At 49.6% G+C, this 43,224-nt stretch carries 37 protein-coding genes and 2 pseudogenes (1 of these 39 cut by a window edge); 13 read left to right on the plus strand and 26 right to left on the minus strand.

Annotated elements, in window-relative coordinates; all coding sequences use genetic code 11:
* The 3 genes from gpmI to lptF form a co-directional block, all read right to left on the minus strand.
* Nucleotides 1-643, minus strand: partial view of a 2,3-bisphosphoglycerate-independent phosphoglycerate mutase gene (gene gpmI / locus ACE3T3_RS04545; protein WP_374664492.1) — the 5' end (the start) only. It extends 902 nt beyond the left edge of the window; 643 of the gene's 1,545 nt are visible here — the first part of the coding sequence; the start codon lies at nucleotides 641-643; the stop codon falls past the left edge of the window.
* Between the two features lie 141 nt (nucleotides 644-784).
* Nucleotides 785-1,855, minus strand: coding sequence for an LPS export ABC transporter permease LptG (gene lptG / locus ACE3T3_RS04550; RefSeq protein ID WP_374664494.1), 1,071 nt, complete (start codon nucleotides 1,853-1,855; stop codon nucleotides 785-787).
* Between the two features lie 2 nt (nucleotides 1,856-1,857).
* On the minus strand, nucleotides 1,858-2,958 hold the full coding sequence (lptF, locus tag ACE3T3_RS04555) for an LPS export ABC transporter permease LptF (protein ID WP_374664496.1): 1,101 nt from the start codon (nucleotides 2,956-2,958) through the stop codon (nucleotides 1,858-1,860).
* Between the two features lie 160 nt (nucleotides 2,959-3,118).
* Here lptF and ACE3T3_RS04560 point away from each other — a divergent pair, with 160 nt between their 5' ends.
* From ACE3T3_RS04560 to ACE3T3_RS04570, 3 genes are read left to right on the plus strand one after another with little or no spacing between them, the layout of a single operon-like run.
* Nucleotides 3,119-4,567 (plus strand): leucyl aminopeptidase, encoded by a 1,449-nt coding sequence (locus tag ACE3T3_RS04560; protein ID WP_374664498.1) that lies wholly within the window; start codon nucleotides 3,119-3,121, stop codon nucleotides 4,565-4,567.
* On the plus strand, nucleotides 4,560-4,967 hold the full coding sequence (locus ACE3T3_RS04565) for a DNA polymerase III subunit chi (protein WP_374664500.1): 408 nt from the start codon (nucleotides 4,560-4,562) through the stop codon (nucleotides 4,965-4,967). The genes ACE3T3_RS04560 and ACE3T3_RS04565 overlap by 8 nt, the downstream gene beginning before the upstream one ends.
* 35 nt (nucleotides 4,968-5,002) lie before the next feature.
* Nucleotides 5,003-5,632 carry a hypothetical protein gene (locus ACE3T3_RS04570; protein ID WP_374664501.1) on the plus strand — a complete coding sequence of 210 codons (630 nt, stop codon included), beginning with the start codon at nucleotides 5,003-5,005 and terminating at the stop codon, nucleotides 5,630-5,632.
* 130 nt (nucleotides 5,633-5,762) lie between these two features.
* On the opposite strand, the gene ACE3T3_RS04575 is transcribed toward ACE3T3_RS04570, so the two are convergent.
* The 7 genes from ACE3T3_RS04575 to glnK form a co-directional block, all read right to left on the minus strand.
* Nucleotides 5,763-6,308: a VTT domain-containing protein gene (locus ACE3T3_RS04575; RefSeq protein ID WP_374664503.1), complete on the minus strand. Its 546-nt coding sequence runs from the start codon at nucleotides 6,306-6,308 to the stop codon at nucleotides 5,763-5,765.
* 135 nt (nucleotides 6,309-6,443) lie between these two features.
* Nucleotides 6,444-7,103: a riboflavin synthase gene (locus ACE3T3_RS04580; protein ID WP_374664505.1), complete on the minus strand. Its 660-nt coding sequence runs from the start codon at nucleotides 7,101-7,103 to the stop codon at nucleotides 6,444-6,446.
* Between the two features lie 25 nt (nucleotides 7,104-7,128).
* Nucleotides 7,129-8,421 carry a DNA adenine methylase gene (locus ACE3T3_RS04585; RefSeq protein ID WP_374664507.1) on the minus strand — a complete coding sequence of 431 codons (1,293 nt, stop codon included), beginning with the start codon at nucleotides 8,419-8,421 and terminating at the stop codon, nucleotides 7,129-7,131.
* A complete protein-coding gene (ribD, locus tag ACE3T3_RS04590) occupies nucleotides 8,418-9,506 on the minus strand; it encodes a bifunctional diaminohydroxyphosphoribosylaminopyrimidine deaminase/5-amino-6-(5-phosphoribosylamino)uracil reductase RibD (protein ID WP_374664509.1) in 1,089 nt (362 codons plus the stop codon). Before ribD ends, ACE3T3_RS04585 begins: the two co-directional genes overlap by 4 nt.
* A gap of 23 nt (nucleotides 9,507-9,529) precedes the next feature.
* Nucleotides 9,530-9,988, minus strand: a complete 459-nt coding sequence (gene nrdR / locus ACE3T3_RS04595) for a transcriptional regulator NrdR (RefSeq protein WP_374664511.1) — start codon at nucleotides 9,986-9,988, stop codon at nucleotides 9,530-9,532.
* A 151-nt stretch (nucleotides 9,989-10,139) separates the two neighbouring features.
* A complete protein-coding gene (locus tag ACE3T3_RS04600) occupies nucleotides 10,140-11,537 on the minus strand; it encodes an ammonium transporter (protein WP_374664513.1) in 1,398 nt (465 codons plus the stop codon).
* A gap of 60 nt (nucleotides 11,538-11,597) precedes the next feature.
* The gene (gene glnK / locus ACE3T3_RS04605) at nucleotides 11,598-11,936 is read right to left on the minus strand and encodes a P-II family nitrogen regulator (RefSeq protein ID WP_374664515.1); all 339 of its coding nucleotides are present in this window, start codon (nucleotides 11,934-11,936) and stop codon (nucleotides 11,598-11,600) included.
* Between the two features lie 273 nt (nucleotides 11,937-12,209).
* On the opposite strand from glnK, the gene ACE3T3_RS04610 reads away from it, so the two are divergent.
* Entirely contained in the window at nucleotides 12,210-12,437 is a 228-nt protein-coding gene (locus ACE3T3_RS04610) for an accessory factor UbiK family protein (protein ID WP_374664517.1), read from the plus strand.
* A gap of 66 nt (nucleotides 12,438-12,503) precedes the next feature.
* Entirely contained in the window at nucleotides 12,504-13,991 is a 1,488-nt protein-coding gene (locus tag ACE3T3_RS04615; RefSeq protein WP_374664519.1) for a YifB family Mg chelatase-like AAA ATPase, read from the plus strand.
* Nucleotides 13,992-14,101: 110 nt separating this feature from the next.
* Here the strand turns inward: ACE3T3_RS04615 and ACE3T3_RS04620 are convergent, their stop codons facing one another.
* A complete protein-coding gene (locus ACE3T3_RS04620; protein WP_374664521.1) occupies nucleotides 14,102-14,866 on the minus strand; it encodes a TorF family putative porin in 765 nt (254 codons plus the stop codon).
* A gap of 877 nt (nucleotides 14,867-15,743) precedes the next feature.
* On the opposite strand from ACE3T3_RS04620, the gene ACE3T3_RS04625 reads away from it, so the two are divergent.
* The gene (locus tag ACE3T3_RS04625) at nucleotides 15,744-17,045 is read left to right on the plus strand and encodes an OprD family outer membrane porin (protein ID WP_374664523.1); all 1,302 of its coding nucleotides are present in this window, start codon (nucleotides 15,744-15,746) and stop codon (nucleotides 17,043-17,045) included.
* A 101-nt stretch (nucleotides 17,046-17,146) separates the two neighbouring features.
* Here ACE3T3_RS04625 and ppa read toward each other — a convergent pair whose 3' ends face one another.
* Nucleotides 17,147-17,683: an inorganic diphosphatase gene (gene ppa / locus ACE3T3_RS04630; protein WP_374664525.1), complete on the minus strand. Its 537-nt coding sequence runs from the start codon at nucleotides 17,681-17,683 to the stop codon at nucleotides 17,147-17,149.
* A 115-nt stretch (nucleotides 17,684-17,798) separates the two neighbouring features.
* Nucleotides 17,799-18,197, minus strand: coding sequence for an MAPEG family protein (locus tag ACE3T3_RS04635; RefSeq protein WP_374664527.1), 399 nt, complete (start codon nucleotides 18,195-18,197; stop codon nucleotides 17,799-17,801).
* Between the two features lie 106 nt (nucleotides 18,198-18,303).
* Between ACE3T3_RS04635 and ACE3T3_RS04640 the strand changes: the two genes are divergently transcribed.
* Nucleotides 18,304-18,684, plus strand: coding sequence for a hypothetical protein (locus tag ACE3T3_RS04640; protein ID WP_374664529.1), 381 nt, complete (start codon nucleotides 18,304-18,306; stop codon nucleotides 18,682-18,684).
* A gap of 74 nt (nucleotides 18,685-18,758) precedes the next feature.
* Here ACE3T3_RS04640 and ACE3T3_RS04645 read toward each other — a convergent pair whose 3' ends face one another.
* The 6 genes from ACE3T3_RS04645 to ACE3T3_RS04670 all read right to left on the minus strand — a co-directional run bounded on the left by ACE3T3_RS04645 (nucleotide 18,759) and on the right by ACE3T3_RS04670 (nucleotide 27,440).
* Nucleotides 18,759-20,435 (minus strand): AMP-binding protein, encoded by a 1,677-nt coding sequence (locus ACE3T3_RS04645; protein WP_374664532.1) that lies wholly within the window; start codon nucleotides 20,433-20,435, stop codon nucleotides 18,759-18,761.
* Nucleotides 20,436-20,587: 152 nt separating this feature from the next.
* Entirely contained in the window at nucleotides 20,588-22,807 is a 2,220-nt protein-coding gene (gene parC, locus ACE3T3_RS04650) for a DNA topoisomerase IV subunit A (RefSeq protein WP_374664534.1), read from the minus strand.
* A gap of 314 nt (nucleotides 22,808-23,121) precedes the next feature.
* Nucleotides 23,122-24,441 (minus strand): MFS transporter, encoded by a 1,320-nt coding sequence (locus ACE3T3_RS04655; RefSeq protein WP_374664536.1) that lies wholly within the window; start codon nucleotides 24,439-24,441, stop codon nucleotides 23,122-23,124.
* 154 nt (nucleotides 24,442-24,595) lie between these two features.
* Nucleotides 24,596-25,240 carry a trimeric intracellular cation channel family protein gene (locus tag ACE3T3_RS04660; protein WP_374664538.1) on the minus strand — a complete coding sequence of 215 codons (645 nt, stop codon included), beginning with the start codon at nucleotides 25,238-25,240 and terminating at the stop codon, nucleotides 24,596-24,598.
* A gap of 60 nt (nucleotides 25,241-25,300) precedes the next feature.
* Nucleotides 25,301-25,780: a YchJ family protein gene (locus ACE3T3_RS04665; protein WP_374664540.1), complete on the minus strand. Its 480-nt coding sequence runs from the start codon at nucleotides 25,778-25,780 to the stop codon at nucleotides 25,301-25,303.
* A 70-nt stretch (nucleotides 25,781-25,850) separates the two neighbouring features.
* Nucleotides 25,851-27,440 carry a transporter associated domain-containing protein gene (locus ACE3T3_RS04670; protein ID WP_374664542.1) on the minus strand — a complete coding sequence of 530 codons (1,590 nt, stop codon included), beginning with the start codon at nucleotides 27,438-27,440 and terminating at the stop codon, nucleotides 25,851-25,853.
* A 353-nt stretch (nucleotides 27,441-27,793) separates the two neighbouring features.
* Between ACE3T3_RS04670 and ACE3T3_RS04675 the strand changes: the two genes are divergently transcribed.
* Entirely contained in the window at nucleotides 27,794-28,414 is a 621-nt protein-coding gene (locus tag ACE3T3_RS04675) for a TIGR00730 family Rossman fold protein (protein WP_374664544.1), read from the plus strand.
* 121 nt (nucleotides 28,415-28,535) lie between these two features.
* Here the strand turns inward: ACE3T3_RS04675 and ACE3T3_RS04680 are convergent, their stop codons facing one another.
* Together ACE3T3_RS04680 and ACE3T3_RS04685 are read right to left on the minus strand one after the other, a co-directional pair.
* Nucleotides 28,536-29,504: a hypothetical protein gene (locus ACE3T3_RS04680; protein WP_374664546.1), complete on the minus strand. Its 969-nt coding sequence runs from the start codon at nucleotides 29,502-29,504 to the stop codon at nucleotides 28,536-28,538.
* A gap of 166 nt (nucleotides 29,505-29,670) precedes the next feature.
* Nucleotides 29,671-31,542 (minus strand): choice-of-anchor I family protein, encoded by a 1,872-nt coding sequence (locus ACE3T3_RS04685; protein ID WP_374664575.1) that lies wholly within the window; start codon nucleotides 31,540-31,542, stop codon nucleotides 29,671-29,673.
* Between the two features lie 167 nt (nucleotides 31,543-31,709).
* Between ACE3T3_RS04685 and mdtD the strand changes: the two genes are divergently transcribed.
* The 5 genes and pseudogenes from mdtD to ACE3T3_RS04710 all read left to right on the plus strand — a co-directional run bounded on the left by mdtD (nucleotide 31,710) and on the right by ACE3T3_RS04710 (nucleotide 37,099).
* Entirely contained in the window at nucleotides 31,710-33,101 is a 1,392-nt protein-coding gene (gene mdtD, locus ACE3T3_RS04690) for a multidrug transporter subunit MdtD (RefSeq protein ID WP_374664548.1), read from the plus strand.
* Between the two features lie 81 nt (nucleotides 33,102-33,182).
* Nucleotides 33,183-33,971, plus strand: coding sequence for a GH25 family lysozyme (locus ACE3T3_RS04695; RefSeq protein WP_374664549.1), 789 nt, complete (start codon nucleotides 33,183-33,185; stop codon nucleotides 33,969-33,971).
* 164 nt (nucleotides 33,972-34,135) lie between these two features.
* A pseudogene (dinB, locus tag ACE3T3_RS04700) lies at nucleotides 34,136-35,191 on the plus strand (DNA polymerase IV).
* A 227-nt stretch (nucleotides 35,192-35,418) separates the two neighbouring features.
* Complete coding sequence (shiA, locus tag ACE3T3_RS04705; RefSeq protein WP_374664551.1) at nucleotides 35,419-36,738, plus strand: shikimate transporter; 1,320 nt, start codon at nucleotides 35,419-35,421, stop codon at nucleotides 36,736-36,738.
* 4 nt (nucleotides 36,739-36,742) lie between these two features.
* The gene (locus ACE3T3_RS04710) at nucleotides 36,743-37,099 is read left to right on the plus strand and encodes a RidA family protein (protein WP_374664553.1); all 357 of its coding nucleotides are present in this window, start codon (nucleotides 36,743-36,745) and stop codon (nucleotides 37,097-37,099) included.
* 63 nt (nucleotides 37,100-37,162) lie between these two features.
* On the opposite strand, the gene ACE3T3_RS04715 is transcribed toward ACE3T3_RS04710, so the two are convergent.
* From ACE3T3_RS04715 to ACE3T3_RS04735, 5 genes and pseudogenes are all read right to left on the minus strand, one after another.
* On the minus strand, nucleotides 37,163-37,702 hold the full coding sequence (locus ACE3T3_RS04715) for a DUF2726 domain-containing protein (RefSeq protein WP_374664555.1): 540 nt from the start codon (nucleotides 37,700-37,702) through the stop codon (nucleotides 37,163-37,165).
* A gap of 378 nt (nucleotides 37,703-38,080) precedes the next feature.
* A complete protein-coding gene (locus ACE3T3_RS04720) occupies nucleotides 38,081-40,483 on the minus strand; it encodes a YgiQ family radical SAM protein (protein ID WP_374664557.1) in 2,403 nt (800 codons plus the stop codon).
* Between the two features lie 251 nt (nucleotides 40,484-40,734).
* Entirely contained in the window at nucleotides 40,735-41,055 is a 321-nt protein-coding gene (locus ACE3T3_RS04725; protein WP_374664559.1) for a hypothetical protein, read from the minus strand.
* A gap of 51 nt (nucleotides 41,056-41,106) precedes the next feature.
* The gene (locus ACE3T3_RS04730; protein ID WP_374664561.1) at nucleotides 41,107-41,304 is read right to left on the minus strand and encodes a hypothetical protein; all 198 of its coding nucleotides are present in this window, start codon (nucleotides 41,302-41,304) and stop codon (nucleotides 41,107-41,109) included.
* A 549-nt stretch (nucleotides 41,305-41,853) separates the two neighbouring features.
* Nucleotides 41,854-42,962 (minus strand): annotated as a pseudogene (locus ACE3T3_RS04735) (MFS transporter).
* Nucleotides 42,963-43,224: the final 262 nt, after the last annotated feature.

Genomic DNA, 43,224 nt, shown 5'->3' on the forward strand with positions numbered 1-43,224 from the left:
CCGCTTCACCTTCGGTCAATAAGCGGTAAGCCTGCTCTACACGGTCCCAGCGGTTGTCGCGGTCCATGGCAAAATAACGGCCAATCATGGTCGCAATGCGGCCTTGACCCGGATATTGCGCGAACAGCGCGTCTAATTTCTGCAAAGAAGGCTGCGCGCTTTTTGGCGGTGTATCGCGGCCATCCAAGAAAGCATGCAGATACACTTTCGCACCGCGTTTCAGCGCCAGCTCCGCCATCGCCACAATGTGGTCTTCATGCGAATGCACGCCGCCTTCAGACAGCAGGCCCATAATATGCACAGCGCCATGCGCCGCTTTGGCTTTTTCTACAGCATCAACCAGCACTTCATGTTCGAAGAATGCGCCAGTACGGATATCTTTGGTGATGCGGGTAAAGTCCTGATACAGCACACGGCCCGCGCCAAGGTTCATGTGGCCGACTTCAGAGTTGCCCATCTGGCCGTCCGGCAAGCCGACATCTTCGCCTGAACCCGAAATCAAGCCATGTGGATGCTTTGCTTCCATCGCTGTTAAATTAGGGCGTTTCGCCGCTAAAAAGGCATTGTCTTTTTCCTCTACGCGATGTCCCACACCGTCCATAATTACTAAAACGTGAGGGATTTTTCCAGCAGCATCCGACATAATTGCACACTCTTTCAGTCAAAAATTAATCACACTATCTTACCGAATTTTCGGTGAAGACTCTATGTTCCGCACAGGGTTAAAACTGTTTAAGAACATAGTTTTCTTCGATACCTTGCCTTGTTTTCCCATCTCTGGAGCTTAACGCGCGCGCTGCAGCAAGTAGCCGCCAGCAGCAAAAATCAGCACAATCGGCACGAAGACAAACCATGCAGGCGATGGCGAATACACCAAGCTGGCATAGCCCAAGAAGTCCTGCAAATAGAAGAAGCCCAAACCGATAAACAAGGCGATCACCAAACGGAAGCCCATGGACTGCTGACGCAGCGGCCCGAAAATGAATGAGCAGGCGATCACCACCAAGGCGATCAGCGCCAGCGGCGAAGCCAATTTTTGCCAGAACGCCAATTGATAGGTCTTCGGCACTTGGCTGTATTCATCCAGATAGCTCATGAAGCTGACCAATTGGCTCGGCGACAAATCTTCCGGATCCAGTGTCACCATATGCACATATTTCGGCTGCAGCGCCAATGACAGCGGCAGCGCCGCGCTTTGCGTCAAGGTAGCATCGCCAGTTTTCAAAATATCCATTTGCTTGGCATTTTTCAAAGTCCAGCTGCCGTCTTTGACAAACTCGCCCTGCTCGGCTTCCAGCGTGCCGCGCAAGTGGTAGCTGTCATCAAAATCGACGACCTGAACATTTTTCAGCTGGCCTTGCGAGTTGGCATAATCAATGTAAATAAAGCGCTGGCCTTCACGTGACCAGTAGCCTTTGACTTCACCCAGCTCCGCTGCGGTACGGTGGCTTTTGATGCTTTCCGCTTTTTCATTGGTATAGGGAATCACCCACTCGCTCAAGGCGAAGGATAAAATCACCAAGATCAAGGCTGAACGGATCACCCAGCCGACAATCCGCCACAGGCTGACGCCGACAGAGCGCATCACAATCAATTCGCTGTTGGAGGCCAGTGTGCCAAGGCCCAAAACCGCGCCAATCAAGGCGGAGATCGGCAAAATCTCATACAGGGCATGCGGTGCGCCCCATAGCACATACAGAAACGCATTCCATGCGCCATAGCCCTCTTTCAGCGAACCCAATTCGCCTAAGTAGGTAAACAGCACCTGCAGGCTGGAGAGGACCGCGGTTGCACCCAGCATCGCGAGTGCAGTGGTTTTGGTCACATGTTTGGCAATAATACGGCGCGCTAACATTGTTAAGACCTCACTCGCTGAATTTGTTTCTTAATTTTCGGCGCCAGTTTCTGCTTGCGCGAGAACACTGCGGCCGCAATGGCATAGGCCAATAAAATCACAGGATAAATCCAGATATCCATTTCGCCTTTGGAAATTCGGGTTTTGACCGCCATCAGCGCCACAATCAGGCTGGCGAAAATCAGCAATGCCGGAAACAATTTTAAATAACGGCCTTGGCGCGGGTTGACTTCGGACAGCGCTACGGACAGCATCAGCGCAACCACAATAGAGAGCGGCACGAAAATGCGCCAGCCCAATTCACTGGCCACCACAGGGTCTTGGCGGTTAGTCCATAATTGCGACGTCGGCAACGCTTCGACTTCTGTGCTTTCAAATTTCGCTTCTGAATTATTTTCTAAACGCAGGCGGTAGCTTTGGAATTCCGCCTGTGAATAGCGCGGCTGGCCCGGATAAATTTCATAACGGCGCCCTTCGGTTAAATCCACCACACTGGCGGCGTCATTATTCATTTCAACGCGGGTCGCTTCTTTGGCCAGAATAATCACATCCGGCTTGCCTTCTTTTTCCGCACGCTGATAGAAGAAAATATCCTTCAGATTTTTACGGTCTTCCGACAAATCTCCGGCGTAAATGGTATACGGGCCAGATGAGATGAATTCTTTCGGCCTGACCAAGTCAAAGCCTGTACGCACCGCCTGAGTGGTGGTCAGCTGGTAAAATTGACGCAGGCCCCAAGGCGATGCCCAGAGCATTAAAAAGCTCTGAATGGCCAGAAAAACCACAGTCATCGGAATCAGCAGGCGCGCCAATTGATGACGGCTGATGCCGCTGCCGTTCATGACTGCCATTTCATGGTCAACATACATGCGGCCGAACACCAGCATCAAGCCGATAAAAAAACCCAGCGGTAAAATTAACGTCAGAAATTCCGGCAGGCGGTAACCGATAATGCTGAACAGAATGCTCGCATCCAAACGGCCTTGCGCAGCCACGCCGAAGTACTTGATCAATCGGCCACCCATCATGATCAAGGTCAATAAGGCAATTACTACCGCTGAAGTCGAAACAACTTGCTTGACCAGATAACGCCGAATAATCAAATTAATTCTTCCAAAAAAGATAAGCGGATAAAACTAGCCATAGTTTACCCGAATGCGGAAAATAAAAAACCATTCCCCTTGTTGCGCATTGAAACTCTATTCAGGAAAATGTTTCAATGGTTTAATGGTTTGCAAATTTTAAAAGGCACGAATACCGTCTATGAAACTAACGATAAATACGACATTCCAAGCGGATGCGTCTAACCAGTCTTTGTTGATATTAGTAGATTCTGAACATGTTCAAAATGCTGCCGACTTATATCAAATCAATGATTTAAATAAAATGCTTGAAGCTGTCCAATTTAAGGCGGCCTTCAATGAAACGGCAGCCTTAATCGGCTCGGTCAGCGCGTGCGCGAACACGGCATTGGTCGGAATCGGCAAAGCCGAAGAGCTGCAGCCAGCCAAATTAGCAAAAATTGCACAAACGATTATCAAATCTTCACAAAAAAAATGCCAGCAGATCAGCATTGATATTTCTGCACTTCCGCAAGACATGCATTACTTATTTGCATTAAGCCTGACCCAAGCGGCTTATGGATTTGATGAGTATAAATCCAAGAAAAATGAATTCGCCTTAAATCAAATTGATTTCATCGCTGCGCACAGCCCGCTGACCGAACAGCAGCTGAGCCTCATCAGCGCCATTCAAAAAGGCCAGAACTTTACCCGTGATTTGGGCAACCGTCCGGGTAACATCTGTTTCCCTGAATATTTGGCAGAACAGGCGCAAGCGCTGGCTGCAGAATTCCCTGAGCTGCTGAAAGTCACGGTGCTGGACGAACAGCAAATGGCGGATTTAGGCATGGGCGCCTTTCTGGCCGTCAGCAAAGGCTCTGACCGTCCAGGGCGCATCATCACCCTTGAATATTTATCCAACCGTGAAGAAGCGCCTGTGGTGCTGGTCGGCAAAGGCGTCACTTTTGATACCGGCGGCATTTCATTGAAACCGGGCGCCGGCATGGACGAAATGAAATTCGATATGTGCGGTTCAGCATCCGTGCTCGGCACATTGCGCGCATTATGCGAATCCAAACTGCCGATTCATGTGGTGGGCGCGATTGCCGCAGCGGAAAACATGCCGTCTGGCCATGCCACCCGTCCGGGCGATATTGTGACCAGCATGAGCGGTCAAACGGTTGAAATTTTAAATACCGATGCGGAAGGCCGTTTGGTGCTGTGCGACACATTGACTTATGTGAAACGCTTCAACCCGGCGCTGGTGATTGATATTGCCACCTTGACCGGCGCTTGCGTCGTGGCTTTAGGCTCTGTGCTGACCGGCATGTTTACTCCGGATGATGACTTGGCGGCGGAAATTGCAGCGGCAGGCCAGACCTCCTTTGACCGTGTATGGCGCATGCCGGTGATTGACGATTATCAGGAACAGCTGGACTCGCCATTTGCGGATATCGCCAACATTGGCGGTCCAAAAGCCGGTTCCGTCACTGCGGCGTGCTTCCTGCAGCGCTTTACCCGCGAATACCGCTGGGCGCATCTAGACATTGCCGGCACCGCATGGAATTCAGGTCCCAATAAAGGCGCAACAGGCCGTCCAGTGCCGCTGCTCATGCAATTCCTGATCAACCGCACGCAAGCCAATGGCTAAAATCAGCTTTTATCTGTTTGAAAAAAGCCCTGAACGGCAAGTCGAAAGCGCTTGCCGTTTATGCCGCAAAATTCTGCGTCAATCCGCGCGCATTTGGCTGTGGAGCAATGATGCAGAACTTCGGCAGCAGCTGGATGAGCGGCTATGGAGCTTTGATGCATCCAGCTTCATCCCGCATGGCATCCATCAGCCGGATGCTCCGGTATGCATTTCAGAGCATTTGCCTGAACAATCGGATTGGATTGTGTTTAATTTTAACGATCAAGCACTTGAACAATATTCAAATTTTAGTCACATTATTGAAATTATTGAAAACAATGAGCCGGCTAAAATCATCGGCCGTGAAAAATTCAAACAATACCGCCAATTAGGCATTGAACCGCAAACGTTCAAGCTCTGATCGGCGCTTAATTTCATACTCAAGGAGATGCTGCCGTGGCATTAAATGTCGGTCCAGATTTTAAACAGCGCTGGTTAAACGTGCCTGAAGCTGTGCGTCAGACCTTTATTGATGACCTCGGACGCATCTGCGATGTCCTGAAGCCGGAAAGCAGCACCCAGCAATGGCTGGAGCAGGATCAAAAACAGCAGGCGCTGTCTTTTCAACGCATTGAAACCGCCTATGCGGAACGCAAAGCGCAGCTGATCGAAGAAGCGCGCATCCGCAAGCAGCAGGCGCTGGAACGCGCACTGGAAAAAAAACGTGCAGAACAGCACGCCTATGCTGAACAGCTGAAGCAGGATGAACTGCGTCAATATGCAGAACAAACGCAAACGCTGGCGCTGATCCGCCAGACCATTGACCGTGATACCCTCACCTATACTTCACGCTATCATAAAAACCCGGAAAGCTCGCCTTTCAACTTTGCCAAAGGCTTGTCTGTTCCCGACAATCAAATGCTTTCTGAGCTGGAAAGTGTCCGCGTCCGTCTAGAGCTGGAAGTGGAAACTCAAATAGAACAGGCCGTGTCCGCATTCCGCGCCAAGCTGCAGGCCGCAGCGCAGGAAGAAATTGACTATATTTTGAAAAATTCGAATTTTTCGGATGAACATCCGCGAAGCTGAATTCAGCTTCCATTTTTTAGCGCTATCACGCCGTCCAGCTGAGGCATGCCCGCTGGATATGCTGTTTTACAGCAGCATCCATCATGCATAATAGGTGCCGCGGCGGATTGCTCATCACACCCATTGCCCGTCACACCAAATCGGCAACGGCAGAAACCGTATGTCCTAGGCCATAACCAATGCCCAGCAGCAAGCTCAGCCAAAAAATGCTGCCCACTACATTATAAAGTGTAAAAATCGCCAGATTCATACGCGCAGAACCCGCGGCAAACGGCGCAAAGGAGCGGACAAAAGGCACAAAGCGCGCCATCAGAATGGTTTTACCGCCATGCTTCATGAAATAGGCATTGGTTTTCACCATATATTCAGGCTTAAAGTAGCGCGAATGCTGATTAAAAAATTTCAGCCCCAGCACACTGCCGGTATAATAATTGACGGTATAGCCCAGCACCGAGGCAATAAACAGCAGGCTGAACATATAATGCAGATGCACTGCCTCTGTGGTGGAGCACAAGGCGCCTATCGCCAGCAGCAGGCTGTCGCCCGGCAAGAAGAACATGAAGACTGAACCCGTTTCCGCAAAAATCACCAGAAACAGAATGGCATAAATCCACGCGCCGTATTGCTCCAGCAGCATGGGCAGCCATTGTTCAATATTCATTAAAAAATCAATCATCTGCACCTGTCCAAGCCATATGTTCAAGTTATGCTTCAAGCCATTTCGAGCAGCATTATGACGCAAAAACACAGCTGAAAACAAAAAAAACAGTCTAATTTTTCAACCAGACTGCTTTTATATTGGGTATTCAGCTTATTTCATAAAGCCATTTTCCGCAAGAAATTCCATGCTGATTTTCGACTGCTGCGGCGCTTGCGCAGCTTTATCGCCCAGCAATAAGCGCTCAATATAGCGCGCCAGAACATCGACTTCCAAATTCACTTTTGCGCCGGTTTTCCAGGTGCCGATATTGGTGCGTTCAGCCGTATGCGGAATGAGATTCAGGCTGAGAATATTGCCGCGCAAATGGTTGATGGTCAGGCTGATGCCGTCCACCGTTACCGAACCTTTTTCCGCCAGATACTTGGCGATTTCAGCCGGCGCCGTCACTTCAAAATACAGTGAACGCGCATCTTCACGCGACACAGTAATTTCACCGACCGCATCGACATGGCCGCTGACAATATGGCCGCCAAAACGGGTGGTCGGCAGCATGGCTTTTTCCACATTAACCGGCTGCCCTGCTTTCCAGCTGCCCAGCGTCGTGCGGTTCAGGCTTTCACGCGACACATCGGCGGCATACCAGTTTTCGCCCCAGTCAATCACCGTCAGGCAGATGCCATTGGTGGCGATCGAGTCGCCCAAATGCACGTCAGACATATCCAAATCGGTCTCAATGCGCAGGCGCACATCGCCGCCCACGTTTTGCACGCTTCCAACTTTGCCTAAACTTTCAATAATGCCTGTAAACATAGCGTACTCAATTTTTTAAAATGGGTTACCACAAGTCCAGCTGCGTGCTGACACCGGACGTATCTACACCGCCCAATTCTGCAAAATGATGCAGCTGGCCGAGCAGCTGGCGGATCGGCGGGCCGGATTTGGCATGAGTATCGGTAATCACAATAAATTCCAATACGCGCGCGCGCTCAGACTGGCGCTGCTTGCTGACCCGGTAACGCGGCACATCCTGCGTCAGCAAAGTGACACGCCCGCGCTTTAAATTCGCCTGCAGCAGATCTGCCGCTTCAATATTGCCGTCTGTAGAATAGCTGGTCAGAATAAAGCGCGCATTAATTGTTTCCAATAATTTTTCATAGGCTTCTTTGGCATGCTTCGACGAGTTGTACGGACTCGGACGCTCTTTGCGCCATGCGCGGTCAATGCCGCTCTTAAAGCCTTTGGTATCCGGCGTCGGCAAATCGACCTGATCCCACAGCGTCAGCGCATTCAGCACGTGATAGTTGCTGCTGTAAGCATGCTGGTTATACGGCGGATCAAGATAAGCCACATCGACTTCAAAACTGCTCATTTGGTTGGCCAGATGCTGCGCATCGACACACCACATTTCAGCCGCAGGGCGTTTCGGATCGCCGATTTCACAAAAACGGCTCGGCGTCAGCCACAGCAAGGATTCAATGCGTTCCAGCGCCGTCTGGGTTTTGCCGCCCCAGCCATGATGGAAACTTTTAAATACCCCGCTGGTATTGCTGACAAAGCTGGCAGAATACAGCAGCGGCGCCAGCAATGCGCTCATTTCCACATCATCAATCGCGCCCTGCGCCTGCCATGTGGCAATTTGCTGGCGGATCGCATCAATGCGCATGCCGTTGCGGCGCTTGAAGAATAAACGGTCACGTGCAGGATCATAGATTTCATCATTGCGCGGGCACAGATTATGCGTCACCCAGCCCTTCACTTCAGGCAGGCGGTTGAGATAATCAATGGCTTTTTGATAGCCGCCCAGTTCTTTAAACGCCGGCGCATCCACACAAGACAAAATCGCGCTGTTTAAAGCATGGCTGTACGGTTCCCAGTCATTGGCAATCACGCGGTAGCCGTTTTGGCGCGCCAAGCGTGAGACAACCCCAGAGCCGGCAAAAAAGTCAGCAAATATCGGCGCGCGGCCATCTTCACGGTTCAGCGTTCCTGTCGTTTCCAGCGCCTCCAAAATCAAATGCAGCAAACGGCGCTTGTTGCCTAAATAAGGCACCAGCTGATGGAAAAGGTATTCATCGGTAGTACGTGCCGCGTGACGGCGTTTGTGATAAACCGTAGACTCTGAATTCATAGTGTCTCTTGTGAAGGAATGAGCTTTAAGCGCACATCGCCGCCCACCAGGACAGCATCAATCAGCTTAAAGCGGAGCTGCTCTGCCATGCGGTCAAATTCCGCATTGAACATCGCGCGTGCTGAACGGCCTAAAAATGTTGGCGCCACATAGCTGATCAATTCATCAACCAGATTTTCCTGCAAAAATGCAGTCGAAAGTGCCGCGCCAGCTTCCACCAGCACATCATATATTTGGTATTGCTGAGATAAGGCCTGCAGCAAGGTTTTTAAAGGCTGAATTTCCAATTGAATCACGCCTAAATCGGCAAGCTCCTGGCGGAATGGCCCCATGACCATCACGCTATCGGCTTGCGCCAAGATTTTCGCGGTTAAAGGCAAACGGCCCTGACGGTCTAACACCAATCGTTTCGGCTGCACTACCGCGCTTAAATCATCGACATCTTTCAGCTGGCGGACATTCAGCTGGCAATCATCCGCCAAAACCGTGCCAATGCCGGTAATGACCACGCCTGAAATAGCGCGCCAATGCTGCACATCCAAACGCGCTTCAGCGCCGGTAATCCATTTCGATTCACCGGACGCCATGGCGGTGCGGCCATCCAGGCTCGACGCGATTTTCAGGCGCACATAAGGCTGGCCTGTCGCAATGGCTTTTAAAAAGCCTTTATTCTGCTGGGCTGCTTCGGCTGCGCAAACTCCCTGCACCACGTCAATGCCGGCATCTTTTAAAATCTGCACGCCTTTGCCCGCCACCAGCGGATTCGGATCAGAACAAGCGATCACCACCCGGGAGATGCCTGCATCAGCCAGCCCTTTCGCGCACGGCGGGGTGCGGCCATAATGCGCGCAAGGCTCTAAAGTGACATACGCGGTTGCGCCGCGCGCCTGTTCGCCCGCTTCTTTCAGCGCGAACACTTCGGCATGCGAACCGCCGACAGGCGCGGTTGCGCCGCGTCCGATAATTTGATTGTCTTTAACAATGATGCATCCCACCGCCGGATTTGGCCGTGTCCGGTAAATCGCCGTGGCGGCCAAAGCCAGCGCAAACTGCATCCAGTCTTGATCAGACGTGGTTTCAGACATGTTGATATCCCATTTGAAAATGCTTATTGGCCGCGGTGCTGCATTTGTTCAATCTGCCGGCGGAAAGCCTCGACATCCTGAAAATCCTGATACACCGAAGCAAAGCGCACATAGGCGACGTGATCCAGCGCAAACAGCGCCTGCATGACAATTTCACCAATCGTCAACGAACGCACATCGCGCTCGCCTAAACGGCGGATCTGCAATTGGATATCGCTCAGCACGGTTTCAATCTGCTCCTGCGTGACCGGACGCTTCTGCAGGGCGTGCATCAATGAACGGCGCAGTTTGGCTTCATCGAACGGCTCGCTTTTGCCATCGGATTTCAGCACCCGCGGCATCACGACTTCATAACTTTCAAAGGTGGTAAAGCGTTCACCGCAGCATACGCATTCACGGCGCCGGCGAATTTGACAGCCTTCCGCAGCCAAACGTGAATCAATCACTTTACTGTCTGCAGCGTTGCAAAATGGACAATGCATAGCGGTTTAATTGAACAAATCCAGATGGATTTAAAGTGTAGCAAAAATTATGGAGTTTGTAGAGCTTTACGCAACATATGGAAAAAAAACAGCCCTTTTGGGCTGTTTTACACAATATATTGATATTTTATTAAAATAGTTGCTTGGTTTTTTATTCGATGCGTTCGCCGTGCTGGCTCAAATCCAGGCCCATGCGTTCATCATCAGATTCAACACGGATGCCGATCGCCAGATCAATCACTTTTAGGATAATGAACGTCAATGCTGCCGAGTACGCCATGGTCGCCAAAACACCTTCTACTTGAACCCATAATTGATGCATCACATCCGTTGGCGCTTTATCGCCCATGATGAACGGGCTGGCAAAGAATGCAGTGAGTATCGCGCCGACAATGCCGCCTACGCCGTGCAGGCCGAAAGCATCTAAAGAGTCGTCCGCTTTCAGCGCGCGTTTCAGAGCAGTAATCCCCCAGAAACAGACCACACCGCCAATGAGGCCCATCGCCAATGCGCCGCCTACAGTGACAAAGCCCGCTGCAGGAGTAATCACCACCAGGCCCGCGACTGCGCCCGATGCACCGCCCAATACGGAGGATTTGCCACGGACGACTTTTTCAGTCACCAGCCAAGCCAGAGCTGCTGCTGCGGCGGCCACTTGCGTTACCACCAGCGCATAGCCTGCCGAACCGTTTGCGCCCAGTGCAGAGCCGCCGTTGAAGCCGAACCAGCCGACCCAAACCAAGCTGGCGCCGATCACAGTCAGTGTCAGGTTGTGCGGCGCCATCGATTCACGGCCCAAGCCCATGCGTTTGCCCAGCATATATGCAGCGACCAAACCGGCAACACCTGAGTTGATATGGACCACTGTACCGCCGGCAAAATCCAGCGCGCCGTCATGGCCTAGCCAGCCGCCGCCCCAGACCCAGTGCGTGATTGGCGCATAAACAACAACAGACCAAATAGTGATGAATGCCGCAAATGCGCCGAATTTCATACGTTCCGCAATAGAACCGCTGATGATGGCGACTGTAATGATGGCAAAGGTCATTTGAAAAATGACAAAGAGAATTTCGGGAATGGTGCCTGTCAGCGCATCGGTAGTGATGCCTGAAAGCATGAATTTATCGAGATTGCCAATAAAGGCATTGCCTTCACCGAAGGCTAACGTATAGCCGACCGCGACCCAGGTGATGCTGACGATGCTTGCAGCGACTAAGCTGTGCGCCATGGTGCTGAGCACGTTTTTTTTACGGACCATGCCGCCGTAGAACAGCGCTAAGCCGGGAATCGTCATCAACAGAACCAAGGCTGTTGATACTAAAATCCAAGCGGTATCGCCTGTATCCAGTTTTGGCTCCGCTTCAGCAGGCGCTGGCGCAGCCTCAACCGCCGGAGCGTCCGTTGCTGCAGATACAGCTGCTGTATCCGCGGCAGGTGCAGCTTCAGACGTTGCAGAAGCAGCAGGTGCTGTTACGGCCTCTTCAGCCCACGCAACAGAACCGCCTAAGAGTGCGCCAGATAAACTGAGCGCGAGTAGCATTTTTTTCATTCGTATCCCCCGACCTATTTTCTGAGTTATTAGCTACTCAGCAAACTTCATGCCAATGTCTTAAACAGCATCGGCACCTGTTTCACCAGTACGGATACGGATGACTTGTTCTAAATTCGTCACAAAAATTTTGCCGTCACCGATTTTGCCTGTGCTTGCAACACGGGTGATTGACTCAATCACTGAATCGACCATTTCATCGCTGATTGCAATTTCAATTTTGACTTTCGGTAAGAAATCAACAACATATTCCGCGCCGCGGTATAGTTCGGTATGGCCTTTTTGACGGCCAAATCCTTTGACTTCAGTTACAGTGATCCCTTGAACACCAATTTCTGACAGCGATTCACGCACATCATCCAATTTAAAGGGTTTTACAATTGCAGTTACGAGCTTCATGTGTTTTGTCCTTCGGCTTTTTTCACCAGTAAGGTTTTATGTTCAATTTCCATGCCAAAAGTTCTAAGGTCGGGGAATAGAAGCTCCCAGCATGAGATTTATTTATAACCTATTTTACTCATTTAATGCGGTTTTGGACGCGAAAATTAGACATATTTATTATAAAAATTACGATATTACCCATTGGAAAATCCTATATTTCTGTGCGGGCACTATAGTCTGCGCCAAGGCAATGCTAAACTGCCCTCTCATCTGCATCAGACGGAGATAAAAATGATTGAAACTTTACTGCAAGCCATTTTGGAACAGGTCGACCAGCCTAAAAAAGATTTAGAACATAATGTGCGCGCATTGCTGAATGAAGCCGTCAGCAAAATGGACTTGGTGTCTAAAGAAGAAATGGAACGGCAGCGCACCGCACTGAACAACGCCAACCTGCGCTTGAATGAATTGCTGCAGCAAGTAGAAATGCTCGAACAGAAAATACAGAACAAAAAATAAGCACTCTATTGGTGCAGCATAAGACGCATAACGATTAAAAAAAATGCACTATAACGGAACAATAATATGTCTTTTGCCAAGATTTATACCCGCGGGCTATTGGGCCTGCACGCCCCATTAATTGAAGTCGAAGTTCATCTCAGCCAAGGCTTGCCGTCTTTAACCATTGTTGGGCTGGCGGAAGCCGCTGTGCGGGAAAGCAAAGACCGCGTCAGATCGGCCATTATCAACAGCGGCTTTCAATTTCCGACCAAACGGCTGACCATTAACCTCGCTCCTGCCGATCTGCCTAAAGACGGTTCGAGGCTGGATTTGGCCATCGCGCTCGGCATTTTAATTGCCTCGGGGCAATTGCCGGAGCACGCCGCTGAGCAGCTGGAATTCATCGGTGAACTGGCGCTGGATGGCCACTTGCGGCCCACAACCGGCACCTTAAGCATTGCCATTGCCTGCCAGCAGGCGCAGCATCAGCTGATCCTGCCGGAAAAAAATGCCCAGGAAGCGTCACAGCTGCCGGATTTCAAAGTTTTCGCCGCCCAGCATTTAAAAGAGGTCTGTGATCATCTGAATCAAATCGCGCCCTTGCCGCAATTCAATCCCATCAATGCAGCCTCCAGCGCCAGTTATAAATTTGATTTGGCCGATGTCAAAGGCCAGCTGCGTCCGCGCCGCGCGCTGGAAATTGCTGCAGCAGGCGGACATTCACTGCTGTTCCGCGGCCCGCCCGGCACAGGCAAGACCTTATTGGCTTCAAGGCTGTCCAGCATTTTGCCGCCCTTGAATATGCAGGAAAATTTGGAAGTCGCCAGTATTTATTCCATTGCCAGCGCGCAGCATGAATTTGGCCAGCGCCCATTCCGCGCACCGCACCATACGGCATCTGCAATTGCTTTGGTCGGCGGAGGCTCCAATCCCAAGCCAGGAGAAATCACCCTTGCGCATCTAGGCGTGCTGTTTTTAGATGAGTTGCCGGAATTTGACCGCAAAGTGCTGGAAGTCCTGCGCCAGCCGCTGGAATCTCGAGAAATCATTATTTCCCGCGCCTCCCGGCAGATTACTTTTCCTGCCAATTTCCAGCTGATTGCCGCCATGAACCCCTGCCCATGCGGATATGCATTCAATCAGGATGCGCGCTGCCAATGCTCGCCGGATGCGATCAAGCGCTACCAAAACCGGATTTCCGGCCCTTTATTAGACCGGATCGACCTGCATATTGATGTGCCGCCGCTGCAGGCGCATGAATTGCAGGATACGCAGTCCGCCGAGGCCTCATCAACGGTGCGTGAGCGGGTGCTGCATGCCTATGATCTTCAGATCCAGCGCCAGCACATGCCCAATATGGCACTGAGCCCCAAACAGCTGGAGCGCTATGCTGTTTTAGATGCAGCGGCGCAAAATATGATGAATCTAGCTCAGCAGCGTCTGAATTTATCGGCCCGCGCCTATCACCGCGTGCTGCGGGTGGCGCGCACCATTGCGGACTTGGCGCAGGCAGAACAAATTCAAGCCCAGCATCTGTCTGAAGCGCTCTCTTACCGCGGGCAAGTGCCTTAAAACACTTGCCTTTGCAGCCTGTGTTGCACTTTAAAAATATTCAAAATAAAACCCTTGGCGCAACACGCCAAGGGTTTTGATTTTCATCCGCCTGAACTTAAAAATAAAACTTAAAAGGTTTTAGTTAAGGTAAATACCGCACCGGTTTCGACACCGCGGCTTTGCGCATTCGACATGCCGTCTGTATCAATATTGGTGCCGACAGCAGCCAATTCTGCAGATGCGCCTGCAATTGATTTAAAGCCATAAGTGACACCGGCTTTCCAATCCATATAGCTGTCATCACCATTGAATGAATATTTCTCTTCATCGCTGACTGCGGTATAGCCTAAAGCTGCCACGCCGCCGAAACCCGTTGCGCCAAATGGAATGGAATAGGCGGCATTGACATTCCAGCTGCTGGTGTCTGCCGCAGCATAATCATTGGTATAGTTGAGATTGGTCAGCAAGCTGTCGCCTGAGGTAAAGACATCAGCAAAGGTTAATTTACCGTACAATTCAGCCCAGTTCAGATCGCTTGCGCTTGAGTAGTTGTAATACACCGCCCCAACATCCAAAACAGGTTTTCTGGCAAAGCTGTCCAGTGTCGTGGCATAACCGATTGAGGGGTCCAACTCCAAGCTTGGCGTGCCGGAACCGAAGTTCACATTGGAACCCCACAGGCCAAAATATAGGCCTGAGTTATGCGACAAGGTAAAACCGGCTTGCACTGCTGGATCAGTTTCAGTTTGCGTCAACCCGCGGAAGCGGTAGTCCGTGGTGAGCGCCGCGCTGCCGCCAAAAGACAGGCCGAACGGCATTGCCGGCGCATCTTCAGCAAAGGCCGCACCGGAAGCTGCAGTTAAAGCAGTCACAGCAAATATTTTTTTCAGCATTTTGGAATCCCCAGCAGATTTTTTTAAACTCACTGAGAGTTAGCAAACGCTATGCCAACTTTTAAAAATGGCTATATAAAAACCGGAGCAGCCCCTCTAAAAAAGCAGACAAATAAATTTAAACCATTATTTTTCATCATTTTTATTTTAATTACCTTAACCATACATCCTGCCGGCGTTCAGCAATGAAAGCCTGCTGTTGACTTGAATGTCATCCAGATGCTGCAAATCGGCCGCATCTGGCGGCTGAGATAAAATGCCTCTTTTTGAGTATGCTGTTTCAACAGCTTTTCAGCAGCCGCATTAAAAAAGTGCATCTTTGCCGATGAATGGCAAAACAGAAGATCTGCAATGATTGCAGTCTGATGCATCTCTATGTCGAATATAGCGCCGATCATCAAAACGTTGCTTCAATGCCTGCCCACCCTGATGCAGGCCCACTGGAATCATGCATACTTTTTATACGAATCAATTCATATTATTTAAAAACTTTTCACATGAATATTTAATAATTTAAGCTCACCCATCTGCAGCCGAAAGCCATTCAATTTAACCTCATCCCATTTTTCTGACGCTTTTTTCAGCATTGCGCCGGCCTTCATATAAGACTGCGCATGCCTCATCAGACCCGCAACAAAGAAGAATCAGCCCAAATCTGATTCATTACATGCAATTCAACTTATACTTTTGTTTTTACTGTAAATTAAAAAATAATTCTGTAAACACCCAATTTTTATAGCAGATTTTGTTATACGCTTTATCGAAAATATGCGTAACTTTAGTGTAATAAGCACAATAAAAATGATTTTTTTTGAAAGAAAACTTATACAATCTACACACTCTTTAACTATATATTTTTGCATGAGGCTCTATCCCAATGCTGAACTCGAAAAAGCTTACACTGGCGCTGCTTGTTAATGCAGCATTCATCACCACGGCATTTGCCAGTGAACAAAGCGAATCAAAAGGATTTGTCGAAGATGCAGAGGGTTCTGTCCTGTTCCGCACGGGTTTCATTGACCGCGATAAAAAAAATGGCAAACCCGATAACCGTTCTACAGCGCAATCGGCTATTTTTGATTTAGAATCAGGCTATACCAAAGGTGTAGTCGGTTTTGGTGTGGGCGTAGTCGGTGACGCATCGTTCAAGATCGGTGATAATAAGCATACCGGCAATAATATGATTCCACAGCACAATGATGGTTCAGCATATGACCACTGGGCCCGCGGCGGCGCCAATGTAAAAGCGCGCATCTCAAACACAGAAGTGCGTTACGGTACACAAGTATTGGACTTGCCTGTTTTGGCCAGCAATACCGGCCGCATGGTTCCTGAATATTTTGAAGGCGTATTGGCAACCAGCCGTGAAATCAACGGACTGGAATTGACAGCGGGTAAATTCACCAAAAACCAAATGTCAGAGCAGATCAATACAGATGGCAACCATTTGGACAGCGCAGTGGTTTGGGGCGCTAAATACAAGTTTAATGATGCTTTAAATGCCTCTTACTATGGCATCGACAGCAAAAATAAATTAGACCGCCACTATGTGAATGCCAACTACAAACAAGCATTGGCCAATGATGCGTCACTGACTTATGACTTCAGTGGTTATCACACTAAATTTGATAAAAATGCGGTAACTTATTCTGCTACTGGTGAGCTTCTACCTAACTACGGAACTACTGGTATTGCTGGGTCAGAAAAAACAAATAATATTTGGGCGATTTCTGGCGCTTATAACCAGGGTGCACACAATCTCATGCTGGCTTATCAGCAAAATACCGGCAATGTCGGTTACGATTATGGCCAGAATGCAGACGGTTTCCAAAGCATTTACCTGCCGAACTCATACCTGTCTGACTTTATCGGCAATCACGAAAAATCAGTTCAAGTACAGTACAACTTAGACTTCGGCAAATTAGGCGTTCCGGGCTTGAACTGGACTGCCGCGTATGTATATGGCTGGGATATCAAAGTCAACGGCACAGCTGAAGAAGGTAAAGAAAATGAATTCTTCAACCAAGTAAAATATACCGTTCAAAGCGGTTTTGCCAAAGATGCCAGCCTGCGTCTGCGCAACTCGATCTACCGTGCAAACAGTGCCTATGAAGGTGTTTATATCGGCGATACCAACGAATGGCGTATCTTCCTCGATATCCCAGTGAAATTATTTTAATTCGCAGCCTATCGAAGATAAATAAAAAACCTGCATCAACTGATGCAGGTTTTTTTATGGCTCAATCCAGCAAGCCAGACCGAGCTAAATTCCGAAAGGAATTATTTGTTCGCTTCTTGGTATGCAGCGATTGAGCTAAGCACTTCTTGCTTAGCAACTTCAGAACCTTCCCAGCCGCTGAGTTTTACCCATTTGCCAGGCTCAAGATCTTTGTAGTGCTGGAAAAAGTGTTCAATTTGGCTGATCAGCAAAGGAGGAAGATCTGTATATTCCTGAATGTCTTTGTAGATCGGCGTTAATTTGTCATGTGGAACTGCAACTAATTTTGCATCTACACCGCCATCATCTTCCATGTTCAATTTGCCTACTGGACGGCAGCGGATCACTGAACCTGGTTCTACTGGGTGCGGAGTCACAACAAGCACGTCCAGCGGGTCACCATCCAATGACAGTGTGTTTGGCACATAGCCGTAGTTTGCTGGGTAGAACATTGCAGTACCCATGAAACGGTCTACAAAAAGCGCATCCGAATCTTTGTCGATTTCGTATTTGATAGGCGCTGCATTCGCAGGAATTTCAATAATTACATAGATGTCATTTGGCGCATCTTTACCCGCAGGGATATTGCTGTAGCTCATAGCATTGCTCTTTAACAAGTTAAATCTTTTAGACCGCAACGATTATAACGGTTTTTCGAATTTTTTTGTGATTTTGCATTTCTGCATCCAATTTTCCGTCGAAAAATCCCCGGCCCTAAGAAATTTTAATAATAATCAGCATCAGGCAAACTGGGCACAGCATCGATAAAATCCAGACAATGGAACGCAACGCCGCCCAATTGGCCAAATAGCACATGCCGTAAACAATCCGCAGCGCCAGATAAGTGATGCCTAAGGTCATGACAAAAGTTTGCGGCACCACCATGTATTCCGCCATCAGCACTGCGCCAATAAACAGCGGCAGGCTTTCAAAACTGTTTTGCTGCACGGCATTGGCGCGGGCAGCCAGCCCGGTCGTATTGGCTAAAAATGCCCGGGGATTGTGATTGTCTTTTGCACTGAAGCCCGATGCTTTTTTGGCAATAAAAGTAAAAACATAAGGAAGCAGGCATGCCCCCAAAATGAGATAAATGATCCCACTGATGCTGTGCATGGGTTTTTCTCTGCATGAATTTATTAATGCTGTCCATCATAGCATGGCATTTCATGAATAAATTTTGTTAAATAGAGTGTTTTCTTTAATTGTGTATAGGTTGCATATGGCCAGTCCAGATCAAAAAGAGCTGTTCAATGTCCTGGAAAAACAGCGTCAAAATCAGCTGCGGGTTGACCGTGTTTTAAAAATCGTGATTCCGGTTACCGCATTTCTGCTGACGGTCATTTGCGCCAATATGAATGTTTGGTCGACGATTCTGACGTTCATTGCCCTATGGATCGCATTTTATGCTGTAGCCATCAAGCAGTGGCCTTTATGGCATTGGGCGATTGCCATTTTAGTGTATTGCATTATTGATAATGTGCTGAGCCACGGCGTTTTCAAGCAAAGCCAATTCAGCCTGCAGTTCGGCGCCATGTTTATTTTCCTAGGTATATTCGGTGTAGGCCGCCGCTACTTCGACCGCTGGCTGATGAAAAAATAACGTGCTGCCAATGCCCTTTTGGCATAAACGTCCAGCATAAAAAAAGCGCCTTCCGGCGCTTTTTCTGTTTCAGCTTATGCAGTTTTACGCAAATCTTTACGCAGGATTTTACCCACGTTGGATTTTGGCAGCTCATCCATAAACTCAACATAGCGTGGACGCTTGTAACCGGTTAAGTTTTCTTTGGCAAAGGCTAAAACTTCTTCAGTCGTTAAAGATGGATCTTTTTTCACGACAAATAATTTCGGCACTTCACCTGATTTTTCATCCGGCACGCCAATCGCCGCCACTTCCAGCACTTTCGGATGCTTAGAAACCACTTCTTCAATTTCAGAAGGATATACATTAAACCCTGAAACCAGAATCATATCTTTTTTACGGTCTACAATTTTGACATAGCCGCGCGGATCCATCACACCGATATCGCCGGTACGGAAGAAGCCATTGGTCATCACTTTATCGGTTTCATCCGGACGGTTCCAATAGCCTTTCATGACCTGCGGGCCGCGGATCGAGATTTCGCCTTGCTCGCCTAAAGCCACTTCATTGCCGTCATCGTCCAGAATCGCAACTTCAGTCAATGGCAATGGAATGCCGATCGTGCCGCTGAACTCCATAGAAGAAGGCGGATTCGCTGTAGCAACCGGAGAAGTTTCAGATAAGCCATACCCTTCAATGATGTTGGTGCCTGTCACTCTTTTCCAAGCTTCAGCTGTCGATGGAAGCACAGCCATGCCGCCGCCCATCGCCATCTTCATTTTGCTGTGATCCAGCTGCTTGAATTCTTCATTGTTCACTAAGGCATTGAACAGCGTGTTCACTGCCGGGAAGAATGTCGGCTGGTATTTGCGCAGCTCTTTAATGACCGCAGGCAGATCACGCGGATTCGGAATCAGCACATTGGCCTGGCCTTTATACATGCCGTACAGCGCGCACACCATGAATGCAAAAATATGATACAGCGGCAATGCGCAGAAAATGCGGTCATCCGGCTGGCCATCCTGCTTGCCGAATTTGCTTTGGAAAATGCCGTCACACTGCAACATGTTCGCCACAAGGTTGCGGTGGGTCAGTTCCGCGCCTTTTGATACGCCTGTCGTACCGCCAGTGTACTGAAGCACAGCAGTATCACTCAGGGTCATATTTGGACGCTTGTAATTGCTTGCGCTGACTTTAGACATAGCCGCATTGAAACGGATGTGGCCCGGAATATTCCACGCTGGAATTTGCTTGCGTACAGAGCGCAATACAAAATTCACTAAAGTGCCTTTCAAGGCGCCCAGCATATCGCCGACTGATGCGACAACCACATGCTTGACCGGTGTTTTGCCTAAAATCGCTTGATACACTGACGCAAAGTTTTCAACAATCACCAGCACTTCTGCGCCAGAATCGTTCAATTGATGTTCTAATTCACGCGAGGTATACAGCGGATTCACGTTCACCAGTACTAAACCTGCGCGAAAAACCCCCAAAGCCACAACAGGATACTGCAGTACGTTCGGCATCATCACCGCAACACGCGAGCCTTTTGCCAGGCCTAAACTTTGCAGATAGGTTGCAAATTTGCGGCTGGCTTCATCCAATTCACTGAATGTCAGGACTTTATCCATAAAAATAAAGGCATCACGCGAGCCGAATTTTTGAAAATTGCGTTCAAAAATATCATTCAGCGACGTATTTTCCTGCGGCAGCTCTACAGTTTCTGGAATACCTGTTTTTTGGTATTCTGCAAACCAAATTTTTTCCATAGCGCCCGATTCTCCTGTCAGTAATCCTTAATAATTCAACTGTTTTTTCTCAATATTAAGCCGCTCATTATTTAACTTGTTTGAGCTTAATATTGCATCCATTTCACGAATACTGTGCATATATAACGTATTTCGATCAATGGATGCTAGTATTATCTTTGAATGAACAGTTTATTTGCTTTTTGATATCCGCGCGGCAAAGCGGTTCCTTTCGAAGCGCGCTTGCCCATATATTTCTGCAGATCATCGCCTTTTAATTTCAGCTGCTGCTGACCCGCAACCACTTGAATTATTTCATCTAAAGCAAAAGCTACCATAGATATCAGCTGATCTTCAGCCTCCAGTTGTATCAATTTATTGCCTTTGCCTTTATTCAAAACCGGCAATTCCGCCAGATCCACCACAAGCAGGCGGCCAGCCGAACTGAGCAGCGCCAGATGCGTTGCCTGTTCAATCAGCTGCAGGGTCATCGGCTGGGCATTGTCAGACAGGCTCAAGAAGGCTTTACCCGCTTTGGCATTGGTATCCAGCTGTTTCGCCTGCGTTTTAAAGCCATAGCCTTGACTGCTGATAGCCAGCAATTCGGCATCATCTTCTGCAATCAGCACCTGTTTAAAACCGACACCGCTGGCCGGCGATAATTTTGAACTCAGCGGTTCACCGAATCCGCGCGCTGACGGCAAGGCATTGATCGGCAGCGCATAGCTGCGCCCCGAATCATCCAGCACATATACCCGCTGATTGGATTTGCCCTGCGCATGGCTCAGGTATTGGTCGCCGGCGCGGAAATTCAGATTTTCCACATCCACTTCGTGGCCTTTGGCGGAACGGATCCACCCCGCTTCTGACAGCACCACCGTCACAGGGTCGGCCGGCAGCATGTCCTGCTCATTAATCGCATGCGCTTCTTCACGGCGCACAATAGGCGAACGGCGGTCATCGCCGAATTTTTTCGCATCTTCTTTCAGTTCATTGATAATCAGCGCTTTCAGCGATTCAGGATTCGCCAGCTGTTCACGGATCACTGCGGCTTTGGCTTCCAGTTCTTCCTGCTCGCGGCGCATCTCCATTTCTTCAAGCTTGGCCAAATGGCGCAACTTGAGTTCCAAAATGGCTTCAGCCTGAATCTCATCAATGCCGAAATGTTCCATCAGCACCGGTTTCGGCTGATCTTCTTCACGGATGATGCGGATCACTTCATCAATATTCAGATAGGCAATAATCAAACCGCCTAAAATATGCAGGCGTTTCTCAATTTTATTTAAATGATACTGCAGGCGGCGCGTGACGGTATTTTTACGGATTTCAATCCATTCCAGCAAAATGCGGCGGATCGATTTCACCTGCGGACGGCCATCTGCGCCAATCATGTTCATATTGACGCGGTAGCTGGATTCCAAATCGGTGGTGGCAAACAGATGGCTCATCACCGCTTCGGCATCAATCCGGTTGGAACGCAGCACAATCACCAAACGGGTTGGGTTTTTATGATCCGATTCATCACGCAAGTCACTGACCAGCGGCAGTTTTTTGGCCTGCATCTGATCAGCAATTTGGGTAATCACTTTGGATCCCGACACCTGATACGGCAATTCGGTGATCACGATTTCATTTTTTTCAATCGTATACACTGCGCGGGTGCGGTAGCTGCCGCGGCCGGTGGTTTGAATTTTCAGCAGCTCATCCGGTGCGGTGATAATTTCCGCTTTGGTCGGCAAATCCGGCCCCGGAATATAGGCCGCGACCTGCTCATCGGTCATGGTTGGCTTGCGGATCAGGGCAATCGTGCCTTTCACTACTTCACGCAGGTTATGCGGCGGAATATCCGTCGCCATCCCCACGGCAATCCCAGTGGTGCCATTCAGCAGGATATTCGGCACGCGCGCCGGCAAATTCACCGGCTCTTTCATTGAACCGTCAAAGTTATCCTGCCAGTCACAGGTGCCCTGCCCAAGTTCCGACAGCAGCAGGTCACTGTACGGCGACAGCTTGGCTTCGGTATAGCGCATCGCCGCGAAGGATTTCGGATCATCCGGAGAACCCCAGTTGCCCTGACCTTCAATAAACGGATAGCGGTAGCTGAACGGCTGCGCCATCAACACCATGGCTTCATAGCAAGCAGAGTCGCCATGCGGATGGTATTTACCCAGCACATCACCCACCGTACGCGCCGATTTCTTCGGCTTGCCGGAAGGCTTCAGGCCCAATTCGCTCATGGCATACACAATGCGGCGCTGCACCGGCTTGAGGCCGTCGCTGATATGCGGCAATGCGCGGTCCATGATCACGTACATAGCGTAGTTGAGATAGGCTTGTTCGGTAAATTCCGCTACGGAACGGTTTTCTGTCGCATGATGCGCAAGGCTTGTCATAACAACCTGTAATCCTAATAAATTCGTTTTTGTATCTGGGTTCTTATGCTATGTCTCTGCCGGTTCATACACAAGGGCATGACCTGATGCGCAGCGACAAATCCTGTCTTATGACAGATCTAATGCCGTAAAATTATCCACTTTTTTAAAAATGAGCAACTGATTATTTTCAAATGGCCTGCAGACTACCGCCCGCCGGCCAAGCGCTGATGAAAAAATGCCAGCCGCAAAAAAGCGCAGCAGGATCATGCCTTGCTGCGCTTTGGATGAACCGATGCAAGCGAAGCTGAAAAAACAGCGATGTTGAATCCGCGCTATAAGCCCATAGACTCCAAAGTCTTGCCTTTGGTTTCTTCGCCCAGCACCACAATCACGAAAGCCACCGCCAGCAGCACTGCGGTAAACATGCTGAAGACATAGCTGAAGCCATTGTTCAGCACCATCATATGGGTCACCGCCAACGGCGCCACAATGCCGCCGATCCGGCCTATGGCCGCCGCCCAGCCCGAACCGAACGCGCGGATATTGGCCGGATACTGTTCCGGCGTGTAGGTATACAGCACGCCCCAAGCGCCTAAATTGAAGAAAGACATCAGGCAGCCGAAGATCACAATCATGCTCACAGTTTGCGCCTGGCCAAAGCAGTAAGCCGACACGGCGCAGCAGCCGATAAAGCCGGCCAGAGTAGCTTTGCGGCCCAGTTTTTCGACCAGCCAGGCCGCTGCGATATAGCCCGGCAATTGCGCCAGAATCATCACCAGCACATATTCAAAAGACTGCACAATGGTATAGCCCTGCTTCACCAGCAGGCTCGGCAGCCAAGTGAAAATGCCGTAGTAGGAATACACAATGCCAAACCAAATCAGCCACAGCATGAGGGTGCGGCGCGCAAATACGCCGGACCAGAGCTGGCCAAATGAGGTGCTTTGCTTTTCTGCCACCGGTTTCACTTCAAAAATTTCAATGACTTCCACACCGCATTTGGCTTCAATTTTTTTCACCAAAGCATGCGCTTCCTGCACCCGGCCGCGGTTAATCAAATACGGAATCGACTCCGGCACCATCTTCCAGATCACGATGGCATACAGCGCAGGCAGGCCGCCCACCAAAAAAGCCGCATGCCAGTTGTAATGCGGAATCACGAAATATGCGATCAGCGCGGCGCAGAGCCAGCCCAAACCCCAAAAGCTTTCCAGCAGCACAATAAAGCGCCCGCGCACATGCGCAGGAATATATTCACTGACCAAGGTCACCGCAACGGGCAGCTGTCCGCCCAAACCCAGGCCGACCACAAAACGGCAGGCCAGCAGCCAAGTCAGATTCGGCGCAAATGCGCAGGCTGCAGTCGCCAAGCTGTAAATCACCAACGTCGAGGCAAACACCGTTTTGCGCCCGATCCGGTCGGCCAAAGCGCCGGAGAATACCGCGCCAATGGCCATGCCGACAAAACCGATGGAGACGACCCAGCCTTTTTCCGCCGGGCTCATGGCCCAGTCCTCGGCCATTTTGGCCAGGATAAAGGAAATCAGTCCGGTATCCATGGCATCAAACATCCAGCCCAGTCCAATGACCCAAAGCAAGGTGTAGTGAAACTTGCCGATCGGCAAGCGCTGTATGCGTGAGACTAAGTCCATAATCTGATCCCTGATGAGGTGAAAGCCTGCATGCGGCGTTCACGGCAGTGATTTTATGATCTGCTCTCTGATGCAATAGGCAAGGAAAATCCGCTGAAACGGCATGCCGCGCCGGAGTTCAGCCGAATACAGCGTTTAAAGCAAGAGCAGGAATTTAAGAAGCATCTTTCGAAGAGGCGGATTGGTCATCATCATCTTTATAGATAAATTTCGGCATTTCCAAACCGAAATAAATGGCGATGCAGCGCAGTGAAAAACCGAAAATCAGGGTTGAAATGACGGTGATTTCCAGCGACAGGCCAAAATCGATGCAGAACCAGTAAAAAATGACGGCGACAAACGAAATCGAGGCATACAGCTCACGGCGGAACACCAGCGGCACATCGTTGCACAGAATGTCGCGCAGAATGCCGCCGGACACTCCAGTCAGCACGCCTGCCACGGCAGACACCACAAAGCCCTGCCCCATCTGCAGCGCAATCTGGCAGCCGATGATGGTAAAGCCGATCAGGCCCAACGCATCCAGCAGCAGGAAGATGGAGTGCAAATGCTTCATCCACTTGGCAATGATGATGGTGACAAAGGCGGCGCAGCAGGTCAGCACCAGATATTCCGGATGCTTGACCCAAGTCAGCGGATAATGCCCCAGCAGCACATCGCGCACCGAACCGCCGCCCAAAGCGGTGACGCAGGCAATCAACACTACTCCAAACCAGTCCATGCTCCGCCGTCCAGCCGACAGCGCGCCGGTCATGGCTTCTGCCGTAATTGCAATAATGTAAATAACGGTGAGTAACATTGCCCTTCATCCGCTGAGGGTAAAAGATGCGCGCTATTTTAAGGCATCTTCAGAAAAAAACTACAGATATTGCGCGCAGCACTGTTTAAATTTTTTGCCTGAGCCGCAAATGCAGGGCTGTTTCATGGTGATCTGCATCTCCGTGGTCGGATCCAGAAAAAACCACGCGCCTTGATGCTTCACAAAATGTGACACTTCATGATGCACTTGCGGTGTCTGCCCGTCCTGTTTCAGGTCTTGATAATGGGCTTTAAATTCGACCTGCGCATGGGTCTTATCCAGCTTTTCATTGGCCGACACGACTTCCAGCTGCAGCCACTGATTGGCTTTGCTCCATGCGGCAATCGCCGGCACATCCAGCGCCCCCTGCTGTCCCAGCGCTGTGGTTTGCACCAGATAATCAATTTCATGCCGCGCAAAAGCGCTGTAGCGCGAACGCATCAGCTGTTCTGCGCTTGCTGCCGCCTGCTTTCCAGCATGCAAGGGCTGGCAGCATTCGGCATAGTTCCCTAGCCCGCAGGGGCATCGCATCTCGGACATGTCGCTCTCAAATAAAAATAGCCTGCTTGATGCAGGCTATTCTAGCGGAAGATGGCGCCGGATTCAGAAGCTATCGCTCATCCTGATGCACATTATGCGCAATCGGAATGATATGCACTTTTTCAATTTTGTGGCCATCCATCGTCACCACTTCAAAAATGTGCCCATCCGCAGTGAGTTTTGCGCCATTTTCCGGCAAACGCCCCAAGTGGAACAAGATGTAGCCCGACAAGGTCGAATACTGTTCTGACTCATCCACCAAGTCGCGGTTCAGCAGCAAAGATACATGGCGGATATCAGTTGAACCGTCCAGAATCAATGAACCGTCTTCCAGGCTGGCAGCTGAGGTTTCCAACTCATCTTCATCCGGGAATTCACCGGCAATCGCTTCCAGCACATCTATCGGGGTTGCGATCCCTTCAATCGAACCGTATTCATTCAGCACCAGCGCCATTTGCAGCGGCGCCTGACGCAGCTGTTCCATCACCATCAGCACTTGCGCATTTTCATGCACAATCACCGGCTCGCGCAGATGCTTTTCAAAGTTCAGCACGCCGGTTTCAATGTATTCATTCATCACTTTATGGGTCAGCACCACGCCGGCAATATTGTCCAGCTCGCCGCGGGCAATAATTAAGCGCGAATGGGTCATGCTCAGCAGCTGGTGCTTGAGCGATGCTTCATCTTCTTCCAGATCAATCCATTCCAGCTCCGGGCGCGGCGTCATCACCGACTTCACCGGACGCTCAGATAAGCCCAGCACCCCTTGCACCATCACGCTGTGATAAGCGCCGTTGTCTTCATCAAAGACTTCATCGGCAAAGGCGCGGGTCGCCAGCACATCTTCATGCTCATCATGCTGCGCTTCCGAACTGCTCTTGCCGCCCAGCATGCGCATCACGGCAGAGGCTGTGCGGTAACGCAAATCGGTGGTGGTGACCATTTTTTCCTGATTGTGGCGCATGGTCTGGTTCAGGAATTCGATCAGCACGGAGAAGCCGATCGCCGCGTACAGATAGCCTTTCGGAATGTGGAAGCCAAAGCCTTCAACCAGCAGCGAGAAGCCGATCATCATCAGGAAGCACAGGCACAGAATCACCACGGTTGGATGGCGGCTGACGAAACTCATCAACGGCTTAGAAACCAGCAGCATGATGCCGACCGCAATCACCACGGCAATCATCATGACCGGCAATTGCTTGACCATGCCGACCGCGGTAATCACGCTGTCCAGCGAGAACACCGCATCCAAGACCACAATCTGAATGATCACCATCCAGAAGGTTGCATGCACCGGATTCTCTTCTTTCAGCATCGGCTTGTTTTCCAGGCGCTCACGCAGCTCCATGGTGCCTTTAAACAGCAGGAAGACGCCGCCGAACAGCAGAATCAAATCGCGTCCGGAAAACGCATGGCCAAAGACATGGAACAGCGGCGCAACCAGCGTCATGACCCAGGCGATTGAAGCCAGCAGCACCAAGCGGATGCACAGCGCCAGCAGCAAACCGACTTTGCGCGCTTTATCGCGCTGTTCCGGCGGCAGTTTTTCCGCAAGAATGGCGATAAAGACCAGATTGTCGATGCCCAGAACAATTTCCAGGATCACTAAGGTCAGCAAGCCGACCCATGCAGAAGGGTCAGAGATCCACTCAAAGATCATGTGTTTATCTCCTGAGCAGAATGCAGGCCTGCATGAGGGTTTAGAATCCTGAAGTCCGGACGCTTAATTTTGGAAAAATCCGAATTTAAAAAAGTGCACTTAGCAATGCCAAAGTGATTAATTTCTAAGAAATGTTTTTTTGCGGAGCGACAACAACCACTGCCCATGACGATTCATTTGTTGAAAAACAAGGATTCAGTATAGCAAGCTGGGACAGAATTTCATCTTTTTTTACCGGGCTTGCGCTGCGCTGCAAAAAATCTGCACGCAAAGAGCGCTGCTGCATCATTCTGTCATATTTTCAGACTAGGCTAGAGCCATAAAAAAGAAAATGATAAGGTGAATAAAACGACATGAATAGCGTATTAAAAATGACAGAAGCTTCAACTCTCTCCCCTTCCCGCGCAAACCGGCCGCTGATCGCCCTGTATTGCGGCTCCCGCTCAGGTAATAACCCGATTTATCAGGAAAAAGCCATCGCCTTGGCCAAAGGCATTGCCGATCAGGGCTTTGGCTTGGTCTACGGCGGCGCCAGCATTGGCTTGATGGGCCAAGTCGCAGATACCGTGCTACAGCATGGCGGTGAAGCCGTTGGCGTGATTCCTGAATTTATGCTGGATTATGAAATTGCCCACAATGGCCTGACCGAATTGCACGTGGTGCAGACCATGCATGAACGCAAAGCGCTGATGGCTGAGCGCGCCAGCGCCTTTATTGCCTTGCCGGGCGGTTTGGGTACCTTCGAGGAAATTTTGGAAATCGCCACTTGGGGCCAGTTGAATCAGCACCAGAAACCGATGATGCTGTACAACGTCAACGGCTTTTATGATGCGCTGATTGCGCAGCTGGATCATGCCGTGCTGGAAGGTTTTCTGCCGCCGCAGCACCGCGCGAAACTGATTGTCTGCAACTCCTCCAAACAGATTTTCAGCGCGCTGCGCAATCTGGATTCGCCGGAACGTTTTGTGGTTTAAGGCCACATAAAAAAGCGGGCTGATCAGCCCGCTTTTTTTGCATTGCGCATTGCAATCTGCCGCTTCTGCTGCGCATCCAGCCAGGTAGGTCAAAGCATAAGAGCGGGAAAACGCAGGCCCATTATTTGCCGGAAACCAGATGATAGAACCACGGCAAAGTTGTCGCCAGGAAAATGCTGATCACCAAGCCGAACATCAGCTTCATGGCGTCCTTGCTGACATTGCGCGAAGTTTTATATTTATTGACCTCATGCAGATGCATCGCCATGGCGAATTCGCGCCCGGCCAGCAAGCCGAGGAACACCCATGTGGTGCTCATTGGAATATTGCTCCATTCTTTAAACACCAGCAGAATGGACGCATACATAAAATCGATGATGGTCGCAGAACGGATGTCTGCAACGCCGGTTTTGGTATCAATAATGTTCTGAATCGCGCCGCCGCGCCGATACAGAATAATGCCCAGCAGCACCACAAAAACGGTAATGGCAAAAATTAAAAACCAAAATGGCACGGCGCGCGGCACGTAAACAAAAATGTTCGCCAAGTCCTGAATCAGCCATTGGCTCCACAAAAATGCCGTCGAAACCCACTGCAGCCCGACCCAAATATTGGAATGCTTTTCATTGCGGGTTTTGCTGAAGTGAACGGAAATCTGCTTAATGACAAAGCGGTAAACAATGATGGCGACAATGAATGCGACCGCATAGCCCATCATGGATTTGGTCAGCATTGAGCCTAAGCTGCTGGGAGAAAAAATCGTCAGAACCAAGAAGGTCGTGCTGACTGGAATGCCGTATTTGGTCAAAATGATCAGCAGAATCGGCGGCACCACATACAGCCACGTCACCCCATCGGCAGGAAACGGAATGGTTTCCAAACGTCCGTATGATGCGTCGCCGGTGCCGGAAGCAAACCAGCCATACAGCAGCACAGCCACTAAAATAGAGCTGACATAGAGCCACAGCAGCCACCATGGGCGGTGCGCATTGGATGAAATAAAGGTCCCCAGCGTTTGCGGCACATCATTGCCGACAATGGAGTAGGCCGCCAAACAAAAGCCAATTACCATTAAAATTTCAATTGTCATCGTATTTCAGCAACCTGAATCAAAAAATCGCACCGTCCTGCAGGCAAGACATCTTTCCAAAGTATGACCATGATATTTCATTTGCAGCCGCTGAAGCCAATCTTTATTTTCAGGCATCAAAAAAGGGAAGCAATATGCTCCCCCTTTAATCACCTTGAAATAGTCGTTATTTCAGCTTTATTTCATAAATGGCTGTCGTCCCGCTGACTTCATTGCCTACAGCCAATAAAGGTTTGCCATTTGGCGATTTGCTGGCTGCAATGAAAATCAAGCCTTCAGGGCCAAGATCTCCCTTTTCAATCAGCACTTCTTTGCCATTTTTATCCAGTACTTTCTGACCGTTTTTGTCCAGCTGCGCAGTGTCCTGTTTAAAGCTGCGGTCATTCAAATACTGTATAAATTGCGCTTTTCTTGGGTTACTGATGTCATACACCATAATGCCGCCCATACGCTCTAAGCCTATAAAGGCAAAAGTCTTCTGCCCAATTTGACCCAGCGCCAAGCCTTCAGGCTCTGGACCTTTATTATCGCTGCGGTCATCAAATAGGCTGGCTTCGTGGTTAGAGTTAAAATACGCTGGGAAAAATTCCGCCACTTTTTCTTCAAACTCACGTCCAGAATCCCAGACCAGTTTGCCTTGCGTATCCCAAATGGCAAATGAACGCCCACCCATAGCATACAGCTTGTCATAAGTCATATAGCCTTTATCATCCAGCTTGGGCGTACCGTCCGCATTCTTTTGGTAACCCATATTCCAAACAATATTTAAACGGCCCAATTGATCATCATTGCGGCAGGCTTTGGCATCCCCCAGCACCGCGCCACAGTATGCAAAAACGGTAGGATTTAAATTGGCGCCTTTGGCTAATTCCCGCAGCTGCGGCGGTAGATCATCTCCTTGGCGGCGTGAAAAACCATCTTTATGCACCAAATGCTTCACGCGGAATTCTTCGACATAGCCCTTGCTGCTGTCACCCACAGCATTAGCATCTTCTTTTAGGCTTTTGCCCCAATACAGCGGATTGTTCTCCCCCCATGCACGAGCATCACCCTCATTGGCTGTCACCAAATAGGTACTGCCTTCAAACTGGTAATTGGCAATGGCATCTGGCTGATACAAACCAACCACACCCGGCCATGCCTGAATATTGATTTTGCCGTCTGCATCACTCACATCCAATGCATTTTCAGGCAGGCCATGGTCTTTCTCACCCAATGCAAAAATATTCGTCACTTTTTGAGTACTTAAATCAACTTCAGCAATCGCATTATTTTCCTGCAAGGTCACCCATGCTGTTTTACTGTCTGCACTGATGGTCACATACTCAGGCTCCAAATCTTGCGCCACTGTTGCATTTGGCCCATAAATCCGCACACCGGACTGAATCAGTCCAGCCTTTTTCTCTGCGCTATTCCAGTCTGAGAATCCAGCAATGACTGCTTTAGGTGATTGAATATTCGAGATATCAATAATCACCACAGAACCTTCTGGATCGATTTGATAATCATCGCTTGGCTCACCTTCATTGGCCACCACCACCCATTTGCCATTAGGGCTGAAAGTCAGCATATCGGGCAATGCGCCCACATCTACTGAGCTGATCAGCGACAAATCACTGGCCTGATAAAATGCCACTTTGCCTCTATCCGTTTTATTGGCAGCCTGCACCGCAACAGCCACAACACCCTGATGTACGGCCACACTATTCACTTCAGAATTCGGCAACAGACCGTGAGTAGAAATAGCGCCAATTTTTTTGGGATGTGCAGGATCAGATGCGTCCAAAACATCCAGCTCCCCTGCTTCTGCATTCACCACAAATAAACGTTTGCTGGCAGCGTCAAAAGCAGGAATTTCTGCAGCGCTGGCGCCAAATATACCCGACTCATAGGCGCTTAAGCGCACCAGCTCTATGCTCTGCGGTGTCTGTTCTACAACAGCTGGCGGCTGTGCTGCACTGTCATCACTGCTGCTGTTGCATGCGCTTAATCCCAAGCTCAATATCGCGAGCGCTAAAGCAGAAACTTTTAAATTCATCATCTTAGTCATTATTCACATAATTTTTGACCAATGTATAAAGCTGAAATTTCAACTCGATGACCACTACGCTGCAATTCGGTTGCAGTTGATGAACTGCACGATTGCAGCACCATCCTCAGCCAATTTCAGCTAAACTGCTTGGAAATCTTCAGTTTTATCATGCCATGAACGCCACGCCTTCACATCAAGCCTTACAGCCCGAATTCAGACTTTTGGTCCTGCTGGTGTCGATCGGTTTTTTTATGCAGGGCCTGGACACCACCATCGTCAATACCGCCATCCCGTCGATGGCCGCGCATTTGAACGAAGACCCGCTGAACATGCACAGCGTCGTGGTGGCCTATGTCTTGTCTGTCGCGGCCTGCATACCGCTCAGCGGCTGGCTGGCCGACCGTTTCGGCGTGCGCAATACCTACTTTAGCGCGATCATTATTTTCACTTTGGCCTCGCTGGGCTGCGGCCAATCGGACAGCTTAAATGAGCTGCTGTTCTACCGCGTGCTGCAAGGCATGGGCGGAGCGCTGCTGCTGCCTGTCGGGCGCCTGGCCATGCTGAAAGTCATTCCGCGTACGCAATTTTTATCCGCCATGAGCCTGATGAGCCTTGCCGGCCTGATTGGCCCGCTGATTGGCCCCACACTGGGCGGCTGGCTGGTGCAAGTTGCCACATGGCACTGGATTTTTTTGATTAATCTTCCAATGGGCGCACTGGGCTGCCTGATCACCTTCAAAGCCATGCCGAATGTCACAGAAGCCGATGTGCCGCGCTTTGATTTTTTCGGCTTTCTGCTGCTGGTGATTGCCATGGCTGGCCTCTCGCTCGGCATTGAAAATTTCGCCAGCACCTCGCTGCCGCTGTACTGGAGCATCAGCTTGATCTGTGCCGGGCTGGCTGCTGCAGCGGTTTATGCCTTGCATTCGCATACCCATCAAAATGCGCTGTTCCGCAGCAAGCTGTTTAAAAACCAAATTTATGCCATTGGCATCTTGGGCAATTTTTTTGCCCGCCTTGGCGGCAATGCCATGCCGTTTTTAATGCCGCTGATGCTGCAGATCGCTTTTGGCTTTGAACCTTTTATTGCCGGCCTGCTGATGATTCCGACCGTGCTCGGTTCGTTGGCGTCCAAGCCGGTGATCCGCCCGATTATTCAGCGCTTCGGCTACCGGAAAGTGCTTTTGGTCAACACCCTGCTGGTCGGCGCCTGCATTGCCAGCTTTGCGCTCAGCTCAGCAGACACCCCGCTTTGGCTGCGCGCCCTGCACTTCTTTATTTTCGGCATGCTGAATTCGCTGCAGTTTGTCTCCATGAACACGCTGACGCTCAAAGATTTGCCGCAGCAGGATGCCAGCAGCGGCAACAGCTTCCTGTCCATGATCATGATGGTGTCCATGAGTATCGGCGTCGCGCTGGCGGGTACGCTGGTGAATGCATTCAGCGCTTATTTTGATGCCGCGCATATTGCCTCAGCCTTCCACGCCACCCTCATCTGCCTGGGCAGCATCAATATCATTACTGCAGCCATTTTCTGGCATATTCCCAAAAATACGGCGGTTTAATGTGCTGAACGCAAACTGCATAGTCTCTGAACCCGCTTCGCGCTATCATGTGAGCCTCACTTCAGCATTTCTTTTTGACCGATGAAAAAACGCAAGACCGCTGCTGCCCCGTTCAAAGCTTACCGCCGTCCAGCGCTGGGCGTGCTCGGATGCGCAGCCTTGGCGCTGCTGGCCTACGTTTTGATTATGCCGCACCGTTTTGCATCGGCAGAAGAATATCCGGTCAAAGGCTTTGATGTTTCACATCATCAGGGCGATGTGCAATGGAAAAAAATTTCACCGCAGGCCTATCAATTTGTCTATCTCAAAGCCACCGAAGGCGGCGACTTTAAAGACACCAAGTTTCAGGACAACTGGCTGCAAGCGCGTGAACAGGGGCTGAATGTCGGCGCCTATCATTTTTACCGCCTCTGCCGCGACGGCAGCATTCAGGCGCAGAATTTCATTGAAACCGTGCCGAAACGCAGCGATGCCCTGCCGCCGGTGATTGATCTGGAATATGACAGCAAATGCATCAATACCTACAGCAAAGACCAGCTGCTGAAAGAAATCCAGCTGATGCATGACCGGCTGATGCAGCACTATGGCAAACAGCCGATTTTCTATATTTCCAAATCGTTCTACAACATTGTGCTGGCTGGAGAATTCAAAAATACGCCGCTCTGGGTGCGCGAATATCAAGGCAAGCCGGAGCTGAAAAACAATCCGGAATGGCTGTTTTGGCAGCACACCAATCAAGGTCAAATCCAAGGCGTTCCCAAAGCCGTAGATTTGAATGTGTTTAACGGCACGCAAAAACAGTGGAATGCTTTTTTACTGAAAAATGGCCTGCATCTTCATCCGCCCGCTGTAGAAAAATCTGAAAAATAGTACGGCGCCAAAACGCCCTGCGGTGCGATTAGCTGCAACCTTAACAGCACGCATAGCCAATTTTACCGAGTCAGCCTGTGTCGCAGCGCCGTCACTCAACGCTATCCGCTGCATGCAGGCTATGCCATACTCTAGGCTTACAGATTTCAGATAATGCGGCTTGCATGAGAAAAATCATTCATATTGATATGGATGCCTTTTATGCATCAGTAGAATTGCGTGAACGGCCTGAACTGCGCCATGTGCCGGTGGTGGTGTCCTCCCATCATCCGCGCGCAGTGATTTGCGCCGCCTCCTATCCTGCGCGCGAGTTCGGCCTGCGTTCCGCCATGCCTATGCGCCAAGGGCTGAAACTCTGCCCGCACGTCATCATCATCGAGCCGAATTTTGAGAAATACCGCGCCGTATCAGCGCAGATTCACCAAATTTTTCAGCGCTATACCGCGCTGATTGAACCGCTGTCCTTAGATGAAGCTTACTTGAATGTCACCGACAACCTGCAGCGCATGGCCAGCGCCACTGAAGTGGCCATGCGCATCCGCGAAGACATTTTTCAGGCCACAGGATTAACCGCGTCCGCAGGGGTTGCGCCCAATAAGTTTCTGGCCAAAGTCGCCTCAGACTGGAACAAGCCCAACGGCATCTGCGTCATTAAGCCCTCAAAAGTGAAAGCGTTTATTCATGATCTGCCGCTGAAAAAAATTCCTGGCGTCGGCAAGGTGACGCAAGAAAAACTCAAGGCCATGCAGCTGGAAACCTTAGGCGATCTGCAGGAAATTGATGAAGCGGTGCTGGTGCATCATTTTGGCAAATACGGCAAGTAGCTGTTTCTCTATGCGCAGGGCATTGATGAACGGCCTGTGCAGGCCGAGCGCGAGCGCCAGCAGATTTCCAAGGAAACCACCTTTGATGATGATCTGACCTTAGCGCAGTGCCAGCCGTTCTGGCCCAATTTAATCAGCCAAGTCTGGCGCAGCCTGGAGCGCAAGCAGCTGAACGCGCGCGGCGTATCCGCCAAATTAAAGCTGAAAAATTTCCAAGTGCTGCAGCACAGCAAGCGCTTCAACACCCCGCTCAGCAGCCCCGTGGATTTAGAACAGGCGCTGCTTCAATTGCTGGAAGAAATGCGTGTGCCTGAAGATTTTCAATTTCGGCTGATCGGCATTGGCGTTTATCAGCTGGCGGCCGCGCAGGAAGAAGCGCAGCTTTCCCTGCTGTAACCTGAACCTGCTGCGCAAGTTTCGTACAAAAGAATAAAAATGAAACAAATTGCACTTCACATTCCGTAAATTTGGGGTAATCTAACTGCGCGTTGCATTTATCCATGTATGCGCCGAGATGCTGAAAATCACCTTTACTTTCAGCATAATGTCCTGTAATTGGCGTGACGATCCAATCCGAATATTGCAGGACATCTCTGCTGTCACTCATGGAACGCCATTCCTGCATGTCAAAATTTTCTCCGGCCGAATCCTCTTCTGCCCAATCCAATCTTTCCCAAGAACAGCGTGCCCGCAAAGCCGCGCTCAGCAGTTTTATCGGCGCTGTCGTTGACTGGTATGATTTCCTGCTTTACGGCATTGTTGCCGCACTGATTTTCAAAGATCAATTTTTCCCCAGCATTGGCGCCAATATGGGCACACTGGCGGCATTAGCCACTTTTGGCGTGGGTTTCTTATTCCGTCCGCTGGGCGGCATTGTGTTCGGCCATTTCGGCGATAAGCTCGGCCGGAAAAAAATGCTGGTGATGACCGTTGTGATGATGGGCCTATCCACCGTCGGCATTGGCTTGCTGCCGAACTTTGCCGCCATTGGCTGGTGGGCGCCTGTCCTCCTGGTCACGTTCCGCGCCTTGCAAGGCTTTGCCGTGGGCGGCGAATGGGGCGGCGCAGCGCTGATGGCCGTTGAAAATGCCCCCAAAGGCAAAAAAGCCTTTTACAGCAGCGGCGTTCAAATCGGCTATGGTGTAGGCTTGGTGCTGGCCACCGGCGCCGTCAGCCTCATCATTGCTGTTTTAGGCGAAGAAGCCTTTTCTGACTGGGCTTGGCGTCTGCCTTTTATTGCCAGTATCATTTTAATCGGCATTGCAATGTGGATCCGCCGCGATCAAGATGAATCGCAAGAATTCTTGGACCAAGCGGCAAAGTCTGAACCCAAAGCGCAAAAACTGCCGATTGTGCAGGCCGTCCGCCAGCATCCCAAAGCCTTCTTTTACATTATTGCGCTGCGCATGGCGGAACTGCTGACCATGTACTTGGTGACCAATTTCGCGCTGAATTACTCCACTCAAAATCTGGGCATGGACAAGCAGTTCTTTTTGAATATTACCCTCATGGTCGGCGCCGTCAGCTGTTTCAGCATTCCGTTTTTTGCCTGGCTTGCAGACCGCTTTGACCATCGAAAAATGTGCGTCATGGGTGGCCTGATCGGCGCTTTGTCTGCCTTTCCATTTTTTATGGCGCTGGATGCGCAAAATACCTGGATGATTATCATCGGCGCAATTTTATTGGCCAATGTTGCGCATGATATGGTGGTCAGCGTGCATCAGCCCATTTTCACAGAATTATTCGGCACCGAATACCGCTATAGCGGCGCGGGTGTCGGCTATCAGGTCGCCAGCATTATCGGCGGCGGCTTTACCCCATTTATTGCAGCATCGCTAGTGATTTGGGGCAAGGGTTCATGGCATTATGTCGCGGTCTATTTAGCTCTCGGCTGTTTGCTGACTGCGCTTATCGCAGCCACCATGCCGAAAACACAGGAATAAGCGCATGACTGTACAGCGGCTGCACGTAGCCCAACGTTTTTCTGAGATTGCAGTTTCAGGCAATTTAGTGCATTTGGCAGGCCAGCTTGCGAGTGATCTTGATTTAGATATCAAAGGTCAAACGCAGCAGACCTTCGATGTGATTGATCAGTTTCTGGCTGATGCCGGAACCGACAAAAGCCACATCATGTCTGTCACTATCTATCTAAAAGATATCGAAAAAGATTATGCAGCCTTCAATGAAGTCTGGGATGCTTGGGTCAGCGGCATTCAGGCCCTGCCCCGCACTTGTGTTGAAGCCAAACTGTATGATCCGCGCGTTTTGGTCGAGCTCACCGTGGTGGCCATCAAGCCTGAATAACCCCCGCCTAAATTAAAAAAAGCATGCGTTTCGGCGCATGCTTTTTTATTTCCTGTTTCAGCATCAGCTCAGCGCTTTCAGCTTTTTACGCTCCAGATCTGAATATAAATGATACTTTTTCAGATCGCTGACGGGTGAGATTTGCTTAAATTTCGTCTGGCTGCCCAAAAAATCTTCACGCAGCTGTGAATACTCAGGCACATCGTCATAGCGGATGACGCGGTAGCCCGCCAGCTGCAGCAAGGCATCCTGATATTGCATCGGCTGAATGCGCTTCAGCACCATCGGGTCATCTAAAGCGATAATGGCTTGAATCTGCTGATTTTCATCCAGCACAACAAAATCCGCAACCATATTCCGGTACTTATTCCGTGTCCGGTAATATTTGGTTGTCAGCAACGCATCAAAAGAAACATGCGCCAAAATAATATGGTTTGGCAGAATTTCCTTTAGACGCGTATAGGTCAGCTGCTCATTAATATTGAAAATAGCGCGCTGTTTCAATGCGCTATCTTGCTGCTTGGCATTATGGTCTAAACTTTTCCAAGCCATTATGAGCATGCAGCCGAGCAATATGCTCGCGATCACAATATACATTGCCATCTCTCATAATCCTTTACATTTCTTATAATCATTTTGCACTGCAGCCTTAAGTTACATCAGCCTGCAGGCGGTCTTATTGTTAAAATTGCGTTTTAAATATTGCTCAACAGCTGCATTCATTATTGATTAAAAATAATCAATATGTGTACAGATACTTTGTAACCAAGCATTCCATGCTGAAAATACAGCGCATCTTGCGCTTAGGCTTTTACTCTATGCCATTTCAGGAAAATCCCGCAAGCGCGTTAAGACAATTGTCTAACAATTCCGATGAACTGATTGGTCTTCAATCCAGCAGCCTGATTGCGTTCTGCGGGCAGCCTGATCAAGCTGATGGGCAATGAAAAGGGCGCCGCAGCGCCCTAGTCAAAGATTCCATTAAGACCGTGATTTTACTTTGCCTTTATTTTTGCTTTTGACCCCGCCAAACGGCTTTTTATCGCCTGTTTCACGCGGCGGCAAACCAGTATGCTGGGTCAAAATCTGCCCTTTTTGCGGACGGCCGGAAGAATTGCCATTGCGTGATTGCGAACGCGCGGTATTTTCACCGGTGCGCTTTTGCGAATCGCCTGCAATGGTGGAATTTTTCTTGCGCGCAGACTGATACTGCCCTTCAGTTCCCCCCGCAGGCTGATAAGTCGGAATCAGGTGCTGCTTGGAATTGCCGATCAAGTCCTGACGGCCCATCTCTTTTAAGGCTTCACGCAATAACGGCCAGTTGTTCGGATCATGATAGCGCAGGAACGCTTTATGCAAGCGGCGGCGCTTCTCGCCTTTCACGATGTCCACCTGTTCGGTATAGCGCGCCACTTTGGCCAGCGGGTTTTTACCGGTGTAATACATGGTGGTTGCTGTCGCCATCGGTGACGGATAGAAAGTCTGCACCTGATCAGCGCGGAAACCATTCTTTTTCAGCCAAATCGCCAAGTTCATCATGTCGTAATCGGTGGTGCCCGGATGCGCCGCGATGAAGTAAGGAATCAGATACTGCTCCTTGCCCGCCTCTTTGCTGAAGCGCTCAAACATTTGCTTGAAGCGGTCATAAGTGCCGATGCCCGGTTTCATCATCTTCGACAATGGGCCTTTTTCAGTATGCTCCGGCGCAATTTTCAAATAGCCGCCGACGTGATGCGTCACCAATTCTTTGACATATTCAGGGTTCAAGACCGCCAAATCATAGCGCAGGCCTGAACCGATCAAAATCTTCTTAATGCCTTTAAGCGCACGCGCTTTGCGGTACAGCTGGGTCAGCGGCGCATGGTCGGTATGCAGGTTTTGACACACACCCGGGAATACGCACGACGGCTTACGGCAATTTTTCTCAATTTCAGGGTCTTTGCACGCCAAACGGTACATATTGGCCGTTGGGCCACCTAAATCGGAAATAATCCCGGTAAAGCCCGGCGCTGTATCACGGATTTTTTCCACTTCACGCAGAATCGACTCTTCCGAGCGGTTTTGAATAATGCGGCCTTCATGTTCAGTAATCGAACAGAAAGTGCAGCCGCCAAAACAGCCGCGCATGATATTCACCGAAAATTTAATCATGTCGAATGCCGGGAAACGCGCTTCGCCATAAGACGGATGCGGCAAACGCGCATACGGCAAGTCAAACACGTAATCCATTTCTTCCGTGGTCAGCGGAATCGGCGGCGCATTCAGCCACACATCGCGCTCGCCATGCTTTTGCACCAAAGCCCGCGCATTGCCCGGATTGGTTTCCAAATGCAAAATACGGTTGGCATGCGCATACAGCACCGGATCATCCGCCACATCTTCAAATGCCGGCAAACGGATCACCGCCAATTCGCGCGGCGGCAATTTATGCTTAATCGCTTTGGATGAGGGCTGCAGCTGCACAATTTGCGTATCCGCATCTAAGCTGTCGCCTGCACGCACAATCGGATTGGCGACCGCTTCTTTTTGGAAATTCTGATATTGCGTTAAAGAATTGCCTTTTTCTTTCTCAATTTCACAGCCGTCCAAATCTTCCGTCATCACATAAGGGTTGATGATCGGATCAACACGGCCCACCGTATCGACATCATTCGATGCGATTTCGACAAATTGCGCTTTCGATGCGCGGTTATTTTTATTGACGATAAACGCGGTTCCGCGCACATCCGTAATCTCGTGGATTTTTTCACCTTTGGCCAGACGGTGCATCACTTCAATAATTGAACGCTCGCCATTGCCGTACATCAATAAATCGGCTTTGGAATCCATCAGCACCGAGCGGCGGACTTTGTCTGACCAGTAATCATAATGCGCAATGCGGCGCAGGGAAGCTTCAATCCCGCCCAGCAATACCGGCACATCCGGAAATGCTTCACGGCAGCGCTGGCAATAGACGGTTGCCGCGCGGTCTGGACGCTTGTTCGGCGCATTGTCTGGAGAATAAGCATCATCGGAACGGATTTTGCGGTCGGCTGTATAGCGGTTGATCATGGAGTCCATGTTGCCCGCCGTCACGCCCCATGCAATATTCGGCTTGCCTAAAGCTTTAAACGCTTCCGCAGAAGTCCAGTCTGGCTGCGCAATAATGCCGACACGGAAACCTTGCGCTTCCAGTACGCGGCCGATAATGCCGGATACAAAAGACGGATGGTCAATATAGGCATCACCGCAGACCAAAATAAAGTCACAGCTGTCCCAGCCAAGTAAATCCATTTCTTCGCGCGACATCGGCAAAAATGGCGCAGGATCAAAACACGACGCCCAATATTTGTCGTAATCAAACAGCGCTTTCGGCGCAGTCTGCATGGTATAAGCAGTAGACATGGCTAGCAATTCTCGGCTGGCAGATGGAAGACCTGAAAATCAGATCAAAGATGAAAGCCGATCATTTTACCATGAATTCCATTCATCTTGCCTGATTATAATTTATACAAAATCCATCCATTGATAATTAAAAATGCATTTCATCGATAAAAAAAGCACCCTTGCGAGTGCTGAAAACCGAAACCCATTGCAATCTCAAAATTACTGCACAGTATTGCGCGCGGTATATTGAGCTGAATGAGCCTTGGTGGCTAGAAACTGTTCATATTTGATCTGCATTGCAGGCAAATAGTGTTCAATGTTTGCCAGGCTGCATGCAATGCGTCACTCATCAGCGGCTTAATATCAAACGCCTTGCGGCTGTTGCTTTCTTGCTGGAATTTGACCCAAAAATTGACTGCGGCTTTTGGGTTATAGCCGGCCCGTGACATAATATCCAAAGCCATCACATCGGCTTCGGCTCCCAAGTTCCAGCCTTGCGGCATGATGGCCGCCTGCCCTGCCGCGCTGGCCGCAGCAGCACCCGCACCGCCTGTGGCCGCAAGAATGACCGCATTGCTCGCCAACATCATGGATCTTTTTCACGGTTATGCCCCCCACAGCGAATGCGCAATCACAAAAACCTATTCATCCTGATTCAGCTTTAAGCCCCAATACAGGCCTATATTGATGATGATTTTTCCGCCTGGCAAACTGTGCTTGTTCAGCTCGCCGTTTAAATTGCCTTTGATCTCCCAATTCCACTGCTTTGCGCCTGTACGGAAAAGACCCGCCTCACTGCACAGCTGCTGCAAAATTTGATCCAGTTTCGCGTCAATCACCAAAATCTGTGATCTTTTGCCTGATTGACAAAGCGTTTATAGGAACGTTCTGATTGCGCTGTCCATGCCTTTTCAGGAATCAGCATTAATTGTTTACTTTCACTAAATGGGTTGTACTCACACATCCAGTGCATAATAATAAACAGCCAAAGCATATTGTAGAAAACAATAATTTTTTCATCAAATACCTCAGCTGTTAAAATAAATGATATTTATTCTTTAAAAGAAATTGAAATAAAAATCAAAGCCATTGATCGGAAGATCACAAATAAAATATTCTTAAAAAGAGTATTATTTATCAGTTATTTAAATTCTATTTAAAATCAGATTAAATTGATGGAATTCAAATTTTAAGCGCAGTTATTCAATTTATTTTAAGATAATATGAATCCAATCAAGCTATTTTAATATCCATGGCAGCAGAAATATAAATTCAATATTTATAGGCAATCGATCTCATTGATTCTGGCTGATTGCATATTCAAGCCTCCCTTATCCCAGCTTTAGCTTTATACAGAGCCATTTTATTCAACAGCAAAAAGATTCTGCTCATGCCCTTCGCAAGTGAAAAGATAAAACTATTCCCAAAGCTAAAATCAGACCAATAAAAACGGCAACCCCCATCCAGCCCCAGTTTTGCCAAACCAATCCGCTAGAGCTGCCCAGCACGCTGGAACCGAGATAATAAGCAAATAAATACAGAGAGGACGCTGTTGCTCGGTATTTCAAAGCATGGATCGAAACCCAGCTGCTGGCCGTTGAATGCGCTGCAAAAAATGAAAAAGTGAAAATCAGCAGCCCGATAAGGATTGCGGGAATAGATGCCAGCTGCATCATGAACAATCCGACCAGCATCATCAGCAGCATCCAGATCAATACTTTAGCCCGGCCAAACTTCCTGCTCCACTTCGCCGCCCGAGGCGAACTGTATATTCCAGCAAGATACACGACAGAAATTAAGCCAATCCAGGTTTGCGACCATTCAAAATGGCTTTTGCAGCAAATGATAGCTGATGTAATTGAATACAGAGACAAAACAGCCCATCAAAATGAACCCTTGCACAAAAAGCAAGCGCAGCTTGGGATCAGCTATATTTTGATGCAATGATTCTGTAAAGCGGTTCAGCCGGATCGGATACGCTTTGAAATGCTTGGATTTTGGTAAAAGCATGAGGAAAATCAGCGCAATCGCAAAATTCAGCAGGCCAATCATCAGCAGCGCCGTTTGCCAAGTAATAAAATCCACCAGAATCCCCGCAATGACCCGTCCGCTCATGCCGCCAATGGCTGTTCCAGAGATGTACAGTCCCATAGCAAAACCCACATCCTTTGCTGCGATTTCTTCTCCAATATAAGTCATGGCCACGGCTGCAACACCGCTGACCGCCAGCCCAATAAGCCCCCGAGTAAAAAGGAAAATATGCCAGACCGGAAAACAGCAGCCCTACCGCCAGTGCAATGGTTGAAAAAGACAATGGAAAACTGCTGTGCGCAGGCGATACAGAAAAAAATTGCGCAAAAACCGGCATCATCGGCTGTACGCAATACAGTGATGAGAAAATAGCAAAGCCGGCTAGAAATAAAGAAAATAGAACAGCTATAAACTGTTTCGAACCATAATATTCAATATAAGCAGGCTGGGGAGAAGAAGCTGACATGAAAACTCCATGTAATACCCATTCAGTATACATGGCTTCCTTATTGGATCAAAAACTTGGGAAGATAATTAAGGATAACTAAGCTAAAACGCCTATATCCTAATTTCTCTAACTTTCTTGCAAAAAATCGAAGCAAAAAAAATCCCCCTCAGCCATTAAGCGGAGGGGGATTCGAATAATGAGCTGGCGATGACTTACTCTCACATGGGTAACCCCACACTACCATCAGCGCTAAGAGGTTTCACTTCTGAGTTCGGGAAGG

This window comes from Acinetobacter sp., from assembly GCF_041919735.1.
GTDB lineage: Bacteria > Pseudomonadota > Gammaproteobacteria > Pseudomonadales > Moraxellaceae > Acinetobacter.

Coding starts and splice junctions, on each gene's coding strand:
- lptG (WP_374664494.1), bottom strand. CDS start 1,855: ATGTTAGCGCGCCGTATTATTGCCAAACATGTGACCAAAACCACTGCA.
- ACE3T3_RS04560 (WP_374664498.1), top strand. CDS start 3,119: ATGAAACTAACGATAAATACGACATTCCAAGCGGATGCGTCTAACCAG.
- ACE3T3_RS04565 (WP_374664500.1), top strand. CDS start 4,560: ATGGCTAAAATCAGCTTTTATCTGTTTGAAAAAAGCCCTGAACGGCAA.
- ACE3T3_RS04575 (WP_374664503.1), bottom strand. CDS start 6,308: ATGATTGATTTTTTAATGAATATTGAACAATGGCTGCCCATGCTGCTG.
- ACE3T3_RS04580 (WP_374664505.1), bottom strand. CDS start 7,103: ATGTTTACAGGCATTATTGAAAGTTTAGGCAAAGTTGGAAGCGTGCAA.
- ACE3T3_RS04585 (WP_374664507.1), bottom strand. CDS start 8,421: ATGAATTCAGAGTCTACGGTTTATCACAAACGCCGTCACGCGGCACGT.
- ribD (WP_374664509.1), bottom strand. CDS start 9,506: ATGTCTGAAACCACGTCTGATCAAGACTGGATGCAGTTTGCGCTGGCT.
- nrdR (WP_374664511.1), bottom strand. CDS start 9,988: ATGCATTGTCCATTTTGCAACGCTGCAGACAGTAAAGTGATTGATTCA.
- ACE3T3_RS04600 (WP_374664513.1), bottom strand. CDS start 11,537: ATGAAAAAAATGCTACTCGCGCTCAGTTTATCTGGCGCACTCTTAGGC.
- glnK (WP_374664515.1), bottom strand. CDS start 11,936: ATGAAGCTCGTAACTGCAATTGTAAAACCCTTTAAATTGGATGATGTG.
- ACE3T3_RS04610 (WP_374664517.1), top strand. CDS start 12,210: ATGATTGAAACTTTACTGCAAGCCATTTTGGAACAGGTCGACCAGCCT.
- ACE3T3_RS04615 (WP_374664519.1), top strand. CDS start 12,504: ATGTCTTTTGCCAAGATTTATACCCGCGGGCTATTGGGCCTGCACGCC.
- ACE3T3_RS04620 (WP_374664521.1), bottom strand. CDS start 14,866: ATGCTGAAAAAAATATTTGCTGTGACTGCTTTAACTGCAGCTTCCGGT.
- ACE3T3_RS04625 (WP_374664523.1), top strand. CDS start 15,744: ATGCTGAACTCGAAAAAGCTTACACTGGCGCTGCTTGTTAATGCAGCA.
- ppa (WP_374664525.1), bottom strand. CDS start 17,683: ATGAGCTACAGCAATATCCCTGCGGGTAAAGATGCGCCAAATGACATC.
- ACE3T3_RS04635 (WP_374664527.1), bottom strand. CDS start 18,197: ATGCACAGCATCAGTGGGATCATTTATCTCATTTTGGGGGCATGCCTG.
- ACE3T3_RS04640 (WP_374664529.1), top strand. CDS start 18,304: ATGGCCAGTCCAGATCAAAAAGAGCTGTTCAATGTCCTGGAAAAACAG.
- ACE3T3_RS04645 (WP_374664532.1), bottom strand. CDS start 20,435: ATGGAAAAAATTTGGTTTGCAGAATACCAAAAAACAGGTATTCCAGAA.
- parC (WP_374664534.1), bottom strand. CDS start 22,807: ATGACAAGCCTTGCGCATCATGCGACAGAAAACCGTTCCGTAGCGGAA.
- ACE3T3_RS04655 (WP_374664536.1), bottom strand. CDS start 24,441: ATGGACTTAGTCTCACGCATACAGCGCTTGCCGATCGGCAAGTTTCAC.
- ACE3T3_RS04660 (WP_374664538.1), bottom strand. CDS start 25,240: ATGTTACTCACCGTTATTTACATTATTGCAATTACGGCAGAAGCCATG.
- ACE3T3_RS04665 (WP_374664540.1), bottom strand. CDS start 25,780: ATGTCCGAGATGCGATGCCCCTGCGGGCTAGGGAACTATGCCGAATGC.
- ACE3T3_RS04670 (WP_374664542.1), bottom strand. CDS start 27,440: ATGATCTTTGAGTGGATCTCTGACCCTTCTGCATGGGTCGGCTTGCTG.
- ACE3T3_RS04675 (WP_374664544.1), top strand. CDS start 27,794: ATGAATAGCGTATTAAAAATGACAGAAGCTTCAACTCTCTCCCCTTCC.
- ACE3T3_RS04680 (WP_374664546.1), bottom strand. CDS start 29,504: ATGACAATTGAAATTTTAATGGTAATTGGCTTTTGTTTGGCGGCCTAC.
- ACE3T3_RS04685 (WP_374664575.1), bottom strand. CDS start 31,542: ATGAATTTAAAAGTTTCTGCTTTAGCGCTCGCGATATTGAGCTTGGGA.
- mdtD (WP_374664548.1), top strand. CDS start 31,710: ATGAACGCCACGCCTTCACATCAAGCCTTACAGCCCGAATTCAGACTT.
- ACE3T3_RS04695 (WP_374664549.1), top strand. CDS start 33,183: ATGAAAAAACGCAAGACCGCTGCTGCCCCGTTCAAAGCTTACCGCCGT.
- shiA (WP_374664551.1), top strand. CDS start 35,419: ATGTCAAAATTTTCTCCGGCCGAATCCTCTTCTGCCCAATCCAATCTT.
- ACE3T3_RS04710 (WP_374664553.1), top strand. CDS start 36,743: ATGACTGTACAGCGGCTGCACGTAGCCCAACGTTTTTCTGAGATTGCA.
- ACE3T3_RS04715 (WP_374664555.1), bottom strand. CDS start 37,702: ATGGCAATGTATATTGTGATCGCGAGCATATTGCTCGGCTGCATGCTC.
- ACE3T3_RS04720 (WP_374664557.1), bottom strand. CDS start 40,483: ATGTCTACTGCTTATACCATGCAGACTGCGCCGAAAGCGCTGTTTGAT.
- ACE3T3_RS04725 (WP_374664559.1), bottom strand. CDS start 41,055: ATGATGTTGGCGAGCAATGCGGTCATTCTTGCGGCCACAGGCGGTGCG.